A 57671-nucleotide genomic window follows, 5' to 3' on the forward strand; every position below is an offset into this window, starting at 1 on the left:
GAAAAGCTCTCAGGCGATATTTCAGGGGGTCTGTGTGGGCTTTTTGAATTTTTCATGTGTCTCTACATACATTGTGGGAAAAATGGTAGAAACCCAACATGCATGGGGCGTAGACTTATAACTGTTCCCGCCATTGCGAGGACGCAAATGCGAAACATTAGGGCTCACTACCGATGGTGAGCTAACGCGGGGGAGAAGAGATTCCCGCCCGCTCACGAAGGAGAACTGCCAATGCACAACACTGAGTTCGAGAAGTACCCCACCTCTGGTGAAGAGAACGTTGAGGTTGACGTCTTCTGGCCCATCCAGGACGCTTAATCTCTCACCCCGATAGGTCGGGATAAGGATTAGAAAAGCGCCCCGCTGCTTCCGTAGGGAAGTGACGGGGCGCTTTGCTGTCCTCGGTGAGAATTTAGTTATGCGGCACGTTATGCGGCGTGAATACCCAGCCCGAACATTTGCAGAGGGTATTCGGTAAAGCCCATCATGGCTGCCGCGTACCAGGCGACGTACCCGGTCAGTGCTAGGACGAGTGCCTTCTCGCGTACGCTGCCGGCATCACCCAGGATCGGCAGTGCCATGTAGCCGCTCTTTTTCCATAGGGGGGACGCCACCAGAGGTTTGATAACAATGGGGTAGAGGGGCAGCAGTCCGCGGGTTGTCAGCAGGTCGCCAATGAGGTGAATGGTGGCGCCGACCGAAATAGCCCAGGGGAGCAGTGCCAGCGAATCAGTCGTGTAGGCGGCGTACCCGAGGGCGACGGCACCGATCCATCCACCCGGTGCGCCGAGCACGCGCAATGCCAGGCCGCCCGAGAATGCGGCAAGAAGCAGTGAAGCCCAGGGGATTCCGTTGTAGCTCAGGTTGGCGCTGAAATAGGCAATTGCCCAGAAAGCTACCAGACCCAAAATGGAGTGCGTTCCCTTGCGATGTCCGCCGCTGACTGCCCCGACAATGCGTGCTACCCAGCGTGAAATGGGCGGGATGGAGTTGGCGATACTGCCGTTGTGGTGGTCAATATCCGGTAGCATGCCCGCACCGGCGCACGCCAGGGTGGTCACGATGAGGGTGGGGGTATCGGGAACCTGCACCACTCCCGTCTCGACGAGCACTAGCCAGCCAGCTGCGGCGCTGACGGTGTGCGAATAGCCCATCATGGGGAGGTGCCTCCTTGAATGCGATTGCCCTGCGAGTGTGGTTGCCTGGGTGCCGGGATGTTCACTCGAACCAATTAGAACAAATATAGCATATATCGAAATTACTTTCGATAGACTGGGTTATTACTCAAGCGGCGCCACCTCAAGTGGCACTACCCCTTAAAGGGCAGAGTCTGCTTCCAGAACTCACGCTCGCGCAGGTAATTCTCCAGCCAGCCCACGTGCTCGGAGCACGCCAACCAGATCTTGCGGCGCTCGGGGGCGTGCACCTTCGGGTTGTTCCAGAGCAACTGAAATTCTGCCGCCTGCTGGCAGCCCTTGCGGGAGCACTTGGCGTACTCGGGCTGTGCATCCTGAGAAAGTGAACCGAGCAGATCCATGTCTTCTTATCCTTACTATTGCGCCTCGACGTGCGGTGTTATTCCGTGCCCGCGCGACCGGGCAGAAAAGGGGTGCGGGCTGTTCCGCTTCAGATAGTGTACGCGTCCGATGAGGCATGTAAAAGAAGGGGAGCAGGTGTTCAGTGTTCAAGAGTGGAGTGTAGCCTGCGGCACCTTTGCGCTAAAACGCGGTAAAATAGGGTTTGTCTGTCCATCCGTCCACACCCCAACCGCGTAGCCGCTGCATCGGCTCTGATCGTGAGGGGTCGACTCATCAAGGAAGCTCATGAGCGAGAACACTCCCAAGACCGTGCTGGTCACCGGCGGCAACCGAGGCATCGGCTACGAAATTGCCAAGGAATTCCAGGCAGCAGGACACAACGTCTGCATCACCTACCGTAGCGGTGAAGCCCCCGAAGAATTTTTCGCCGTCAAGGCAGATGTACGCGATGCCGACAGCATTAACGAAGCATTCAAGGAAATTGAAGCAGAGTTCGGCCCCGTGGAGGTGCTGGTCGCCAACGCAGGTATCACCCGCGACATGCTGCTGATGCGCATGAAGGAATCCGACTTCACCGACGTGGTCGACACCAACCTCACCGGTTCTTTCCGTGTGGTTCAGCGCGCCATCAAGGGCATGCTGAAGCTCAAGCGCGGCCGCATCATCCTGGTTTCCTCCGTGGTGGGTCTGTACGGTTCCCCCGGCCAGGTCAACTACTCCGCATCTAAGGCTGCACTGGTCGGTATGGCACGCTCCATCACCCGTGAGCTGGGCGGCCGTAACATCACCGCTAACGTGGTGGCACCGGGCTTCATTAACACCGCAATGACCGAGGTTCTGCCCGAGGAAACCAAGAAGAACTACCTGGCGTCCATCCCCGCTGGTCGTTTCGCGGAGGCGGAAGAGGTCGCTCGCGTGATTCGCTGGCTCGCATCCGATGAGGCTAGCTACATTTCTGGCGCTGTCATCCCCGTTGATGGCGGCCTGGGCATGGGTCACTAACCCCACCCCGTACGGACTGCACGAAGCGCCCGAACGTGGGCGCACCCTTTCTAGACTTTAAGGACATAAAACTATGGCACAGCTGACCGGCAAGACCATCATCATTACCGGCTCCTCCCGCGGCGTTGGCGCAGACACCGCACAGATTCTCGCCGCTGAGGGCGCGAACATTGTGGTGAACTACCGCTCCAAGGCACCGCGCGCGAACAAGATCGTCAAGGCTATTGAAGAGGCTGGCGGCAAGGCAATTGCAGTGCAGGCTGACGTGACCAACAATGATGACCTGCAGAACCTCGTCAACACCGCCGTGGAGACCTTCGGTTCCCTGGACTACCTGATTCTGAACGCTTCGGGTGGCATGGAAACCGGCATGGGCGAAGACTACGCAATGCGCCTGAACCGTGACGCACAGCTGAACCTGGCACGCCTGGCTGCAGAAAAGATGCCCGAAGGCGCACGCATCGTGTTCGTGACCAGCCACCAGGCGCACTTCATCCGCGAGGTTGAGACCATGGACGAGTACAAGCCCGTCGCAGAGTCCAAGCGCGCAGGCGAAGACGCACTGATTGCCGAGATTCCCGCACTTTCCGAGAAGGGTATCTCCCTGGTCGTCGTGTCCGCTGACATGATTGAAGGCACCGTCACCGCAACCCTGCTGAACCGCCTGCACCCCGGCGCTATTGAGCAGCGCCGCGAGACCGCCGGCAAGCTCTACACCGTCAACGAGTTCGCGCAGGAAATCGCGAAGATGGTCACCGCAGACGTTGAGACCGGCCACGTTGAGCTGGTCGGTGGCGCACGCGGCTTCATCGACTAATAACTTCAGCTGCTATAGGTGCCGTTGCGGATGCGCCCGCCCCTCTGACAAGGTACATTTGATCAGGCGCGCCGCCCCTGACGCGGCGGCACCTATAGCCCATAAGGCTTCGCGCGAGGAACCCAATGTGGGGTACCCGCGCACTATGCGCCAACCGCTCCGATAACCCGGCACGGGTTGCGGGGTGGGGGCGCATCCCATCCATCTAACTCACTGGAAGAAGAACCATGAGCACCGTACTCAACCTTCAGAATGTCTCCGTGATTCGCGGCGGCCGCAAGATTCTCAACGACGTTTCCTGGACTGTGAACGAAGGTGAACGCTGGGTTGTTCTGGGCCCCAACGGCGCCGGTAAGTCCACTCTGCTGTCGGTTGCGGCAGCCCGCCTGCACCCGACCAGCGGCGAGGTTGAAATCCTTGACGAGACCCTCGGCGCTGTTGACGTGTTCGACCTGCGCCCGCGCATTGGTCTGTCCTCCGGTGCTTCGGCAAACCAGATTCCCGCCAACGAGAAGGTTTCCGACGTTGTCGTGACCGCAGCGTACGCTGTATCCGGCCGCTGGAAGGAAGAATACGACGTCATGGACGACGAGCGCGCCACCGAGCTGCTGGCTGAATGGGGTGTCGACACCCTCGCTGACCGCACCTTCGGCTCCCTCTCCGACGGCGAGCGTAAGCGTGCACTGATTGCCCGCGCCCTCATGACCGACCCCGAACTGCTGCTGCTGGACGAGCCCGGCGCAGGCATGGACATCTCCGGCCGTGAGGACCTGGTCGAGCGTCTGACCGCACTTGCCGCCGACCCCTACGCACCGGCTACCGTGCTCATCACCCACCACCTCGAGGAAATCCCGGCGGGCTTCACCCACGCCCTGCTGGTCCGTGACGGTGGCGTGGTCGCCGCCGGCCCGATCCTGTCCACCATTACCGAGGCGAACCTCGCAGCAACCTACGACATGGACCTGGCTCTGACCGTCACCTCCGCGGGTCGTTACTCCGCGTTCAAGCGCGCATGAGCCGTGCCCCGAAGCAGCTGAGCGCCGAACAGATCGCTGAGCGTGCCGAGCGTGTCTACGCCATCGAGTCGGTCACTGCTCTGGCGCAGGCACCCGAGCAGGCTTTGCGCTACTACACGCAGCTGACCGATGTGAAGCTCCGTAGCGCCATGGAATCGCAGTGGGGTATTTACATTGCGGAGTCTTCCAAAGTGATTCGTCGTGCGCTCGCTGCCGGTCATCAGCCCGTTTCTTTCCTGATGAGTGAGAAGTGGGCTGATGATTTGGCGGATGTTTTGCGCGCCCATCCTGACACTCCCGCGTATGTGGGTAGTGAGGAGCAGCTGGAGCAGGTGACCGGTTTTCATCTGCATCGTGGTGCGTTGGCGGCGATGGCTCGTCCTGCGCCGCAGCTTCTGGAGCAGTTGCTGCAGGGTGCCTCTCGCGTGGCAATCCTGGAAGATATTGTGGACCACACGAATGTGGGAGCTATTTTCCGTTCGGCTGCCGCGCTGAACGTGGATGCTGTACTGGTGACTCCGCGGTGCGCTGATCCGCTGTATCGCCGCTCGATTCGCGTGTCGATGGGTACCGTTTTTCAGGTGCCGTGGGCTCGCCTAGAGTCGTGGCCTGCAGACCTGCAGGCCCTGCACGAGCTGGGCTTTAAGAGCGCAGCGCTCGCACTGGAAGAGGACTCGCTGACCCTGGAGGAGCTGTCTGCCCGCCGGGATGAGAAGCTTGCGCTGATTCTGGGCACGGAGGGGCACGGACTGTCGCCCCGCACCCTGGCTGCGTGTGACGATACGGTGATGATTCCGATGTCGCACGGCGTGGATTCTTTGAATGTTGCGGCGGCGAGTGCCGTGGCGTTCTGGGAGACCCGCCCGCGTTCATAACCTGAGTTCTCACCTGATTCTTAACCCGCGTGAGTGCCTTCTGGGGGTGCCCTTGCGGTGTGCGGGTTGGCGCCTGCGAGGGAACGTACTGGGATTTAATCCGTGAAGGTGGTACCCTTAATGGGTTGTGCGCGCCCTATGCGGGCACAATGGTGATGCGCTCTGAGATTTTCTCGATAGCTGCACATCGAAAAACCTACTCCATCTATATAAGGGCTACTGGCAAAATCCAGTAGCAGAAGAAGGTAATCAATGAAGGCAGAAATCCACCCGGACTACAACCTGGTTCTGTTCCGCGACCTCGCATCCGGCAAGGTCTTCCTGACCCGTTCCACCATGACCTCGGACAAGACCGAGGAGTGGGAAGACGGCAACGAGTACCCGATCGTCGAGGTTGAAATCTCGTCCGAGTCGCACCCGTTCTACACCGGTAAGCAGCGCATCATGGACTCCGCAGGTCGCGTCGAGCGCTTCAACGCACGCTTCGCAAACTTCGGCAAGAAGTAAATCTTCTTTTCAGGTTTTGCTTTATAGCGAAATCAATGCCCCGTTCTCCTTGGTTTTCAGGGAGGCGGGGCATTGTGCGTTCTGGCGCCTGTAGTCGCAAGTTTGGCGCGAACGTGAGGAAAGTTGTGAGGAAAGTTGTAACGTAAAACCTTTCGTGCGCCGGTGCGTAGACCAGCTGACGGCGTTACAATGGGAAAGTATTTTGCGAGCTGTGCATTTTCTGTGCTTTTCAGTGCCGCCCCATATCGGCGGGTTATTTCCGGCTCTCTATTTTAGAGACTTCGCTGGATGCGCTGTGCACCTCGCGTATCACCACCTCAAACAAAGGACAACTTAATGAGCGACGCTCACTCTGAACCGTCGCAGAAGAAGAAATGGGTCAAGCGTATTCTGCTGATCCTGCTGATTCTTCTGCTGGTTATTACCCTCGGTATTGGTTTCTTTATCTGGCGTGCTGGCCACACCTGGGATAGCAAGACCGAGAAGTTTGACTCCATCACTAAGGTGGATGAAGACCTCAGCAAAATTAAGGAGCAGCTTGGCGAGGCTAAGAAGCTCAACGTGACGGAGCTGAAGGCTCCGACCGTCACCAACTCGAATACCGGCAAGAACGGCTCCGATGCTGCTGCGGCTCTTGCAGCTAACGCGAGCGATCACGATAAGGACGGCGACGGCATCTTGGATGACGGTTACAGCTACAATGTCGTGAAGGGTCCGGGTAAGAACATCCTGCTGCTCGGTAGCGATACCCGTTCCGGTTCTGAAGCAGCTCAGGTGAGCGGCTCCCGTGCAGATAGCATCATGCTTGCTCACATCCCTGCCGATGGTAAGGGCGTGTACCTGGTTTCGATTATGCGTGATACCTGGGTGAATATCCCCGGTTACGGTTCGGCAAAGATTAACGCGGCGCTGAACTATGGCGGTATTTCTCTGCAGGTGGCGACCGTTGAGAACCTGCTGGGTATCAAGATTGATCACGTGGCAGAGATCGAGTTCGAGGGCTTCAAGGCTCTGGTGAATTCTGTTAATGGCGTGGATGTCCAGGTACCTTTCGACTTCGATATCAATGCGTGGTCTTTCAAGCAGGGTATGCAGCATATGGATGGTGGTGCGGCTCTTGCGTTCGTTCGTGCTCGCTACCCGTTCGCTGACGGCGACTACCAGCGTGTTCGTAACCAGCGTGCGTTCCTGCGCGGTCTGTACAGCACGATGAAGTCTAAGGGTGCACTGGAGAATGTGGGCTCTTTCCAGTCTGCTGTTGAGTCTATTGCTGGTTATATGCGTGTTGACTCTGGCCTGGACGCGGCGCAGATTGCCCAGATTGCGGCTCCGGTGCTGACTAGCGGTGATACCACGATGCGTATGACCACCCTGCCGAACGCAGGCCCGGGTTGGTCCTACGACGGTCAGTCGATTGTTATCGTGAACCAGGCTGCGAATGCTAACCTGTCCTATGCTTTGCAGCATGACAGCATGGATCAGTTCATGGCGACTTACGGCCAGGACTAAGATCTGACTCCTTGCGGGGGTGAAAGCTGATGAGGCTTTCGCCCCCGCTGGTTTTTAACTGTTCCCGAAAAGCTGTCGGAATGTAGATACCTGGAAGTACCTCGTTGGCGCTTAGAGAGCTGCTGGGGCGCACAAAAGGGCGGCTACCTCACCGTGATGGTGGGGTAGCCGCCCCATTCGTACCGTGCTCTTAGAGGGAGTTAGGCTTTCGAATCGGCTTCTTCTGCTTCCTCGGCAGATTCTTCCTCTTCGTACTCATCGTATTCGTCGTAGTCTTCGTAGTAGGGCTGGCGGCCAAAATAGAATGCTACAGCCGCGATAGCGCCACCCAGGATTGCGATGAGGATGCCAAGCATCGGGGTCCACAGCATTGAAATTAGGCCGGCGACCAGAACGGCGAGGCCTGCACCCTTGATCAGGTTCAGCAGACGGTCACGTTCGTTCGGCTCGTAGTATTCCTCTTCCTCAATGCTGTATTCGATGACAGGCTTCTCCGCGGCGGGTTCGCTACGGGTCGGCTCGGCGGGTGCCGAAGAACCACCGGTCAGGGAGCTCATGAAACCGCGACGCTTCTTCGGAGCCTGCTGAGCGGAGGACTCCAGGTAGTGGCGCTCACCTTCGGTGGGCACGAATGCGGCGGGCACATCGTACTCTTCACCCACCGGCAGCAGAGCCGGAACGTTGTTGGGCAGGGTCTCATACCATTCCTGCGGAATATCGGCGGGGCGTGCAGCCTGAACGGTCAGGGACAGCTCAAGGGTGTTGCCGCGAATCGTACCCCACGCGCTGGTGAGGCGGTCGTTCTCGAATGCGTAACGAATCACGGGGGCGAGCTGCTCAGACATCTGGGTGCTCAGGCGGCCCACGAGCTTGCGGTCGTGGCGTACCTCAACACTGTCAACGAAACGGCCGTCGGAGGTCTTCAGCTGGTTAGCTTCCAGGGTCAGAATGACGCGACCCTCACCGCTGGGCGGCAGGATGCTGTGCAGGTATTCGGAGTGTTCCTTCTCATCAAGCACCTTCATCGACGGGCCCTGGGGTAGCAGGGTCGCGCGAGTCGGTGCGTCGTTGAGGGGGAAGAGCGAGCTAGGAGCGGACAGCGAGAGCACACCGGTGCTCTTCACTCGCATGTTACCGCTCTCGGTGCGAACCGCCACGGCGGAAAGCTGCAGATGCGCAATAGGCTCGTAACCGGAGGCGACCACGCGGGTAATGGAATCCCAGTACGCGGCGGAGTCCTCCACGCTCATGCGGCCCACCTTGAATTCGTCAATGTAGACGGCAATGCTATTGGGCTCGTAGGGGTTATCCGGTTCGGGAACGAGGCGCGCTTCACCGTACCAGATACGTTCACGGTCGATGTGCAGTTCCTCAAAGATTTGGAGGGTTTCTGCTTCGTAGTAATCATCGGTGACAATGTCAACGCTACCGCGGTCACCGAGTGCGTAATCGACCACTGAAAACTCCTTCTGATGTGTCTAAGCGAGCGGATACCTAGTCTATTCTCTCATGCTTTCAGTGTGGACAGCTCACAAAAACGGGTGACATTTATCTGTCTTTTAGCACCGGGTGCATATAGTTTTGTGCCCTGGTGAAACTGCCCCGGTAATAAGTGCCCTTGTCAGTATGTGAACCACTGTATGAGGGAAATATTTAGACGGCATACCGCCGCTATGAATTCTATAGATGAGCCAGAAAAAGACCACCGCCCGGCGCGTCCCGGTACGTTACCGGGGGCGTGCCGAACGGCAGTCTCTCAAAGAGGCTAGAGAACCTAGCGGGGGAGAGCGGAACCTAGTCTAGATACCGGCTCACACCCCGCCACAAGCCCTCAAACCATGCAGCTTAGTCCTGCAGGGAGGCGTTGAACTTCTGAGCCACAATCGAACGGTGGCCGTGATCCTGAGCCTCCAGAACCAGACGACGCAGAGCCGAAGGAGCCTCGGGGTTCGCCTCCAGCCACTTCTGAGCCAGCGCAACGGAGGGGTTACCCTCAACGCCCAGACCCTCGGTGGAGCCGGTGTTGTACGGAGCCTTCGGGTACAGGCCACGCACAATGCGGGTCGCCATACCAATCGAACGGGACGCCCAAATGGGCAGCAGAGCCTCAAAGTAGGAGTCGTAGTAGGACTCACGCAACTCAACCGGACCGCGAGCAAAACCGTTAATGGTCGAAGCCAGAGCGTCGTTCGACAGCGACTCGTCTTCCATGATGGTCTTGTACGCGGCAGCCTTACGCTCAGCAGAGGGCAGGGCAGCAATCGCGTACGCGTAACCATTCGAAGAGATCGAGGAGGGGCTGTACTTCGCCGCACGGTCCAGATCCTCAACGGTCACCAGGTCGCGGCTTGCGAGCGCACCCAGTGCACTCCAACCCAGGTTCTGGTCGTAAGGAATGCCGGTTGCGTCAGCAATATCGCCGGTGGTGTCTTCGAAAGCACCGCGGGCAATATCGCGGCAGAGCTCTTCACCCTTGGTCGCGTTGGTGGAGACCGAAATCAGGGCGCGCAGCAGAATCAGCTGCTCGTCGGAGCCGGGCTTAGCCTGCGCCAGTGCGGCTGCGAATGCGTCGTAGAGAGCGTCGTAGAGACGCTCGCGGCCGGTGGGTGCGGAGAAGGTTGCGATAGCGACCTGTGCGTTGTTGACCATGGTGCCCAGCAGGGATGCGCTCGGTTCCTTGGAGACGTTGCGTACGACTGCGTCGACGTAGGTGGTGACGGGCAGGCGTGCATCGCGCACGTTCTCCCAGAGGGAGCCCCAGATGAGGCCGCGGGAGAGCGCGGATTCGAGGGTGGAGACACCTTCGATAGCTGCCTGCAGGCCGTCTTCGTCGGTCAGGGCGACCTTGGCGTAGGTGTGGTCTTCTGCGTTGAGCATGAGCAGGTCAGCTTCGCCAACGAGCTTCTTCTGCTCGTCGGTGAGCTCCACGTGGTGCTCGGAGACGGGCTCTGCCGGGTACTCGAGGGAGAGCAGGCCGGTGGAGGTAAGCTTGCCGTCGGTCAGCGCGAAGGTTTCCAGCTTTGCCACGTGGGGGCGGCCCAGACCTGCGGGCTGCTGTGCGGGCAGTTCCTGAGTGAGAATCAGGTCGGTGAGCTGGCCGTCTTCGCCGTAGACACGCTTGGTGCCCAGTGCGGACACGCCGGAGGTCTGCAGCCATGCGTTAGCCCATGCCTGCATGTCGCGGCCGGACACCTCGTTGAGTACCTGCAGGAAGTCGTTCAGGGAGGTGTTGCCCCACTCGAAGCGCTTGAAGTACACGCGTGCTGCCTCGATGAAGGTGTCGAAGCCGACGTAGGCGACCAGCTGCTTGAGCACGGATGCGCCCTTTGCGTAGGTGATGCCGTCGAAGTTCTGCGATGCTGCTTCCAGGTGGGGGATGTCAGCGACGATGGGGTGGGTGGTGGGCAGCTGGTCCTGCATGTATGCCCATGCCTTGCGGTTGTTCGCGAAGGTGACCCATGCGTCGTTGAAGTTGTTGGCTTCCTTAGCGCCGAGGGTGCCCATGAAGTCTGCGAAGGATTCCTTGAGCCACAGGTCGTCCCACCACTTCATGGTGACGAGGTCGCCGAACCACATGTGTGCCATTTCGTGGCAGATAGTGTTGGTGCGGCCTTCGAGGTCGTCCTCGGTTGCGCCGGAGACGAAGATGTAGTCTTCGGTGAAGGTGACCAGGCCGGGGTTCTCCATTGCGCCGATGTTGTATTCGGGGACGAATGCCTGTTCGTACTTGGGGTACGGGTAGGGGTAGTCGAAGAGGTCCTGGAAGAAGTCCAGGCCGTTTTTGGTGACCTTGAAGATGTGGTCGTAGTCGAAGTGCGGCTTGAGGGACTGGCGGCAGTAGACGACCAGGGGAATGTTACCGCTGTTGACCTTGCTCTTGGGCTTGTAGGTGGTGGTTGCGGTGAAGTATTCGCCGGCAACGATTGCGGTGATGTAGGTGGAGATCTTTGCGGTGGGGGAGAAGACTCGCTTGGTGATGGAGTCGTCGGTGGGGTCTACGATCTGGGATTCGAGTACGCCGTTGGAGCTGACGACCCAGTCCTTGGGCGCGGTGATGCGGAAGTTGAAGACTGCCTTCAGGTCGGGCTGCTCGAAGTTCGGGAAGACTCGGCGGCAGTCGGAGGGCTCGTACTGGGTGTACAGGTAGACGCGACCGTCGGAGGGGTCGAAGTAGCGGTGCATACCTTCGCCGGAGCGGGAGTAGTAGGAGCGACCGTGGATGGTGAGTACGTTTTCTGCCTGCAGGTTGGGCAGGGTGATGCGTGCGCCGTTGACGGCATCTGCCAGGGTCAGTTCGGTGCCGTTGAGCTTAACGGAGTCGACACTGTGGTGGATGTAGTCGATGAAGGTTTCTGCACCGGGGGTGTTGCAGGAGAATCGGACGGTGGTGACGGTGGGGTAGGACTCGAATTCGGGGTCCTTGGCGTTAGTCAGGTCGACATGCACGTCGTAGGTGTCGACACTGATGAGAGCCGAACGTTCTGCGGCTTCTTCGCGGGAGAGGTTCTCATTATTCATGCTCTTTATTCTAGTCGTTATGACCGAAAATATGGCAGTCGAATGGGCGTGCCGGTCATATTACTCAAGGTGCGAGAAGATCACCGGGGGTGGGGAACCAACCAACCTCTAATATGTGATGCAGAACATATGCTTTCGATTTGCGGAGTGTTCAGAAAGTCCGTATAGTATTACGTGTTGCTTCGAACGGCACCGAAAGGAAAACGTTCGAAAGTCACCTGCGCGGGTGGCGGAATAGGCAGACGCGCTAGCTTGAGGTGCTAGTCCTCGTATTAGAGGGTGGGGGTTCAAGTCCCCCCTCGCGCACAGATAATCCCCGGTTCTTCGGAACCGGGGATTTTTGTATGCTCGGTTGTATGTCCGGTAAAAAGCACGCAAAAAATAGTGGGGTGAGGCTCCTTGAAAGAACCTCACCCCACCTAGCTACGCTAAGGAAGCTAGAAGAACAGCTGCATCAGCTGAAACTGAACGAATCAGTATCGTTCGAAGAGATTACTCAGCCAGACGCTCCGGGTCGGTGGTGACCAGAATCTTCACGGCGGTCTCATTGTGGTGGATCAGGGTGTCGAAGCCCTTGTCAATCAGGTCTTCCACAGCAATCTTGCCGGTGATGAAGGGCTTGAGGTCAATCTTGCCGGACTCAACGAGCTTGATGGTCTCCGGGTGGGAGTTCACGTATGCGATGGTACCGCGGATATCGAGCTCCTTGAGCACAATCTTCTGAACATCCAGGGAAGCGGGCTTACCCCAAATGGAGACGATGACGACCTTACCGGTGGGCTTGAGGGCATCCAGGATCAGGTCCAGTGCGGGCTGAACGGAGGTGCACTCGAACGCGATGTCGGCGCCACGGCCGTCGGTCAGCTTGTGAATCTCAGCCAGAACGTCGGTCTCTGCGGGGGAGAAAGCGTAATCAGCAACACCGGAGTCCAGAGCCTTCTGGCGACGCAGCGGGGACAGCTCGGAGATAATAACCTTAGCGCCCTTAGCCTTCAGAACTGCGGAGGTCAGCAGACCGATGGGGCCAGCACCGGTAACCAGTGCGAATGCGCCCTCTTCGAACTCGCCTGCACGCTCAACAGCGTGGTAGCCAACGCTCAGGGGCTCAATCAGTGCAGCCTCGTCCAGGGGAATGTTGTTAGGAATCTTGTGAACCCAGCGGCGCTTGACGGCAACCTTCTCGGACAGACCGCCACCGCGACCTGCCAGACCGATGAAGTTCATGTCCTTGGACAGGTGATAGTCCTTGGAGTCGGGGCCGGTGTAAACGTCATCACGAATGATGTAGGGCTCGACGACAACGTGGTCGCCAACCTGCAGGTCGTCTACGCCTTCGCCCAGTGCCTCAACAACACCGGAGAATTCGTGACCGAGGGTGACGGGGGAGTCCTCACCAGAAATGGGGTGGGGATGACCGTGCTGGGGGCAGAAGATGGGGCCGTCAAGGTATTCGTGCAGGTCGGTACCGCAAATACCGCACCATGCGACCTTGACCAGAACCTCGCCCGCAGCGGCTTCGGGTGCGGGGATGTCTTCAATGCGGATGTCGTTACGGTCGTAGAAGCGTGCTGCCTTCATGGGATGGAGCTCCTTAGCGTGGTTGTGGCGCTCACAGCGGTGTGTGCTTGCCGGTACGGTTCGCATCCATGGGTCTGTCACAGCGTTGACAGAGGCCCAAACGACATGGTTTGGACCGGTTGTGAACTGTCCTGCCGGCATTCGCATCGCTAGCGCCGGATGGTGATGGGTGCGGCTGGATTGTCGCTCCCATGTGCTTAACGCTACTCCACTGAATCAAAGATTCCTAGGATATATACAAATTTTCTTTTATGTGACACAAATTTCTTTTTGGGCGTTTTCGACTCCATCACGCCTGAGCATCTAGCGCCCGGCGAGCGCAGACGGTAGCGTAGAAGCATGACTGACGCGAACGCACAGGGCACCGCCGCCCACACCCAGCCCACTTCTGACAGCTCCGGTCGAACGGCACCGAACCGACCCGCCGCAATAACCCGCCACTACGACGCGCCCGACGCTGATTGCGTGCGCGGTAGCGAGTACTCCGAAATCCTCGCCCTCGAAACCGAGCAGCGTAAGCATGCCGCTGAGCACCGCCGCAAGCGCGGGCACGCGCATCCTGAGCGGGAACATGCCGACCACGGTCAGCCCGAGCAGGAACGTAGCCACGGCGAGCGCCACGGTCATGGAAAGGGCCACGGTCACCGCCTCGACGAAGACAGCGGGCTGGCGCATATTCGCCGCGACCTCGCCGAATCCGTAGCCACCCGCGCAGACTCCCTGACCTCAATTCTCAAGGCGATTCACGCGCACCCCGAGACTGCCTACGAGGAGTATTTCGCCTCCCGCACGCTCGTTGATGCGGTCCGCGAAGCCTACCCGAACCTCAGCATCGAGTACCCCGCCTTCGGCCTGGATACCGCCTTCAAGGTGGAGCTCACCAGCGCCGACTACGACCCCACCAAACACCGCACCATCGCGATTCTCTCCGAATATGACGCGCTACCGGGCATCGGTCACGGCTGCGGCCACAACGTCATCGCGGTATCCGGGCTGGGCGCTTTCCTTGCCCTAGCGGATGCGCTCGCTACCGGCCCCGAGGCGTTCAGCGGCAGGATCCTCTACTACGGCACGCCCGCCGAGGAATCCGACGCCGGTAAGGAGCTGATGGCACGCGCCGGCGCGTTCGAGCGGGTGGATGCCGCCATCATGGTGCACCCCTACTTTATGGATGTGGCTGATCAGGCGTGGTTGGGTCGCCGCGAATGCCGCGTGACTTATACGGGCGTGAGTGCGCATGCTTCCTCGCATCCGTTTATGGGTCGTAACGCACTGGATGCGGCGAATTTGGCGTATCAGGGCCTGGGGTTGTTGCGTCAGCAGATTCCCGGTTCTGACCGTATTCACGCGATTATTGACCACGGCGGGGACGCCCCGAATCTGATTCCTGCCTCCGCGAGCCTGCATATTAATATCCGTTCTAAGTACGCGCCGACTTTGCGTGCGCTGTCGCGACGGGTTGAGGAGGTGCTGCGCGGTGCGGCGCTCATGGCTGGCGTGAGTGCGGAGGTGACGTGGGATTCTTCGCCGATGACCATGCCGGTGCGTACGAACCGCCCGCTGTTGAAGCGTTGGGTTTCGGCTCAGCGTTCGGTGGGTCGCCACCCGTACCCGCCCGGAACGGTCAGTGACACCCTGGCGGCTTCTACTGATTTCGGTAATGTGAGCCTGCGCGTGCCCGGTATTCACCCGCTGATTCAGATTGCGCCCGAGGGTACCGGTATGCACACGGTGGAGTTCGCGCACTGTGCTGACACTCCGGCGGCTGTGGATGCTGCCCTGGATGCGGCGTTCGGTTTGGCGTCTGTGGCTTTGGACTTCCTGGTCGACGACGATCTGGCGGATGCTGTTCGTGCTGATTTTGAGGCTTCCGGCGGTGCCGTGGATGTGGAGGGCTACTTTAGCAGCATGTGAGCTTGCTCAAAAGGTCAGAACGTCATTATTTGGTTTTGTGAGTGAAAAACACCCCTCATAGCCCATAAAGTCACCAGCACCCATCGAAAAAAGCAAAATATCCCAACACAAAACGCAAAATCTGCGGCATAATAGAAAGTAACGAAGCAAGCTCACCGGGGAAGAACGCCCATCTAAGGAAATTCAACCCCGCGGCACACACCCGCTTCCCCATAAACCACGCGAGAATCCTCTCGCACCACACGGATAACTCTCACGAAAGAGGGCATACAGCAATGAACGGTGTCAACAACCCCACCAAGCTCGGCGTCATCGGTGCAGGCGGCGTCGGTAGCGCAACCGCATACGCAGCTATGGTCCGCGGCTCCGCAGACGAAATCGTCCTGTACGACATCGACGGCAAGCGCGCACACGCTGAAGCACTGGACATCGCACACGGCGCAATGTTCGCACACGAAGCAACCGTAACCGGTGGCGACGACATCGAGCTGTTGCGCGACTGCGACATGGTCATCATCACCGCAGGTGCTCGCCAGAAGCCGGGTCAGCCCCGCCTCGAACTGGCAGGCGCAAACGTCGCAATCCTCGAGAAGCTGCTGCCGAACATTCTGTCCGTAGCACCCAACGCAATCATCATGCTCGTCACCAACCCCTGTGACGTTCTCACCGTTGTGGCTCAGAAGATTACCGGCCTGCCCGCAAACCGCGTGCTGTCCTCCGGTACCGTTCTGGACTCCTCCCGCCTGCGTTGGCTGATTGCTAACAAGGCTGGCGTCTCCATCAAGAGCGTTCACGCAAACGTTGTTGGCGAGCACGGCGACTCCGAGTTCCCCGTCTGGTCCGCAGCAAACATCGGTATGGTTCCCCTGACCGAGTGGGAGCAGGACGGCAAGCCCGTCTTCACCGAAGAGGTCCGTGCAGAATTGGCAACCGAAGCTATGCGCGCAGCATACAAGGTCATCGAGGGCAAGGGTTCCACCAACTACGCAATCGGTATCTCCGGCGCACGTATCGCTGAGGCATTCCTCGGCGGCCAGAACGCAGTGCTGCCCGTCTCCACCACCATTGCAGGCGAGCTGTACGGCTTCAAGGACGTTGCACTGTCCCTGCCCACCATCGTCAACCGTGAGGGCATCCAGCGCGTGCTCGAGGTTCCCATGAACGAGGCTGAGCTGGCACAGCTGAAGGCATCCGCTGAGGCAATCCGCGCATCCGCAGCATCCCTGGGCTTCTAAAACCCCGGCTTCTCATTCTCTCGGGCTCAACCCGTAAGAAGCAAACATTCAGTAGGTGCAGCGTCAAGCTGAGCTAACCGACAGAAGAACCCGCCGCACCCGGCACCCGCCTCTTGAGGGGTAGGGGACCTGGGGACGGCGGGTTCGCTGTGTCTGTAAGGTTTTTATGCGGGGTTTGATGCGCCGCGTGCTGCTTGGCTTGACCAATCTGGCTTGCCGAGCCTGACTCGACCAACCTGGGCTTACCGCTCTGGCTTTGGTGTTCTCTTCACGGCACCGAATTTACCCGCTGATTTACCTGCCGCACCCGTTCATAGTTCCGCGTTTAAACCGCCGCATGACCGCCCGGCGCACACCATCGGCCTGTAGGTAGTAGAATAAATGGCATGAGCATTGATCCTCGCACCGAACTCACCCGCCTCCTTGACGCGCTGGAGGCGCACCTGACCGCCGTCGTCAACCGAACCGGCGAGCACGACTCTGCCGTCGATGAGGCATACGTAGAAATCGCCAACGCCTTCGAAGCCTACGAAGATGCCCTCTTCGAGGCGTACAACGAGGTCACCCCCTTGAGCGTCTACGGTGATGAAGACGAGGATGACCTTGAAGAAATCCTCGACGATGAAGACGACATCGACGACGATATTGAGTACGAGGACTAAATAGCGCCTCGCCCATACGTTACGGACCGACCCCTGACCGGTACCCCTACGCGGGGTAATACGGCAGGGGTCGAACCGTACCCACAACACCCGCGTAGATCTTGCCCTCAGCGCTTACTGCCTTCAGCGCCCGCCGAAAACCCACCCGCCTAATACCCACCGAGCATGCACCGAGAACGGAGACACCCGTGAGCGAACCCCGCACCTGGCGCGACGCCGCCCTCATCCTCCGCACCCAAAAACTCGGCGAAACCGACCGCATCATCATCATGCTCACCCGCGACGGAGGAATCACCCACGCCGTCGCCAAAGCCGTACGCAAACCCACCTCCAAATTCGGTGGACGACTCGAACCGTTCATGCACACCGACCTGTCCTTCAGCCGCGGCAGAACCAACCTGCACACCATCACCCAGGCGGCAACCCTGCACGCCTACACCGCACCCATCATGGCGAACTACGATGCGTACACGTGCGCCTCCACCATCGCCGAACTGGCAGAAGCACTCACCAAAGACACCGACAGCACCGCCGACATTTACACCCTCACCCACGGGGCGCTTGCCGCGCTCGCGCACGGGCAGCACGTGCCGCAGAGGATTCTGACCCGCTACCTAGCACGCAGTATGAACGCCGCTGGCTGGCCGCTCATCGGGGAGAACTGCACCCGATGCGGCAACCCGCTCGTGAACTCCGATAACCGGGGCGATAACGGGGCAGACAGTAGCACCCCCGGCGCTACAAGCGGAAGCGGCAGGTACATTGCCTTCCACACCGCCCACACCTACGGGCACCACACGGTCCTCTGCCCTCAGTGTGCACCCACCACCGACACGCCCCTAACCGGCCTGCGTGCCGAAGAGCTCGGCTATGCGCTCGCTACCGCATCGGCGGATCCGCGCGCCTGGGCGACTATTGACGCAGCACCGGTGCCGGTCGCCTCCAAAATTCTGGGACTCTACCTGAAAACCACCCAAAACCTGCTCGAACACCCCCTGAAAACGGCGAGCGCCCTCGAAGCAGAAATTCCTGCATCGTAAAAGATGCACGCCGATGCGTCAAACATGGGCCAACCAGGACGCAAAATAACCCCCGAAGCACCCGCCCATGCGCGCTGTGTCACGGTAAAATAGCTAACAGCACGCCAGGTTTATATCTGGCGCATATCTAGGCAAACGACCCCGGGGGAGAACCCGCCAGGGAAGAAAGGCACACATGGCACGCACCCAGCCCGTACCCCCGCCCGCACACCCCACCGGGGCAACCCCGCCGCCGATCCCGAAGAAGTTCATTCCGCAGCACGTCGCCGTCGTCATGGACGGTAACGGACGCTGGGCAAACGAACGCGGCCTGCCCCGCACCGAGGGCCACCGCGCCGGCGAGGCGGCACTGCTGGACGTTGTCGCGGGCGCTATCGAAATGGGCATCCCGTACGTGACCGCCTACGCGTTCTCCACCGAAAACTGGAAGCGCTCACCCAGCGAAGTCGCGTTCATCATGCGTTTCTCCACCGAGGTGCTGCAGCGTCAGCTGGCAACCCTCAAAACCTGGGGTGTGCGCATCCGCTGGGCTGGCCGCCGACCCAAGCTGTGGAAGAACGTCATCGAAGAGCTCGAACACTGCGAGCGCGAAACCATCGACAACACCGTCTGCACCCTCACCATGTGCGTGAACTACGGCGGCCGCGCAGAAATCGCTGACGCGGCGGCAGCTATCGCAGCGGACGCTGTGGCGGGCAAGATCAAGCCCGGCAACATTACCGAAAAGACCATCCAGAAGTACCTGGACGAGCCCGACCTGCCCGACGTTGACCTGTTCCTGCGTTCCTCCGGTGAGCAGCGCATCTCGAACTTCCTGCTGTGGCAGAGCGCCTACGCCGAGATGATTTTCATGAACGTGCTCTGGCCCGACGTTGACCGCCGCACCCTCTGGGAAGCTGTCGAAGAGTATGCGCGCCGCGACCGCCGCTACGGTGGCGCAGTCGACGCCGTCGCCAACGACAAGTAGCGGCCCGGCATACAGTCCCGGATCATAGCCCCATAAACCACCCACACCCTCCAACACTAGGGAGAACAAATGCGCATCTACCCGACCTTCTTCAACATCTTCTTCAAGGGCATGGACCCCGAGAAGGCACACCACGTCGGCTTCTGGGGCGTTCAGACCCTGCGCAACGTCGGCATCACCCGCGCGCTGCGCAAGTACTTCCAGCCCGCCCCCGAACTGGCAACTACCGTCATGGGTATTACTTTCCCCTCGCCGTTCGGCCTGGCTGCAGGCTTCGACAAGGGCGGTAAGGGTATTGCCGCGCTGGCTGGTATCGGCTTCGGCCACGTCGAGATCGGCACCATCACCGGTCAGGCGCAGCCCGGCAACCCGCAGCCGCGTCTCTTCCGCCTCGTGGAAGATAAGGCGGTCATCAACCGCATGGGCTTCAACAATGACGGTGCCGCAGCGGCAGGCCCGCGCGTAGCCGCAGCCCGCGCAGACCTCGAAACCGAATACCGCGGCGCTGTACGCCCGGTTATCGGCGTGAACATCGGCAAGACCAAGGTCGTTGAGCTCGAGAACGCTATCGAGGATTACCTGATTTCTACCCGCACCCTGGCACCGCAGGCAGACTACCTGGTCGTCAACGTTTCCTCCCCGAACACTCCGGGTCTGCGCACCCTGCAGGCTATCGAGTCGCTGCGCCCGCTACTGGCTGCCGTGCGTGAAGAGGCAGACCGCGTATGCCCCAACCGCCACGTACCGCTGACCGTGAAGATCGCGCCGGATCTGGTCGATGAGGACGTGATCGAGGTGGCAGCCCTGGCTAAGGAGCTGAAGCTGGACGGCATCATCGCAACCAACACCACCATCGCCCGCGACGGCCTGGGCCTGACCAGCGACATGACCAAGGTCAAGGAAATCGGTGCCGGCGGCCTTTCCGGTGCGCCGCTGAAGCCGCGCTCCCTGGAGGTGCTGCGCCTGCTCAAGCGCGAAATTGGAGACGACCTCGCCATCATCTCCGTTGGCGGCGTGACCACCGCTGAGGATGTGCAGGAGCGCCTGGACGCTGGCGCTGACCTGGTGCAGGGCTACACCGCGTTCCTGTATGAGGGTCCGCTCTGGGCGGCACACATTAACCGTGGCCTGGTGAAGCTGCGCCGCGCTCGCCGCTAGAAGGTTTACGCCCCGCCGGGTGACTGGCGGGGGAGGGAGCCTCACGCTCCCGGCGTGCTGAAAGGGGGCACCGTTCTCTACCCGTAGGGGGTGGAGGCGGTGCCCCTTTTGTGTGCCCTCTATTCAGCCGAAAAGCCACATGTGTTTCGAAAAGCCACCAAAGAAGTAGCTTTTCGAAACACATGTGGCTTCTGAGCGTATAAGTGCGCGCTCGCGCATAATGGAGATAAGCGGGAGACCATGCACTACAACGATGTGGAGGACCAACCATGAACCCCAACATGCTAAACCGCCGCTCAATGCTGACCGGAGGCACACTCATCAGCCTCAGCACCCTACTCGCCGCCTGCGTGCCACACGACATCACAACTGCAGGAGACGGATCCACCGCCTCCGGCAAGCCTGCCACCAACAGCAGCCCAAGCAGTAGCGCCGGCAACAACGCCGGTAACGACGAATACCGCAAAGCAGATGCCAAAGGCCCCGCCCAAAACGTCCCCAAACCCAACGCCCCCGAAAACGGATACCGCGCAAAGACCCCCGACGGCATCCTCAAAACCATGGACGCCTGGAACCAATGGATCAACTACGGCGTCCAAACCGGCGACTACAGCAAAGCCCGCGAATTCCTCTCCGCCTCAAACGACGGAGAACTCAAAATCTACCGGGAAATAGAAGCGCTCTACCAGCGCGGCGGATGGGTCATCGACGGCATCGAACACTTCGAACCCGCCGGTATACCCAGGACCGACGACCATCAAACCTACTACCTGGAAACCAGCCACGAATGGGACAAACACACCGAAGTGGAACCCGACGGCCGCCAAGAAACCTGGAGCAGCGACAAGGAAGAAGAAATCTACACGTTCGCCCTCGAATACCGCGACGGTAGATGGCAGATCCTCTACTCCCGAATCGACGCCTAACCGTACCGGCGTCTAGCCGCGACATATATGTCCACGCGCAAGAGGGAAAAGACCAGCGGGCACAAAATAGGGGAGAGGCCTGAACCTTCAGGACCTCTCCCCAAGCACCTATACGGCACTAACGACTTAGTGCGGGTACTCGCCGTACTTCACCATCGGAACCGGGCGGCGCATACGACGAATCATCATCACACGGTTAAACGCATACATGCCAGAACCACGCTGAACCTCGCCGAACTTCGCAATCAGCTTCTTCTTCAGGCTGCGCCACAGAATGAAGTAGTCAACAACCCACAGAATCATCAGCGCATACATTGCGTACACGGAACCGTAATAAACCGTTGCACCAACGCTAGACGTACCCGACACACCCTGAGCAATCCAGCCACCAATAAGCAGAACCAGCAGCACAGCCAACATAAAATCGCCAAGGTTACGGCGCGCATCCACATAATCACGGATATAACGGCGCTGCGAACCACGGTCCACGGCGGGCAGGTAACGCTGATCGCCACCCATCAACGCATCATTCTGACGCTCACGAGCCTTCGCCATCGCCTCACGTTCACGAGCCTTCGCCTCCTTACGGTCACTAACAACCAGAGGCTGACGACGAGCCGCCTGCTGCTCCTTACGCGAAGGAGTAGGACGGCCCTTCTTCGGGGTGAACTTCGGATTAACCGGAGCCTGAGGCTCCTCTATAACCTGCGGCTGAACAGCTTCCGCTTCAGCCTTCTCTTTCTTACGACCAAACACCCTCCCATCATACCCGAACGGCACACACTAAACCCGCCCCCACAAGCCCACACCAGCAACTGAAACAACCCCAACCACCCGGCGGCGGCGGGTAAGGTAGGGGTAAGGTAGAAACATGACTAATGAATTCACCCACCACAGCGCCCTCAGCGACGCCGTCACCAAAAACTTCGAAGCAACCCTGCAGACCCTCACCGAGCTCGTCGCCATCCCCTCCATCGCCTGGGAATCGCACGACCTCACCCAGGTAGACCGCAGCGCCGAGGCAGTCGCCGCGCTCGCAACCAAGGCAGGCTTCAACAACGTACGCATCGAACGCGCCACCTACACCACCGCCGACGGCACCGAAAATCAGGGCATGCCCGCCGTCATCGCCTCCCGCCCCGCCGCAGAAGGCTACCCGACCATCCTGCTCTACGCCCACCACGACGTACAGCCCGCCGGCGACCTCGACCTGTGGGACACCGAACCCTTCGTCGCAACCCGCAAGGGTGACCGCCTCTACGGCCGCGGCGCAGCAGACGACAAGGCAGGCATCCTCGTGCACCTCGCCGCGCTCGCAGCCCTCAACGAAACTCTCGGCGAGGACTTCAAACTCGGTGTGAAGCTCTTCATCGAAGGCGAAGAAGAGGCAGGCTCGCCCTCCTTCGTCTCCTTCCTCAACACCTACCGTGAGGAGCTGTCCGCCGACTACATCGTGGTCGCAGACTCCGCCAACTGGCGCGCCGGCGTACCCGCACTGACCACCAGCCTGCGCGGCGTCGCATCCGGCGACATCGAAGTGCGCGTCGGTAGCCACGCCATCCACTCCGGCATGTTCGGCGGCCCCATGCTCGACGCACACACCCTCATGGCGCAGCTACTCGCCACCCTGCACGACGCCACCGGCGCCGTAGCCGTCGAAGGCCTGCACCGCGCCCCCGAACCCGAACTCGAATACGCCGAAGCAGACTTCCGCAACGACTCCGGCATCCTCGACACCGTACCCCTGGCAGGCACCGGTAGTGTTGCCTCCCGCCTGTGGACCCAGCCGGCAATCTCCGTCATCGGCATGGACATCCCCTCCATCGCAACCTCCTCCAACACCCTCGCCGTCGTATCCCGCGCACGCATCAGCACCCGCCTAGCACCCGGTGACAACCCCGAAAACGCACACCGCGCACTCGCCGAACACATCAAGGCACACGCACCCCACGGCGCCCAGGCGAACTACACCGCCGTCGACTCCGGCATGCCCTTCGCCACTGAAGTCGACGCAGACGGCGCACAAACCGCCCTCGACGCAATGCGCGCCGCATGGGACGTAGAACCCGTACAGACCGGCATGGGCGGCTCCATCCCGTTCATCTCCGACCTCAAGGACCTCTTCCCGCAGGCACAGATCCTCGTCACCGGCGTAGAAGACCCTGACACCCGCGCACACAGCGCCAACGAGTCCCTCTACATCCCGGACTTCAAGAACGCAATCCTCGCGGAGGCGCTACTGCTCAGCGCACTCGTCGCTCGCTAAACGCGCTCGCTAGGAACATCCACAAAAAGTGGGGGAGAAGGGTCACAAACCCCAACCCCCACTTTTTCGGTATCCTAGAAGCAGAATTACATGTCAAGCCCCCACACCAACACTCACGCCCCCGGCGAACTATGCACACCCTAGGTTGTACATCAAACACCCAGGCGCGTATCGTGAAGGCTAAAACGCCCACACGCACCCACACGCGGCGCACACGGGCAAACAACAAAACAAAAGGACAACACCAATGAGTGAAACCACCACCGAACTGCCGACCCACGGCGTCAACCTCACCGAAGTAGCACAGACCAAGGTCCGCACCCTCCTCGAACAGGAAGGCCGCACCGACCTGCGCCTGCGCATCGCCGTCCAGCCCGGCGGCTGCTCCGGCCTCATCTACCAGCTCTACTTCGACGAGCGCGTCCTCGACGGCGACGCAGTCCGCGACTTCGACGGCGTAGAAGTCATCGTCGACAAGATGAGCGCACCCTACCTCGACGGCTCCACCATCGACTTCGAAGACACCATCGAAAAGCAGGGCTTCTCTATCGACAACCCCAACGCAGCAGGCTCCTGCGCATGCGGTGACTCCTTCCACTAAACCGAAGACACCCCAGCGCTAAGCACCCCAAGGTGCAACACGCCTAAACAAACCCCCGTCTCGCATACTGCACCCAACCATGCAGATACGCGGCGGGGGTTTTACACTTAACACATGACTACGCACGAAATCACCTGGAAATACATCCTCAACCAGCTCGTCAAACACCAAAACCTCACCGACACCGAAGTCGCCTGGGCCATGGACCACATCATGACCGGCCAAACCGAACAGCCGATCCTCGCATCCTTCCTCACCGCCCTCCACTCCAAAGGCGAAACCCCCGAAGAACTCGGCGCACTCGCAGCCGGCATGATCGCCAAAGCCGAAACCGTCGACATCGACCCCCACGCCGTAGACATCGTCGGCACCGGCGGCGACCAGCAAAACACCGTCAACATCTCCACCATGGCGGCCCTCGTCATCGCAGGCACCGGCGCCACCGTCGTCAAACACGGCAACCGCGCCTCCACCTCCAAATCCGGCTCCGCAGACGTCCTTGAAGCCCTCGGAATCCGCCTCGACATGCCCATTCCCGCAGTCGCCGAATGCGCTCGCGAGACTGGCATCACGTTCCTGTTTGCGATGACTTTCCACCCGGCAATGCGCCACGTGGGCCCGACCCGCCGCCTGCTCGGTATTCCGACCGCGTTCAACTACCTGGGCCCCATGACGAACCCGGCTCGCGTGAAGTCCTCGGCTATCGGCGTTGCTAACCCGGTCATGGCTGAGAAGATGGCTCACGTCTTTGCGGAGCGCGGCGATCACGCCCTGATTTTCCGCGGTGATGACGGCCTGGATGAGCTGACCATCGCCACCACGAGCCGCCTGTGGGAGGCTGTCGACGGCGAACTGACCGAGTACCGTTTTGATCCGACCGAGTACGGTCTGCAGAATGCACCGCTGGAGCAGTTGCGTGGCGGCGACGCCGAGTACAATGCGGGCGTTTTCCGTGCAATTTTGGCGGGGGAGGGCGAGGCTCCGAAGAACCCGCTGCGCGCCATTCACGACGCTGTGGTGATGAACGCTGCGGCTGGCTTGGTCGCGTACCGCCCGGTCAACGGCGAAAGCTTTGAGACCCGCTTCACTCAGGCATTGGCTGATGCGCGCGAATCTATTGCATCCGGCGCAGCGGAGCGCGTGCTCAACGCGTGGGTAGAGTTCAGCTCTAAGCACGCAGAAGCGTAAAGCTCTAGAAATCGATGGCAGGCACCCGAGACGAACAGAGCGCACCGAAAGGTGTGGAGTCTCGGGTGCCTGTCGTTTAACTGGATGCACTGAGGAGCCTGAAGGCTCGGAGCATGTGAGCGAGTAGCTGAGCGCCGAGGAAGACGCAAGGCGCGTGGAGCTCAGAATAGCGGAGCGCAGAACCGCGGATGGAACAGTGTAGTCGCACTGCGGGGAGCGCACAGGTTTGATCCGTGCCAGCCTGAGCGTAGAAAGCGCCGGTGAACAGTCGGTGGGGTAGTGAAAATAGGCCTACTTTACATAATGTATATTATCGGCTTTTTAGGGAGGTCTAGAATGAACTCAAGATTCCCCATATCTAAATAAAGTCTTAACAGTTCATGTATTAACCTCACTCGGTTACCAGAACTGTCGCCAGCACTCAATCCACCTGAAATAATGGATATACCCCGCATCACGAAGGTGCTGTCGCCTCGTGTGCAGATCCAACGTCAACCACGCCGGTTGATGTACACCAAAGGAGAAAACTCGTGGATTGGCTCTTTGAGACACCCTGGACACTCTGGGTTGCACTCGCCCTCGTTTTCGCCGTCATAGAAATGCTCAGCCTCGACCTGTTCTTTCTCATGCTGGCGATTAGCGCAGGCATCACCGCAGCAATATCGCCCTTCGTGGATAACATGCTGATTCGAACCGTTATTTTCGTGGTGATCTGCCTGATTCTGGTTCTTGGTCTGCGCCCGCCGCTGCTGAAAAAGCTCAATAAATCAGCCACCGGAGCTGTCACTAATGCTGAAGCACTCGTTGGCGCTGAGGTGCGCGTCACTCAAGATGTGACTAGTGAAACTGGTTTGGTTGTACTAGCTGGCGACACCTGGACGGCGCGCACCGCCTCCGGAACGCTCGTAGCAGGATCACACGCGAGGGTACGAGCCATTGAGGGTGCTACCGCAATCGTAGAGCCTCTCCCCCATGACTAAGACCAACAAACTAAGACCCATCTGAATACCGGCTCCAAATGCCAATTCAGATGCCCTAGAACACACCATATAACTCACCGATAAGGAGAAACAATGCCTATCAGCCTTATTCTGACGGTCCTACTCATCCTCTTCGTGCTGACGATGCTCGCAAAGACCGTGCGCGTCATCCCGCAGGGACGAGCCGGCATCGTCGAACGACTGGGTAAGTTCCACGCCGTTCTCAAGCCCGGCCTGCACATCGTCATCCCCGTAGTTGACCGCGTGCTGCCCCTCATCGATCTGCGTGAACAGGTCGTTTCCTTCCCCTCGCAGTCCGTGATTACCGAAGATAACCTCGTGGTCGGCATCGACACCGTCGTGTACTTCCAGGTCACCGACCCCCAGGCTGCAACCTACGAAATCACCAACTACATTCGCGCCGTGGACGAGCTGACCAGCGCAACCCTGCGTAACGTCGTCGGTGGCCTGAACCTGGAGCAGACCCTCACCTCCCGCGACCAGATCAACGCGGAGCTGCGAGGCGTACTCGACTCCACCACCGGCCGCTGGGGCCTGCGCGTCTCCCGCGTGGACATCAAGGAAATCCAGCCCCCGGTATCCATTCAGGACTCCATGGAGAAGCAGATGCGTGCAGAGCGTGACCGCCGCGCCGCAATCCTCACCGCAGAAGGCCAGAAGCAGTCCGACATTCTGACCGCAGAAGGTGAATCCCGCGCAGCCATCCTGCGTGCAGAGGGTGAAAAGCAGGCACAGATCCTTCGTGCAGAAGGTGACGCACAGTCCGCAATCTTGCGCGCAAACGGTGAAGCAGAAGCCGTGCAGAAGGTCTTCGCAGCAATCCACGAATCCAACCCCAGCCAGCAGCTGCTCACCTACCAGTACCTGCAGACCCTGCCCAAGCTCGCCGAAGGCGACGCCAACAAGCTCTGGTTCATCCCGACCGAACTCGGCGATGCACTGCGCGGCCTGGGCAACGCATTCGGCACCCTGCCCGCATCCGACCTTGCGGACGCACCGAAGAAGCCCGCAGCAGAGGCACCCAAGAGCGCCCCGCAGGCACCCGGAAGCTACGGCATCAACGGCTAAACGCGAAATCTAACGCATAAAAAAGCGTGAATCACCAAAAATCACGCCGAATAAACACCACCACGTTGGGCGGGTGGAGACTATTACCGATATAATGGATGTTTTGTAAACGTTCGAGGGAATAGCTCTCCCCCGCCCAACGTTATGCCTAAAGCGCCAAAGAGCGCACCCGACGACACTGGAGGAAAAATGAGCGATCGTAGCCTGCGCGGTATGCGCCTGGGTTCCCAGTCGATGGAAACCGAATCGAACGTACAGCCCGCGCCCCGCCAGCGCGTCGAATACCGTACCGCTGACGGTGACCGCGTTTTCGTGACCTTCGCGGCAGAAGCAGAAATCCCCTCGGTATGGACCGCAAAGTCCGGCAAGGAAGCATACCTCGTCAACGGCGACTCCACCGCAGAGGCCGAAGAAGAGAAGCCCGCACGTACCCACTGGGATATGCTCATGGAACGCCGCAGCATCGAAGAGCTGGAAAAGACCCTGGAAGACCGCTTGGAATACTACCGCAAGCACTACGCGCTCTAAAAGCACCGTAGACATGCCGTAGAAACGCTTCAGGAGCCCGCTAAGAGCCACTTGCGCTCTGAGCGGGCTTCTCCGCTTTTTCGGCACTGGCTTCCCGTTGGTACGTGAGCCAGGAAAGAGCGCCAGAGAAAACAGAAAAGGACCGGGGCAGATACTTTTATGTATCTGCCCCGGTCCTTCGTATAAGTCTCAGAGCGAGGGACGATTACTTGCCCAGAGCCTTCTTCAGCTTCTGAATGCGGTTAGTCATGCCCCATCGAGTCACCTTAGACATGGAGTCAAAGATAATGTTGCCGTCCATCTTCGAAGCACCAATCTCACGCTCAACGAAGGTAATCGGAACCTCAACAATATTCAGGCCAGCCTGCTCAGAACGCCACGCCAGATCAACCTGGAACACGTAGCCCTTAGAGTCAATACCGTCCAGGTTCAGACGCTGCAGGGCCTCACGACGGTACGCGCGGAAACCAGCGGTAATGTCCTTGATGGAGGTGCCCAGAATCAGGCGGGTGTACAGGTTAGCGCCGCGAGAGAGAACCTGGCGGTGAGCCGGCCAGTTCTTGGTCTTGCCGCCGGGAACGTAACGCGAGCCAATAGCCAGGTCAGCGCCCGCCTCCACAGCACGAACCAGAGAAGGAAGCTGCTCAGGCTGGTGCGAGCAGTCAGCATCCATCTCAATCAGAACGTCGTAGCCTGCCTCAAGGCCCCAATCGAAGCCAGCAAGGTACGCGCCACCCAGGCCGTCCTTAACGGTGCGGTGCAGAACGTGAATCTGGGAATCCTTAGCCGACAGCTCATCAGCAATCTGGCCGGTGCCGTCGGGGCTGTTATCATCCACCACGAGAATGTCCACCTCGGGAGCTGCCTTACGAAGACGCTCTACCACGATGGGTAGGTTCTCCTTCTCGTTATACGTCGGGATGACAGTTAGAACGCGCATATTACTCCCTCACAGGTGTATATAAAACAGACCGGTAGATGTCCAGTATACCGGGTAAACATTCAAATCAATGAATTATTGAGGGGTTGAAACCCCTTAAAAAGCCTCTGACAAGCTAAAAATTAGTTACTTTCAGTGTAAATAGATTCCAGGATGGGCAGAGGCGAATCTTCATCCAACACCGGAAGCAGCGGAATGCGAGCACGAGGGTCGGTACTCCACGATGCTACGCGGGAGTCGGGTGCCTGGACCATGAGGGCTTCTACGCGCCACTGTGCTACGAATGCGGGGGTGTCAGGTGCGAACTGGCCGGTGAAGGGGTTTTCTTCGTGGGCTAGGCGGTATACGCCGCGGGTGAGGGCGGCGAAGGCGCTGCGTGCGGAGATGCCGTGTTCGTCGTTGATGAGTTCGCGGATGAGGGGCCAGGCGCCGGGTGCGTAGAGTTGGGTGTCGGATCCGAGGGCGATGGAGGTGCCGGCTGCGTTTGCGCGGCGGGCTACGGATGCCACAGATTCGCGTGCTTCTCCCCCGGCGTGTGCGAGGAGTGCTTGGACGGTGTCGTTGGCGGCTTCGTCTTCTTCGGGTTCGCAGACGCTCAGGCCCAGGTTGATGCGTGCTTCTGCTAGCTGGGTGAGGTGTTCGTCGGTGATAGGGTCCTGCGGGGTGCTGATTGCTGCGTCGAGGCGGATGGACAGCCAGGGGCGGGTTTCGCGTACGGCGAGCGCGGCGTCGGCGGCGTCGGCAAAGCTGGTGGATGCGTCGATGGAGAGTAGGAGTGCGGCGTCTTCGGCTACCTGTGCTGCTGCGGGGGCTTCGGCGGGTGCGACAAAGATGCCGACTAGCTGCAGGCCCTTGATGGCGCGTTCGCCTTCGGTGAGGGGGCGTAGTGCCTTGATGGCGCTGATGAGTTCGTCGGTTTCTACGCCGGTGGCGTTGAGGATGAGGCGGATGTCGGGTACGCCGTGTTCGGCGCTGTAGTAGCTGAGCGCGGAGACGAGGTCGGGTACGTCTTCCATGCCGGCGAGTAGGGTGTGGGTGTGGTAGCCGGCTGCGCGGTATGCCTGCAGGTAGTCGAGGATTTCGGGTGCTTCTTTGCCTGCGACCGGTGCTAGGGCGCGTGCAAAGGCGGGGGTTAGTAGGGCGCCGTCGAGTTCGGTGATGGTGGCTGATTCGTCGGCAATGGAGCGTGCCCCGGAGTCGGAACCAACCCAGCGGACGAAGCCGTCTTCGACGAGCATTGCGGTTGCGTACGGGTCGACCGGGCTGTACACGCTACCATCTACAAAAATACGGGTAGACATTAGATTCCTTTCACCTTTGAGGCGCGCCGAGGCGCACACGGGGCGGGCACTTCAATTGTGCTCGCGTAGCTTAGCTGAGCGTCTCATTTGAGTATAGAAGCACCCCCGCTGCCTGTGGTAGTTCGTTCGTCCTTAGATGAGGCGGAACTTAGATGATGCAGAACAATGCACAGTAGCGGGGGTGGTGGCCCGAGCTGGTCGGGTGCGGTGTAGCACTACGGTGCGGGTTAGACGTCGAGTGCGACTACGCCGCGGCGTACCGCCTCAATTGCTTCTTCACAGCGGGCGCGGATGACCGGGTCCAGGGAACGGATGTGCGCAATTTGGTCTAGGGCGTCCAGTACCTGCTTTGCCCAGCGTACGAAGTCGCCGGCGGCAAGGCCGGTGTCCTCGATTGCCTTTGCGAGGTGCGCGCCGTTTGCCCAGGCGTACATGGGTTCGACCAGGCCGAAGTCGCATGCGGGGGTCGGGTTGACCTTGAACTGTTCCTCGGCTGCGTTCAGGTCGGCGAGGCGCTGCGTAATCGTCGCGATGGGTGCGCGCAGGGAGGGGTGCGGGTAGTGCGCCAGGTATTCCACGGCGTCGCGCTTGCCCTGGTAGGTTAGTGCGGCGACGGTTGCCGCGATGGCGGCGGGTTCCAGGCCGTCGAGGAAGTGCGCGTCTAGGCACAGGGCGGTCAGTAGGTCGCGCTCGCCGTAGATGCGGCGCAGCGCCTGGCCGCCGGTGGTTAGCGACAGTTCGTTATCCTCGGTGCGTTCGACGTAGCCGTAGCTCTCCAGCAGACGCGCAATGCGGTTGAAGACCTGCGCAATCGTGTTGGTGCGGCGGGCAATCTGACGGCGCAACCCTTCAGTCTCAGCGTTGAGCTTCTGCCAACGCTCAGCCCAACGCATGTGGTTTGCGCGGTCGGAGCAGCCGTGGCACGGGTGGTTACGCAGCTGAGCCTGCAGAGCCTCCAGCTGCGCGTCAATACTGTTCTGACGAGCAGGGATGTTCTGCTGTGCGAGCGCACGCGGGGCGCGGCCGTCGTAGAGTGCCTGGCGCATGCGGCTTGCGGTGTCGCGGCGTTCCTTGGCGGTTTTGAGGCTTAGGCGCTTGGGGATTTTGATGCGTGAGACCGGTTCGACGGCGCCTTCGAAATCGCGGGTTGAGGCGGTGCGCTGGTGCGCGTCCTCGGTGACGATGCCGATGCGCGGGTCGGCGTGCGAATCGGAGCGGGTGATGACGACTGCGTAGCCGCGGGAGCGGCCGTGCGGAATGTAGATGATGTCGCCGGGCAGTAGCTGCTGGATGCTGTGATGTGCCTGCGCGCGGGCGTGGCGTTCGTTGCTCTTGGATGCCTTCTTTTCCAGTTCGGCGATCTGTCGGCTGAGCTGGACGTATTCGGTGAAGTCGCCCAGGTGGCATGCCATGGCTTCGCGGTAGCCTTCTAGGGCGCTTTCGTTTTTGCGTACGCGGGAGGCGACGCCCACGACCGACTTATCTGCCTGGAACTGTGCGAAGGAGGATTCCAGGATTTTGCGGGTGCGTTCGGCGCCGTAGGAGGCGATGAGGTTTGCCGCCATGTTGTAGGTGGGGCGGAATGAGGAGTTCAGCGGGTAGGTGCGGGTTGAGGCGAGGGTTGCCACGTGTTCTGGGGACATGCCGGGGCGCCACATGACGACCGCGTGGCCTTCGATGTCGATACCGCGGCGGCCGGCGCGTCCGGTCAGCTGGGTGTATTCGCCGGGGGTGATGTCTACGTGGGATTCGCCGTTGTACTTGGTGAGCTTTTCCAGGATGACGGTGCGGGCGGGCATGTTGATGCCCAGTGCGAGGGTTTCGGTGGCGAAGACCAGCTTAATCAGGCCCTGCGCGAAGAGGGTTTCTACGACCTCCTTGAATAGGGGCAGCAGGCCCGCGTGGTGCGCGGCGATACCGCGGATGAGGCCGTCACGCCATTCGTAGTAGCCGAGGGTGTTCAGGTCGCGGGTGTCCAGGTGAGCGGTTGCTTCCGCAATGTAGGCGCGGATGGTCTGCTGCTGTTCGGGGGTGGTCAGCGTGATATCGGCGGATACGCAGTGACTGACCGCGCCGTCGCAACCGGCTCGGGAGAAGATAAAGCAGATTGCGGGCAGCAGGCCCTGCTTGTCGAGGGCGCGCACCATCTCCGGACGGGTGATACGCTGCGGACGTAGAGGCTTCTGCTCACCGCGCGCATCAAAGTCCCGGTCGTTGCTGAAACGGTCACGACGGTCCGAGCGGCCGCGCTCGCCGCTGCTGAACGTCTCATTCAGCCAGCCTTCACGGCGGTGACGGAAACGTTCACGCTTGCCGCCGTAGCGTCCACGGCCCGGTGCGGAACGGAAGCCGGGGCGTAGCGCCTTCAGCTGCGGGTTCAGGCGCAGACCGGCAAGCAGCGGGTTGGCGCCCGCCTCCACGGTTGCGCCGCGCTGCTTAGCTTTCTGTGCCTTCTTCGCCTGCTTGCGGGAGAGCTTCTCCTCCGGCTCCTGGTTCTTACCCTGCGCGGAGTTGTCTTCGGGTACGAACAGGTCCACCACGCGGTGACCGACCATCATGTGCTGCCACAGGGGTACCGGGCGGTGCTCGGAAACGATAATGTCCGTGCCGCCGCGCACCGTATCCAGCCACGCGCCGAACTCCTCAACGTTCGACACCGTAGCCGACAGAGAAATGACGTTCACATGCTCGGGAAGGTGAATAATCGCCTCCTCCCACACCGCGCCACGGAAACGGTCCGCCAGGTAGTGCACCTCATCCATCACCACATAGCCCAGGCCGGTCAGCGTGGTCGAGTTGGCGTAGAGCATGTTGCGCAGCACCTCGGTGGTCATCACGACCACGGGTGCTTCCGTGTTAATGCTCGTATCGCCGGTGAGCAGACCCACGTAATCCTCACCGTACGCGCGCACAAAGTCGTGGTACTTCTGGTTGCTCAGCGCCTTAATGGGGGTCGTGTAGAACGCCTTCATGCCGCGGCGCAACGCCAGGTAGATACCGAACTCACCCACAATGGTCTTACCGGCACCGGTGGGTGCGGCAACGAGGACGGAGCGGTCCGCCTCCACGGCGGCACACGCCTGACGCTGAAAATCATCCAGCGGAAAATCAAGGGACGCCTCAAAAGCCCCGAGGGCGGTCTTCGCGTATGCGGCGCGCTCTCGGGATGCGGCGTAGGCGGCAGCGTAGTCGGTGCCGGTCTGCTCGTTAGAAGCGGTAGAAGTGTGCTGTGCGTGGTGCTTGCTCATAGTATGTCCAGTGTAACCGCTCGCCCACCGCCCACCTTCCGAAAGCATCCTGCACGGGCACTAATCCGGTATTGGCGAACAGCGAGCGCATCGGCTGCGCGGTTTCGGCGCAATATACGCTGCGTTTCTGCGGGGACGTACCGGCGGGCGTTGCAAAAATTTCGTCGGGGCGCCTCGAGACCCTTTTGTGGAATATGCGAAAGGGGCGGGGCACAGAGATTCTGTGCCCCGCCCCTTTCGGCGATGTTGCTCAAAGCGAGCTATTGAATTAGGAAGTCTTCTCGTCCTCGAAGTAACCCATCTTCGCCAGGTCTTCACTGCTGGTTGCGGTGTTCAGGCTTGCTTCATCCGAACCCTGCGCCAGCTTGGCAAGCTTGCGGTCGCGGCGCTTGTCGTTAATCATGCAGATGAGGATTGCTGCGAAGAAGAAAATCAGCAGCGGCGCCATGAGCACGAACATCATCATGATGTCGCTACCGGGTGCAGTCAGCGCTGCGATAACCGCAACGAGCACAACAACCCAACGCCAAGACTTCAGGATGGTCTTACCGCGAATCAGGCCCAGCATGTTAATGCCGACCAGAATCACAGGGATGATGAAGGCGCAGGAGAACGTCACAACGAACTTCAGGATGAAGGAGATGTACACGCCCGCGTCAATGTAGTTACTTTCGTTGACGGGGGTGAACTTCAGCAGCGCGTAGACCACGCCGGGGAGGGTGAAGTACGAAATGGCGACACCGCAGGCAAACGCGAAAATAGATGCGGTGAGGAAGCCGAAGAGATACCTCTTCTCCTTGGTGTGCAGTGCCGGCAGCAGGAATCGCAGCGCCTGGTAGAGCCAGACGGGAGAGGCGATTACCAAGCCGATGTACATACCGACCTTAAGCAGCTGGTCGAAAGGAGATGCGACGCTACCGTAGTTCAGGTTTGCGTTGCGGCCGGTTTCTGCGTTGATCTGCTGCAGGGGCGCAGAGATCATTTCGATGAAAGGCTGGTAGAGGAAGACCGTACCGATGATGGCTGCGATGACGGTTGCGATAGCCGCTTTGATGAAGCGGTCGCGGAATTCGCGCAGGTGTTCCTTGAGTTCCATGCGTGCTTCAGGATTGACTTTGCGGTTGCGCACGTCCTGGTCGGGTGTTGCCACGTGGTGTCCTCTGGGTGTCGGTGCCGTGTGTGATTCGGCTGAGGGGGTCTGGTGGGGTGTTTATGGGGTGGTGCCGCAAAACCCGTGCCGGCCGGTGGGCTGGCACGGGTTTGGTGCGTTGGGGCGGGACCGTTACTTGGTTTCGGTCTTGCCGTCCTTGCCGTTGTCTACGACCTCAGCGGTGACGACCTCTTCGCCGTCCTTCTCGCGGGGGTCCTTCTTGGAATCGTTCTTCAGGCCCTCAACTTCGGTCTTGAAGATGCGCATGGACTGGCCGAGGCTGCGTGCCATGCCGGGCAGCTTGGGTGCGCCGAAGAGGAGGACGATGAGGAGGATAACGACGATGATGGTCGCGGGGTGGCTGAAAATCTGGCCCATGGTGGTGTGCCTTTCTGTTAGAGCAGGTCTCCGATGTTTTGAGGTTGGCCGAGTCGATCTCGTCGGGAGACCCGTCGCTTGATCCGCTCAGACCTGCGTGTCTGCTTACCTTGTTCGTAGTTATTGTATGCCTCGGTGATGGGTGTGAATACCCCGAGGGTGGTGTCTCGCGGGAGTTTTCGGCTTGCGTTCGCTTGCGCTGCGTCGAATTGTCCCTCGATTGACTCGACCCAGGTTACGGTTTCGTCAAGGAGTGTGAAACCGCGAGTGAGTGCTTTGTAGGTGAACCATGCCAAATAGAGGAGCGAGCAGATGATGAGCGCGCCCCATAGCAAAATCCAGAACCACCAAGACATGAGCACCATTATACAAGTTTTAGGTTAATGTTTTGGCGCCTTAGATGGGTTTTTAGGGTGTTTTTGCTTGTGGGTGAAGTTCTATTTTTCTGCGGGCACACCTGCGGGCACACCCCTGCGGCTACTCGCTTTGAGGGTTTGCAACTGGTCAAGCAACGCCGCGCGCAGGTGCGCGGGACCGACCAGTTCGAGGGCACCTCGGTGCGCGATGACGGTGTCGAGGATGTTCTTATCGCCAGCGCCGTGGGCGTTGTTGTAGTAGTGGATACGCACGTACTGGGTGCGTGAAGCCTTCTTCACGTGGTGGGTGCTTCGACGCATGTACGTTGCGGTGAGAGTATCGAGCGGTTCACCGCTGGGAATGTGCTCGGTCGGGTGAATCCGCAACTCAGCGAACGGGTTGGTCTGAGTACTGTGCTGCTGCGCGTGCCAATGCGGAACGGTGTCACCGGTGACCGGGTGGGTACGACCCGCGCCCGCCTCGTGAATGTGGTTGATGCGGGTGAGGCGGAAGTTACGCCAGAAAGTGGGGGTCTTCTCCCCTACCTCACTATCCGTCGCCGCGCTGTCGGCAGTCTCACTGTTTCCTGCCTCGCCGGTGGCTGCGTGAGCAAAAGCCTCGGGCACATACTCGGGCACTTCTTCACCGCGCGCGGCATAGTAGCGTTCCTCAGCGGTACGGCACCACGCATGCAGATACATGTGGTCGCGGTGCAATACCAACGCATACGGGTCCACCAGACGATCTGCGGCACGCTCAGAGGTACCGTACCCAATGGTCACGGCGTTGCCGCTACTCAAGGCGGCAGTCGCCTCCTGCAACAGAGGCTCCTCCGGGGCGAAGCACAGGTGCTGCGCATAGACGGGCGCGTTCGGGTACGCGGCGGCGAGAGCCGCACGGATACTGCCCAGACGCGCATCCGCTGGGTGCAGAATATCTGCAGCAGAGAGGGTAAAGACGAGAATGGCGAGTTCAGTGTCAGTAAGGCGCGCGTAGTTCAGCAGCGTGTTCGGGGTGGCACCGCCAAAGTCCGGCAGCAGGTTAATGTAGCTGGGCTTGAGGGCGTCCGGGTCCTTGGGGTCAGAATCGAAGGGAACGGTATCTACCTGCGCGAAAATCTCGGGGATGATAGTTTTGCCGAGGGCACGGTTCTTCTCTGTGTCCACGCTGTAGAGGGCGTTGAGCTGGTTCAACGGCATGGGCTCCTCACCGTGGGCGCTCGCCCAGCGGTCGGCACGGTGCAGACCCAGGAGCAGGTCCACAAGGTCGTCGAGGGAGTTGTTGCGGTTGCGCTGGTTGATATCTGCCCAGGTGCCGGGGTCTTCAACCGTGCCACTGTGCAGGTCGGTGAGGGTGCGCAGTAGCTGCTGCTGGGCGGCGTAACTGTCACGCTGGCGGGTAGATGCAGCCTCCGATTCCTCGGGCGGCTCGATCACGCAGCTGTAGCTGGTCGCCGCCACAGCGCTATCAATCGTGCCGTACGAGGGCACGGTGAAGGGCTCCGACAGCGTGGAATCGGCGCTGACCTCGGCAACGATCAGGCTCTCTTCATAGCCCTCAATGCCCTCAAGCCAGTTCTTGGCGTTAAACGTCGCGTTGATGGGGGTCGAATCGATACGCGAGAGCATCGTGAGCTTCTGAATACGGCTGGCACGGAACGTGTACTCCTTACGCGCCGCGCTCTCAGTGTAGTAGCCGACAAAATACCAGGTACCGTAACGGTACCCAATACCGGCAACACTGACCTTCTCCTGCACGCGGGTCGCACCGGCAGCCGTCTGATAGGTGAACGTGACCGTCTTACGCTCCGCATAGGCGGTGAACAGCTCATTCAGGTGCGGGTTATCGCTAAAGTAAATGCGCTGAAGAGGCTCGCGGTAGGTGTGCAGGTTCTTCGCGCGCTGACGCTTGCCGGTCTTCGGGTCCAGGATCTTCGCGGCGGCAAGCGCCTCATCGGTGAGGTTCTCGCTGGTCAGCGCAATCTTACGCAGGATGCGGTAGGCGTCATCCTGCAATTCGGTGCCTTCCCAGCCGCGCAGGATGGTGTTGATGAGGCGGAACTCCTCAGCGGTGGGGTTCCATGCGGGCAGCTTAGCGGCGTTGCTGGTTTCGAGGCGGTAGCGCTCCCCCAGGTCCGTGGTCACGTGGGTGATGCGCGCGCCGGCATCACGCAGGGTCTGCTTGGCTCGTTCAAAGGCGCGTTCCTGGGCCTCGCTGAGGGAGCCGTTAGCGCGCGTGCTAATGCCGAGCAGGGTCAGTAGCTCGTTGCGGCTGATGCCCTGGGTTCGGGTTGCGGTATCGGGTGCCTCGGCGGCGGTGGCGAGGCGGTGAAGAGTCATGTAAAGCTGAGCTGCGGTGGACATAATTCCATCATACCGTGTGTGTTCCGCGGCACTTACTCAGCGTACGGGTACGCAAAAGCCCGGCGCCCCTCCCACAATCGGGAGAAAGCACCGGGCTACGCGTCTCTGCGCGTCTTACGTGAGAAGCGCGAAAAACGCGAGAACCTGGCTAGTCCTTAGCGGACGTCCAGCAGGTCCACCACGAAAATCAGGGACTCGCCGGGCTTAATGACCGAACCAGCGCCGCGGTCACCATACGCCATGTCGGCGGGAATCTCCAGGCGACGACGGCCGCCGACCTTCATGCCGAGCAGACCCTCATCCCAGCCGCGGATAACCTGGCCAACGCCCACCTGGAACGGCAGCGGCTCGCCGCGGTTCCAAGAAGCGTCAAACTCTTCACCGGTGGAGAATGCAACACCAACGTAGTGGGTGAGCACGCGGGAGCCGGGAACAACCTCAGCGCCTGCGCCCTCGATCAGGTCGGTAATGACCAGCTCGGTGGGGGCGTCGCCTTCGGGGAAATCGATTTCGGGCTTTTCGCGGTCGAGGTTACGCTGACCGAAAGACATGGGTGTCTCCTTTGATTGGTTCGACATACATCGAAATAGTGGGTGCGCCCGCCGCCTAAGCCGTATAGGCGGCGAGCGCTGTATAAAACACTATATAAAAATGTGGGCGCCGGGCTACTGTGCGGTAGCCGAAGCAGACGCTGCCGGGGTCGCAGAAGCGTCTGCGGTTGCCGAAGCGGACGCCTCCGCAGCAGCTGCGCTAGAAGCCGCCTGGGCACGCTGCAGGGTCTGCGGGTTCTCCTCCGCACCCAGAATATCAACCACGAACACGAGGGAGCCGGAAGGCTTGGAACCGCCGGTGTCGTTACCGTACGCCAGGTCCGCCGGGATGACCAGCTCAACACGAGAGCCGACCTTCTTGCCCTTCAGACCCTGAGTCCAGCCATTGATAACGCCCTGCAGGGAGATACCCATCGGGGTGGCGGCGTCATAGTTGCCGTCGACGACCTTACCGTCGGAGTACTGCACGCCAATGTAACGCACGTACACGGTATCGGTTTCCTTGACCTCGGCGCCCTCGCCCTCAATGAGGGTCTTAGCGGTCAGCTCGGTGACCTCCGGCTTGTTATCGGGCAGCTTGATTTCAGCCTTGCCGGTGGACTCATCCAGAGTGAAGGACGGCAGCGACGGGTCAGCCTCAACAGCCTTACCGGTTGCGTACTTGGGCAGCTTCGTCTTCACGGTGTACACCTCAACGTTGGTTGCGGCGCCGGGCGAAGCGGTCGTGGTGGTCACACCCGCAGTGCTGCGCTGCTGCAGAACGTTGGTGGTGTACGAGAAAGAACCGCCAACCTTAATCTTCTTCAGGGTTTCGTACACCTGCGGTGCAGCCTGCTTCAGCTGATCGTTAATCGGCAGCAGAATCGGCTCGCTGGAGTAAGTGGAACCGTTAAGCTTGCCGTCGGTGCCGTTGAACACGGCAGCCTCAACGAGCACGTAGTCACCATCATTGATGGAGTCGCCGTTGCCTTCCTCAATCACGTACGCGGAGGGGCTAGAAGCGGCGAAGGGAGTCGCGAAGGACGCCTCAGGCTCAGCAGTCGCGTTCTTCAGGGTGTACTGCACCTTGGACAAATCGCCATTGCTGGACTGCGCGCCACATGCGGACAGTGCAAGCGCGAGAGCAGCCGCGCTGGCACCGAAAATAGTGAGCTTAGAGCGTTTGGTCATAGTGTTATCCTCTGGGGTTTTCTGTGCGAGTGGGGCGTGTGAGTGCCCGTGTGCCACAGAACAGTTTACAGGTATAGGTTTAGCTGTTTTATGCTACGGCACGTAGCTGTGTTCAGGCTGTGTCGCGGCCGGGGTGTTCCCGAAGGCCCACAACCCCGACCGCCGGCGGGTTTCCCCTCATCAGAGAGTTTTAGCGGGTGCTATTTAGCAGGGCGGCGGGAATGCCGCCTCCTGATGCTGACGTGCCTTGCCTTCCAGCAGGGTCAGCACTTCCTTCAAGCCTTCACTGTCAGTTGCGAACGGGTCTTTACATACCAGCGTGTGCTGCGGGTAGGCGTTGAGCTTCAAGTGCACCCAATCCACGGTGAACTGCTCCCCTGCCGCAACCGCCGCATTAATGAAACGCGAACGCTGCAGAGCGCGAGTGTTCGGCGGCTGAGTCTTCGCCGCCTCCGCAGCACCCTCAGGCAGGATGCGCTTGACCGCACCGCGACGAACCAGCGCATGGAAGACACTACGCTCCGGGTCGATGTCGTGGTACGCCAAATCCAGCTGACGGATGCGGGCGCTCGCATAATCGGCAGGCTGACCAGCCGCGCGGGCGCGGGCAATATACGCATCCAGAAGCTTCTTCTTAATAGCCCAGTCAATCTCCGTGTCAATGCCACTGTAGTCGCCGGATTCGATAGCGTCCAGGGTGCGCTGCCACAGGTCCAGGGCGTATTCCACGTGGTGGTGGTGCGCGCCGTACTGCTGCACGTACTGGCGTGCCGCATCTAGGTAGTGACGCTGAACGCTCAACGCCGTGTAGTGCTTACCGTCCGTGGTTTCGAAGGTCGCGGTGCCGGTCAGATCGTGGCTGATAGCGCGCAGAGCCGCCGGAACAGACACAATATCCAGGCTCGTCACCGGGAAACGGTCCTCCAGCATGCGCAGCACCAGGTCGGTGCTGGCAATCTTCAGCAGGGTCGTCGGCTCCGCCATGTTCGAATCGCCATTAATGACGTGCATGCGGCGGAACTTCGACGCGTCCGCGTGCGGCTCGTCGCGGGTGTTAATGAGCGGGCGAGCGCGCGAGGTCGAGGTGGATGCCGCCTCCCAAATATGGTCGGCACGCTGCGAGAACGAATACGACGGAACACCCGTGCTGGACGCCGGGTCGGTCGAACCGGGCACCGGACCGCCATTCGGGTGGGTCTTACCGGCACCAACCAGAATCTGGCGAGTCACCAGGAACGGCACGAGCTGGGCAATCAGGTCGTTGAACTGCAGTTTGCGGCTGATCAGGTAGTTCTCGTGGCTGCCGTAGGAGTTGCCCGCCGAATCCACGTTGTTCTTGAACAGGTACAGTTCACCGTCGAGGGGGCGGCCCTCCGAACCTGCGAGCAGGCGCTTGCGGGCGGTACGCGCCAGATCAGCGAACAGCAGCTCACCGGCGCGTTCCTGCGCGAGTAGTTCGTCAATGCTGCAGCATTCGGCGGAGGCGTACTCGGGGTGCGAACCCACATCAAGGTAGAGCCTACCGCCGTTAGGCAGGAAGACGTTCGTTGAACGCCACTGATCCAGGACGGGCTTGAAAAGGGCGGCGGCGGACTCTTCGATGCTCAGCCGACCGAGCCCGTGCGGGACGTAGCTGAGTCCGAATTCGCTTTCAATGCCGAAAATACGGTGTTCCATGATGCTGACCCGGCGCGCAGGTGCGCCGGTTACTCGCCGCCCTTCTGGACGAAGCCGGTGACGAAGTCTTCAGCGTTCTCAGCGAGCAGGCCGTCAATTTCGTCGAGCAGGTCGTCGACCTCGCTCACGTCAGAGACAACGTGGGAGGCGGCGAGGGTCAGTTCCTGCTCCTGCTCGGCTGCGGTGGTTTCGGTCTGCTGTGCGCTGATGCGTTCGCGGCTCATGGTTCTCTCCTCAAGGGGTTTTCGGTTGTGGACAAATAAGTTTTTAGTGGGGTCGGGTGCGGGGTGTAAGGGTTTTGGTACCCGGATTCTCCTGCACCCTAACTGTGGGTTATGTGGTTTTTACTCTTCCGAATGGGGGTATTCACCCCGGGGAAGAATATGAGTTTATGTGGGTTTAGGGGTGGTGAGGTGCCACTAGCGCAGGCGGTTCAGCAGCTCATCCGAATGGTTCACCTCATCCAGCAGCGGCTCCACCTGGGCGGCACCGTACCGGGTCGGCTCCATCATCGTAAAACGAGTCAGATCCTTCGAATACCTGCCACGGCAGGACACCGTATCCCAGTTGATACCCAGAATCTCCTCCGGCCAACGCGCCATCAACGTGCCACGCAAAAACGCGCGCGTCTCACGCGGCGGCTCAGTCGTCGCACGCTCAATCTGCTCCGCAGAGAACAGCGTGCGCATGCGGCCACGCGACACCAGACGGTGATACAGGCTCTTCGACGGGTCAATATCAGCGTACTGCAAATCCAAAGCCTTCAACTTCGGATTCGCATAATCTACGCCCTGAGCGACATAACCGCGCACCAGCGCATACTTCGCCACCCAGTCCAGACAATCCGCCAGCGAGAGCGGGTTGGTTTCCAGGGCGTCCAGAACCTCGCCCCACAGGTCAAGAATCTGCGCGGTCGCAGCATCCACACCCGCCGGGTTCGACTCCTCGTGCGCACGGGATGCCTCATAGTAGGCGCGCTGAATCTGCAGGGCACTCGCCGAACCACTCGTGGACACCGGGTTCGGCAGGGTCGCCGAAGACGGCGCCAACGGCAACTGAACCGACAGCGACAAATCGTGGCTGACCGCATGCATCGCCGCCACCGGATCGGACAGGCGCACACCCGGCAGCACCGGAGCCTGCTCGCTATGCGACTCAATCAGGTTCATCACCAGCGCCGCCGTACCGAACTTCAACAGGTTTGAATAGTGCGACATGTTCGCATCCGCCGGAATCACGTGCAGACGGCGGTACTTCGACTCATCCGCATGCGGCTCATCGCGCGTGTTCACAATCGGGCGGCGAATCGTGGTCTCCAGACCAATCGTGCGCTCAAAGAAATCGGCACGCGAACTAATCTGGAAGCCAGGAACCTCACCGTGCGTACCAATACCCACACGGCCCGCACCCGTGAAAATCGCGCGGGTCGCAAAGAACGGCAGGAGCGCATCCGCAACCTGCTCGAACGGAACCTCGCGGCTAATCAGGTAGTTCTCGTGGGCGCCGTAGGACTGACCCTTCGAGTCGGTGTTGTTCTTGTACAGCTTCACCTGCGGCAAATCCTGCCCGTGGTTACCCAGCTCCACCAGCGACTCATACGCCAGCGCGTCACCGGCAGCGTCATAGAGCACCGCATCGGCGGGGGTCAGAACCTCCGGCGAGGAATACTCCGGATGCGCATGATCCACATACAGGCGCGCACCATTGGGCAGAATCGCGTTCATGGTCACGCGGTCCCAGTCCAGGCGCTCCGGGAAACCCCCGCGGCCGTGTACGCCGGCGAGCGCATCCAGGGCGCTACGCGGCTCGGCGGGCTCACCCGGTGCCTGCACGCCCGCCTCACGCATAATCTCCAGGGCGATATCTTCGCTGGTCAGCTCGGTGCGGGTGTGCGTCATCTGGCTCGAGTGGGCGGTGGAGGCGTCCTGAACCTGACCGAACGCATCACGCAGCGGCGATTCGGACTCACCCAGCCACTGACCCTCGGGGGTGGCGGTCGAGTAGTTCTCTGCCTGGCGTGCCTGCTCGGCGGTCAGCTCATCCGCCAGGGCGCGGCGCTGCAACTCCTCACGGAAGGCGGCGCCGCGGCGGAAGGCGAGCTTGGCGTAGGTGTTGACCACCAGTGCGGACAGCACGGTCGGGTTGGTGCCCGGCGCGGAGGGGGCGATGACGCCGTACTCGGTTTCTGCACCCATAATGCGGTGCACGCCGTAGCTGGGTGTGGAGTTCATGGGGTTCTCCTGAAAAAATCTATACCATCTAAAGGCTTTGGACCTGCGGTAATGCTGGGGTTGATGCGGGATAAGCGCGGGGTGTGGGCTGAGCGCACAGCTGAGTGGGCGCGCGGTTTAGCGCGGCGGCTCCACCGACACCAGACGGCCACGCACACCGGCAACGGTGAGCGCATCCTCAATATCGGGCAGCGGCGGCAAGTCCACCTGATCCTCAAACTCGGCGCGTACCGCCTCCAGCAGGTGGCGGGTACCAATACCAACGCTCGAGGCGTCCGCACCGGCGGTCAGCGCCTGCAGCTGCTCCTTAATCGCGGCCTTCTTCGCGCGGTCCACAATATTGCGAATCACCGCGCCCGACGCGAAATCGCCGCGGTACAGCGTGTGAGTGGACAGGTTCGCGCTCGCACCAGAACCAACGACCATGGAAGAATCCACGGTCGCCACAGCGTACGCCGTGGAGGGGGTGCGCGCGTACAGCTGACCTGCCGCCGCCGCAATCATCGCGGTCAGGGCGGCGCGGGTCGAACCGGCGGCAGCCACCTCCGCCGCGTCCAGGGGCAGGTCCTCGGTCAGGTACAGGCCGAAAATCTCAGCCGCACCGGCGGCGTCCGGGCGGTTAATGCGGATTTTCAGGTCGAGTCGGCCCGGGCGCATCACGGCGGCATCAATCAGGTCTTCACGGTTGGTCGCGCCAATAACGATGACGTTCTGCAGCGACTCCACACCGTCAATTTCAGCAAGCAGCTGCGGCACGATGGTCGTCTCAATATCGGAGGAACGACCCGAACCGCGCATACGGAACAGCGACTCCATCTCGTCAAAGAACACGACGACCGGGTGGCCTGCCTCCGCCTTCTCGCGTGCGGCAACGAAAATATCGCGGATCTGACGCTCCGTCTCACCGACGAACTTATCCAGCAGCTCGGGGCCCTTAATGTTCAAGAAGTAGCCGCGAGTAGCCGAACCCGGGTTCAGCGCAGCCGCACGAGCCGCCAGGGAGTTCGCCACAGCCTTAGCAATCATGGTCTTACCGTTACCGGGAGGACCGTACAGCAGAATGCCCTTGGGCGGTGCCAGGTGGTAGCGCTCAAAAATCTCGGGGTGCAGGTACGGCAGCTCCACCGCGTCGCGAATCTGCTCAATCTGCGCGCCCAGGCCACCAATCTGCTCGTAGGTGACGTCCGGAATCTCTTCCAGAACCAGCTCCTGCGAACGGGAAGCGGGAACCTGCGAGGTCAGCATGCGGGTGCGCGTGTCAAGGGTGACCGCGTCACCGGTGCGCAGCTGCTCAATGTCGAGGGAACCAGCCACACGCGCCACCTGCTGAGCACCCGAGGACGTATCAACCAGCACGCGCTGCTCATCCAGCACCTCACGCACGGTCACCACGTCACCGAAGGGTTCGGTGTCCAGGGCGAGCACCGCCTCGGTCTTGTCGTTGAGCAGCACGGTCATGCCGGGGGTCAGCGTGGACAGGTCAATGAGCGGGGACACGGGAATACGCATCATGCGGCCGCTCACCTGCACGTCCAGGTAGGTGTCAATCTCGGCGGGAGTCTTATCGTCGGCAACCTGCTCGTAGGTCATGGTCTGACCTTCATGCACCGCCAGCACAATCGCCGAATTCAGCGGCGGCATAACGTTCTGCGAGAGGGACGCGCGCAGACGCTCCACCTGGTAGCGCATGCTGGTGATCGCCTCAACGAGCTTGCGGTTCTTCTCCCCCGCACCACGAATCTGTCGGCTCATATTGTCGCGGGTTGCCTCCGCCGCGGAGAGTCGACGCAGCACGGCGTCATACTCCTGCGCGCTGACGGGCTGACTGCCGGGCAGGGAGGTCGACCCGAAAGCAGCCGAGTAGTGCGGTGCCGCGCTGGCTGCACTGTGAGCGGTGCCGTACTGGGGGGTTCCTGCCTGATCTGCAGATTCGTGGGTGGACACGGTAGCTCCTTTAGCTGTTCGTCCTAATCGGCGGCTACTCGGTGCGGGTACTGGGTGGGTATCGGGCAAGGCGAGTAGCCTGGTGAGTGCACTGCGGGGGCTCCAGGCAACGCCCGTGCCCCCGCAGGTCAAAGGTGGTTCAAATTATTCGGCGGATTCAGTCGCCTCAGCTGCTGCGCCGTTGTTCTGCTCAGACTCCATGGCGTTCTGCACGGTACCGTTTTGTTCCAGCGCAATCTCGTTCGCGCGTGCGGCGTGAGCGGCAAGGTTCTTCGCATCGCGGGCTGCGCGGCGAATCTTCTTATCGGTCACCTCACGCTCACCCACGTTCATGGGGATCCACGCGTTCATATCCTCTTCAGAGAAGTCAGTCTTGGACGCGCGACGCTTCGGTGCCAGGCGTACCGCACCGTCAGCGAGGCGACGAGCCACGACCAGGAACGCGGTGTGTGCAACCATGCGGTGGTCGGGGCGGACCGCCAGGCCCTCCACGTGCCAGCCACGCACAATGGTTTCGTCACATTCGGGTTCGGTGAAGCGGCCGTCCAGGCGCATGCCCTCAACCAGGCGGGACATCTGGGTCACGGTCGCAACATAGCAGATGAGCACGCCGCCGGGTGCGAGCGCCTCCGCCACAGCGTCCAGGCATTCCCAGGGTGCGAGCATGTCGAGTACGACGCGGTCGACGCTGCCGGGCTCTTCAACCTGCGGCAGGGTGTCCTGCAGGTCGCCGATGCTCAGCTTCCACGCCGGGTGGGGGCCGCCGAACATGGTTTCAATGTTGCCGCGGGCGACGTCTGCGAACTCTTCACGACGTTCGAAGGAGTGCACGCAACCGTAGTCGCCGACTGCACGCAGCAGCGCGATGGACAGTGCGCCGGAGCCTACGCCGGCTTCGACGACGCGTGCGCCGGGGAAGATGTCTGCCTTGACGATGATCTGGGCGGCGTCCTTGGGGTAGACAACGGCCGCGCCGCGCGGCATGGAGAGCACGAAGTCTTTGTAGAGGGGGCGCAGCGCCTGGTAGAGGATGCCGTGAGTGTTGGGGATGACGGTGCCTTCGGGTGCGCCGATGAGGTCGTCGTGCTTGAGGAAGCCCTTGTGGGAGTGGTATTCGCCGCCTTCGGCGAGGGTGATGGTGGTGATGCGGCCGCGTTCGTCAGTGATTTGGACGCGCTCGCCGGGGCGGAAGGGGCCGCGGCGGTTGATTGCGCCGGTGGGGGTGTGGGTGCCGCTGCTCACGGGGTGATTCTCCTCGGGTTTGGGTCAGTCTGTGCTGTTCGCGCTTTGCGGCGAACTGTGGACGGAAAAAGTCCTTTTCTATTTTAGCGGAGTCTGCAAATCGGCTGTGGCGCATTACCCCGCGGGCGTGATAACCGGTCATCCGGTTCTATAACCGGTTAAACACATAAGGGGTGGGTGACCCTGGAGTTATTCCAGGATCACCCACCCCCTTGTTGGGCTTATATTGCTCTCAGAAGCCCTACGCTTCCTTCTGCGCCTCGTACGTGCGAACCTCAGCTAACATCTCTGCGGCGAGCGCATCGACCGCCTCACGGTCGTACGGGCGAAGAGCATACAGCTCCTCAATGACAGACGCAGCCATCTTAGAGGACCACGCCCAGGCGTGCCGCCAGGATGTCACGCACCAGCGCGCCACCGCCGACGGTAGTGTCCGCCAGAGCCTTCACAGCCCACGCATCCACAGCCGCCAACGCCGCCGGAGCGTTCAGGTCCTCACCGAGCGCCTCACGCACAGCGGCCAGCAGCTCAACAGCCGCCTCATCGGTGACACCTTCGGAACCCTCACGGCCCTCAGCCACCGACACCGCATGACGGTACGTATCCAGGCGAGCCTTCGCGTGCTCCAGCAGCTCATCAGTCCAGAACCAATCCGAACGGTAATGCTGACCCATAATCGCCAGACGCACCGCGTTCGCATCCTCACCAGCCGCACGCAGACGCGAAACCAGCACCAGGTTGCCGCGGGACTTGCTCATCTTGTGGCCGTCCAAACCGACCATGCCGGTGTGCGCGTAATGCTTAGCGTGCGGGCGTGCAGACACAGCCCACGAATGGCCCGCACCCAAATCGTGGTGCGGGAACGTCAAGTCGTTACCGCCAGCCTGAACGGTCAGCGAACCATCCACAAAACGGCGGGCAATCATCGTGCACTCGATGTGCCAGCCGGGGCGGCCCGCGCCCAGCTCGCCGGCATCCCAGCTCGGCTCGCCCTCACGCTCAACACGCCACAGCAGCGGATCCAGTGCGTCACGCTTACCGGCACGGTTCGGGTCGCCGCCGCGCTCAGCGAAAATCTCCAGCATCTCATCACGGCTCAAGTGGCAGACCTCGCCCGGTGCCCACGAGTAGCCCTCGGCATTCGCGGGCAGCTCACGCACAGCCTTCAGATCCAGGTACACGTCACCGTCAGGATGCACCACACCCTGCTCGTCCGTGAAACCGGGCACGCGGTACGCCAGACCGCGGCGCAGCAAATCCTCAATCAGCGGGAACAGCCACTCAATGGACTCCACCACACCCACATAGTGCGCCGGCGGAATCACGTTCAGCGCCTTCATATCGGTGCGGAACAGCTCCGTCTGATCCTCAGCCAGCTCACGCCAATCAACGTTCGTCGCGGTCGCACGCTCCAGCAGCGGGTCATCCACATCGGTCACGTTCTGAACGTACGTTACCGGCACGCCCGCATCCAGCCAGGCGCGGTGCAGCAAGTCAAAAGCAACATAGGTGGAGGCGTGACCCATATGCGTCGCGTCGTACGGGGTGATACCGCAAACGTACAGGCTCGCCGCCTTATCCTCCTGAACCTGAACAATCTCACCGGCAGAAGTATCAAAAATACGCGGCAACGCAGCCTGACCGGGCAGAGTCACAGAGGCGGGGGCATCCCAAGCTCGCATGGGTTTCCTTTCCGTAAAAACGCCCACAACCGGTGGACGCGCCACACCCGCCGCCCAACCTCAAGGCATGCGGGTGCCAAAAAATCTACTCCAATAAGAATACCCGCCCGTGAGAAACTCACGGACGGGTATGTCATATCACGCTGAGGGCTAAAGCCTTAGAACGCCGAAGAAGTAGCGTTCAGAACGCCAGTGCCCAGACCAACGAAAATCAGGATACCGAGCGCAATGCGGTACCAGATGAAAATGCCGTACGACTTCGACGACACGTACTTCAGGAACCAGCCAATCATCAGGTAACCCACCACAAACGCAACCAGAGTAGCCACGATAGTCGAGGGGATACCGTAGTAGCCGGTGGCCTCCTCGCCGGTGACCACCTTGAAGGTCTTGTACAGACCGGACATGAACACGGCGGGCATCGCCAAAAGGAACGAGTAACGCGCCGCAGCCTCACGGGTGTAACCCATGAACAGACCCGCAGTAATCGTACCGCCCGAACGGGAAACACCCGGGATCAGTGCCAGCGCCTGTGCGCAACCGTACAGCAGGCCGTGACGGAAAGTCAGGTCCTTCAGCTCACGCTGCTCGCGGCCGAAACGGTCTGCAAGGCCCAGGAACACAGCAAACACAATCAGCATAGTCGCCACAATCCACAGGCTACGGAACTGCGTGTCGATGTAGTCTTCCAACAGCAGACCCAGAACACCGATAGGCAGAGAGCCAATAATAATCAGCCAACCCATGCGGGCATCCGGGTCATTGCGCGGTACACGACCGGTAAGAGCGCCAAACCATGCCTTCACAATGCGCACAATATCGCGCCAGAAAAAAATCAAGACCGCGGTCTCAGTACCCAGCTGGGTGATTGCGGTAAACGCGGCGCCCGGGTCAGCCTTCTCCGGCAGAATCTGGCCAACAATGTTCAGATGCGCCGATGACGAAATCGGCAGAAATTCGGTCAGGCCCTGAACAAAGCCCAAAATAATTGCTTGAATCCATTCCACGCATTCAAGGATACAGGAGGCTCACCCGCCCGGGGCGGTTCGCCGAAGGTGATGTGGAACCTCCGCAAACCGCCCCGTCCACACTGTGAAACGCTCAGGGTGCCGGTTCGGGCGGTACACTGCGGTGCATCCGGGGCTTATCCACGGTTCATCTATGGTTCGAGGAGGCCGCGCAAACACCTCAAATGCGCGCTCTCCGGCGCGTCGAAGGTGCGTCAGCGGCGCGTTCTCCGGCGCAAGCGTACTAGCCGCACGACCAGTCGAAAACACCAGTCTCAAAATCAAAAACAGCGCTACCGAACCCAAAATTCAGCACATCAAACTCATCGAACTCAATATAACGAGCCGTTAGACCCTCCGGCAGAGCCTGCGCATAAAAATGAGTGCCACCCAGGTGAGTACCCACCGCAATTAGCGGCTTCGCCCACTCAAACCACGCCGAATCCTCAGCGTCCCAATCGAAAGGACTCAGATAACCAGTCTGCGGGTCCACATTCTCAAACACATCACTGGGGACCTTGCCGGCATTCGGGTCATCCGTCGGAACCCACCCCACAAGAGCAGGCTTACGCTCCAGCGGCTGCTGACGATCCGCCAAAGCCCAGGCGCTGAAGCTCTCCTCCTCACCACGATGCTCACCGGGCCGGCGCACATCCTGCGGCGGCTCCGTACGGGACGAGAACTCCTCCTCACTCAGGTACAGCACCGCAAACTCAGCATCCAAAATATCGCGCAACAACAACTGATACGGATGCACCCGCGCCTGCGCATACTGCACCTCAAACGGGTCATCACTAGCAGCATTAGCAACACCCTCAGTCGCCTCATCCTCAGCGAACTGGCCATCACCGGCGAAGAAAGAGAACGCCACCACGCCCGGATACTTCTGCGCATCCGGCAGGTACTCCCCCGGCAACCTCACCGTAAAAATATGCTGCATCGGCAAACCAGTAAACGTACTGCGCGGCCACTGATCCTGCTCAATACCGGGACCAGTCGAACCCACCCAGCCCGCCTCCCACACCTCGGTGGAACCTGCAGACAGAGCAGTATCATCACCACCGCGCAACTCATAATTCCAGGCACGGACAGAAGAATCAGTGCCCGCCGCATCAACGGGGCTAAACACCATCGCGTAGCTTTTCATGAGAGTTCCTCCCTGCAGACTATTCGCCCCACAGCACGCCGATGCACACAACACCTGCGCACATTAAACGCGTAAAGGCGGGATACATACTCCCAGTATGCATCCCGCCCCCACATCATGCACGGCTAACGGTCACCCGCCAGCAGTCACCCGCAAACCTTGCACAAAGCATGTACGGCTATCGCCTACGCCTGACGCTCATCACGCAGCGCACGGTTCACGGCTGAAATCATCGCCTTCAACGCCGCACGAGTCGTCGAGTTGTCCACACCGATACCCCACAGCACGCGAGAACCAACAGCAGCCTCAACGTAGCAGGCAGCGTTAGCAGTCGACGAAGACGACATGGTGTGCTCCGAGTAATCCATCACGCGAATATCCACGCCCTCGCCCGACAGGATGTTCTGCAGAGCATCCACCGGACCGGTACCCGAAGCAGAACGAGTGTACGTGTGACCATCAATGTTCAGACCAACACGCAGAGTAGTCGCACCGGTATCAGCCGAATCAATGTTAATCGACTCAATACGGTACTTACCCCAACGCTTCTCCGTGTCGGTTGCGGGCAGGTACTCATCCGCGAAGATGTTCCACAGCTTCTGGCTGGTCATCTCGCCGCCCTCAGCGTCAGTACGAGCCTGAACAATCTTCGAGAACTCAACCTGAGCACGACGCGGCAGATCCAGACCGTGATCCTGCTTCAGCAAGTACGCCATGCCGCCCTTACCGGACTGCGAGTTCACACGAATAATCGCCTCGTAGGTACGACCCAGGTCGCGAGGATCAATCGGCAGGTACGGAACCTCCCAGTAAACCTCATCCACGGTCTTACCCGCCTCAGCAGCAGTACGCTCCAGAGCCTCAAAGCCCTTCTTAATAGCGTCCTGGTGAGAACCAGAGAACGCGGTGAACACCAGATCGCCACCATACGGCGAACGCTCGTGCACCTTCAGCTGGTTGCAGTACTCAACAGTCTTACGGATACCGTCAATATCAGAGAAATCAATCTGCGGATCCACACCCTGGGTGTACATGTTCAGGCCCAACGTCACCAGGTCAACGTTACCGGTGCGCTCGCCATTACCGAAGAGGCAACCCTCAATACGGTCAGCACCCGCCAGGTAACCCAGCTCAGCAGCAGCCACACCGGTACCGCGGTCATTGTGCGGGTGCAGCGACAGCACAATGTGCTCGCGGTGGTTCAGGTTGCGGTGCATCCACTCGACAGAGTCGGCGTACACGTTCGGGGTAGCCATCTCAACGGTAGCGGGCAGGTTCACAATCAGCTCGCGGCCGTTCTGACCAATCTCCAGCTCCTCAGCCACAGCGTTCACCACGCGAGCCGCGTACTCAAGCTCGGTGCCGGTGAAAGACTCGGGCGAGTACTCGTAGATAACCTTAGTGTCAGAAATCATCTGCTCTTCGTACTTGCGGCACAGGCGCGCACCCTGCAGGGCGATATCCAGCACGCCCTCCTGATCCTGGTTAAACACCACGCGACGCTGCAGAACGGAGGTCGAGTTGTAGAAGTGCACAATCGCCTGCGGTGCGCCCTCAATCGCCTCAAAAGTGCGGGCAATCAGATGCTCACGCGCCTGCACCAGAACCTGAATGGTCACATCCGAAGGAATGTGGCCGTCCTCAACGAGAGTGCGCACAAAATCAAAGTCAGTCTGCGACGCCGAGGGGAAACCAACCTCAATTTCCTTGTAACCCATCTTCACCAGCAGCTTGAACATTGCAAGCTTACGGTCGGTGTCCATGGGGTCAATCAGCGCCTGGTTGCCGTCACGCAGATCCACTGCGCACCAGCGCGGAGCCTTCTCAATGACCTTATCCGGCCAGGTGCGGTCCGGCAGGTCAACAACAATCTGCTCGTGGAAAGGGCGGTACTTGTGTACCGGCATGGGGCTGGGCTTCTGGTGGTTTTTCATGATGAATTCCTGTGGGTTGGTCCGTCTCGCTCTACCCCAATTGTGGGGCTCGTACCGTGCCGGGTATCGGTCCCCGGCAGCCGTGTTCAAGGCGGTGCATCAGAAAGGATGCAAAGGTGAGATGCCGCGTCAAAAAGCCGGAACGGTTGCGGCAGATTCTAGCGTGCCCCGTTCCGGCGAATAAGCAGCAGGTTCACTGCCTGGCGGGTAACCCCGCGCATGCTCTCACCGTGAATAGTCATACCTCCACGCTATCACAGCGCTCGGAGGCGGCGGCAGGGCATCCGGGAAGCCGTCCATCATCTGGAAAGAATTAACGGTAAAGGGGCGCAGCCACCATTTCTGGCGCTACGCCCCTTCACTCAAAATTCATGTATCTGCGCTATGCCCTAGCTAGAACCTAGTAGGCGAAAGCAGTCTGGCACTTGTTCTGATCAGCAGTCTGACCGGTCGCGTTACCCGCAATCGCAGCCTCCTGCTTCTCCATCGCCTCACCGGACGGGAAGTCAGTACCGATAGTCACCGACACGCCCTGAACCTCTTCGGTCGCCACCACGCGGGTCACGTTCAGCTTCGCGGCGATTTCCTTCGCCTCCGCCTCGTAACCGGTCGAGTAGAACACCGTGGTGAAGTTCGTCGGGTTAGCCGAAGTACCCGGAGTAACATTCGTGTAGCCCAGGCCCTCAATCACCGAGGCGATCGTAGCCGAACGGCCATCCAGACCGGTCGCGTTGTACACGCTCACCGGAACCGTACGATCCAGCTGAACCGGAGCGGCAGAAGTAGCCGGCGCCTCCGGAGCCTTCTCCTCCTTCAGCGACTTATCGTCACGCAGACGCTGGAACACGTTCGCAGCATCCGCAGAAACCTGCAGACGGTTCTCATCCTGGCTCCACGGCTCAGTCGGCACCGTCGCAAACACAACGTTCGACAGGTCCACGCCACCAAGAGCCGCACCAACACCCACCAGAGTGCTGATATTACCCAGGTTCTTATCCACCGTCACGTTCTGAGTAATCGCCTCAGCAATGTTAATCAGACGGCCCGGATTCGACAGAGTACCCTCGCTCTTCACCTTACGCAGCAGCGAAGACAAGAAGCCCTGCTGAGCCTGAATACGACCAATATCGGAACCATCCGAGAAGCCGTGGCGGCTACGCAAGAACGCAAGAGCCTGCTCACCCTCAACAGTAGAAGTACCCGCAGGAAGCTTCAGGCCACTGTACTCGTCATCAATCGGAGCGTCCACACACACCTGAACGCCGCCAACAACCTTCGACAGCTCCTTCACAGCGTTAAAGTCCACCAACATGAAGTGGTCAATATTCACACCGGTCAGCTTGCTAATGGTTGCCACAGTACAACCGGGGCCACCGCGAGACAGAGACTCGTTAATCTGAACGTTCTCCTCAGCCGGGTACACGGTGCCGCTCTCAGGATCAGTACACTGCGGCACATCAACCATCAGGTCACGCGGGAACGACAGCACGCTCACGTTCTTACGGTCCTTGCTGATCTGCAGCAGCATCATCACGTCCGCGCGAGCCTCAGAATTGCGGTCATCCTCATCGCCGTACGCGCCGTTATTGCCCTTACGGGTGTCGGAGCCAATCACGAGAATGTCCAAGGCGCCGTTCTCCAGGCCGTTCTTGTAATTGCTGATGTTCAGCTCCTGAGTATGCAGATTATTGCGCATACGCAGAGCCAACACGCCACCAAAGCCAACAACAATGACGAGCATGCAAGCAGTAAGCAGAGCAATCCACTTATTGCGGTTTGAAGTCATCACCGTCGTGCGCATATGACGACCGGTGCTTCGTAAACGAGGTGCCTGGGGCATACCTTTTCTCTTTCTGCCGGTGAGCAAGTGCTTTCTCAGAGTAACACTCTTCCCTATGAGCGCCGAATGAGAGTGAAAAGTTTCACCCGGAGGCATGCACATATTTCTGCAAGCCACCGGGTGAAAACTAAGGATGCGCGACCGCCCCAAGGGCAACCTCTCGGGGCTGCCTCGCAGGGCAAAATCTCAGGGCGATGCGCTCAGGAAAGCTACTAGAATCCCAGGCGGTTCAACGCACGCGCGTCAGACTGCCACTCCTTCGCAACCTTCACATGAATATTCAAATAAACGCGGGTACCGAGCAGCGCCTCAATCTGCTCACGAGCCTTCGTACCAATCCTGCGCAGGTTCGAGCCGCCCTTACCGATAATGATGTACTTCTGCGACTCGCGCTCCACATACAGGTTCACGTGCACATCCAGCAGCGGGTTATCCTCCGGGCGGCCCTCACGGAACTCCATCTCCTCAACCGTCACAGCAATCGAGTGGGGCAGCTCCTCACGCGCACCCTCCAGGGCCGCCTCACGCACCAGCTCCGCGATGAGGGTTGCCTCCGGCTCATCGGTCAGCTCACCATCCGGGTACAGCGGCGGCGACAGCGGAGTGTACTGCGCCAGCAGGTCAGCAACCGCATCCACCTGGAAATGCTTCACAGCAGACACCGGGATAATCGCAGCCCAGCCGCCCTTACCGTCAACCGGCATCGGCTCAGCGACCTCACCGGCACGGCGCTTAGCCGCAGGGCCCGAACCCTTCGCGAAAGGCACAGCATCATTCTTGCCGCCCTTACCCTTGGGGCCCTTACCTTTCTGCTTCGCACGATGCGCGGCGCGCTTAGCACGAGCCGCACGCTCAGCGCTCATGACTTCCTCGCCGAGCGCCTCAACAGCCAGCAGCTGCTCACGCAGCTCGTCGGAGTTCACGGTATCGGCCTTGGTCACAATAGCAACCACCGGCTTATTGCTCGACGCCACCAGCTGCGACGCAATGTAACGGTCACCCGGACCGATCTTCTCATTCGCCGGAATGCAGAAGCCCAGCACATCCACCTGCGAAAGAGTGCTCGCCACCAGGTCGTTCAGACGCTCACCCAGCAGAGTGCGGGGGCGGTGAATACCCGGGGTGTCCACCAGAATCAGCTGGTACTCGTCCTTGTGCACAATACCGCGGATCGTGTGGCGGGTCGTCTGCGGACGGTTCGAGGTGATAGCCACCTTCTGACCGACCATAGCGTTCGTCAGAGTAGACTTACCCGCATTCGGGCGGCCCACCAGCGACGCGAAGCCCGAACGGAAATTCTCCGGGTAGGTCGGTAGCGGGGTGCTCAAGTCCAGAGTGCTCAAATCGAGCGGGGTGTACTCCTGGTCCATTGTGTTTCTCCTTATCAAACCCCGTGCGGGGTGTATGGGGTGCCAGCCTCATCTGCCTGCGCCTTCCGGGGTGGGGCGGCCGACTCAAAGTGTGTTAGGGAAAATGCGGCGTCTATGTTCGATATCTAGCGGTTGCCGTGCTTGTCGGTGGCAGGTTCAGCCTCTGCAGCATCTCCCGGAAGATCCGGATGCGCGTGCGGCTCAGCCACAGCGGGCGGATTGGTATCCACGCTGAGGATGTCAGCAACCTCAGACTTCGGGGAATTAGACGCCGGGGAACCTTCAGCACCCTGCTGCTCATCACGAGGCGGCTCATACCACGCCTGCAACATATCCACCTGGTGGCGGCGACCCGACGAACCAATCGCACGAATATGAATGCCGTCAATCTCAATCTCAGAACCGATAATCGGCACCATGCCCAGATGCTTAGCGAGCAGACCGCCCACCGTATCAACATCTTCATCGTCGAGCTCACGACCGAAAATCTCGCCCAGCTCATCAATACCCAGACGAGCCGACAGGCGGAACGTACCGTCATCATTCAGTGTGTAATCGGGGCTCTCACGGTCGTACTCATCAGAAATGTCACCGACCAGCTCCTCGATCAAATCCTCAAGAGTAATCAGACCGGCGGTGCCGCCGTACTCGTCAACAATAATCGCCACGTGCGTGGACTCGCGCTGCATCTCACGCAGCAAATCCATGGCGCGCTTCGACTCGGGCTCAAAACGAGCCGGGCGCATCAGCTCAACCACGGTCGGCAGGGCGGTACCCTCGGGAGCCTCACCGTGCAGGATGAAGGCGCGCATCGCGTCCTTCAGGTAAAGCACGCCCAGAATCTCATCGCTCGAATCACCAATCACCGGCATACGCGAATAACCCGAACGCAGGAACAGGCTCAGCGCCTCACGCAGAGGGGTGTCACGGCTGGCGGTGAGCATGTCGGTACGCGGAACCATGAGCGAACGGATGCGGGTATCGTCCATCTCAAAGACGGACTGCACCATCTGCGCCTCGTCGTCCTCGATGGTTTCAGCGTCGGAGGCGCGGTCCAGGAACTCGCGTAGCTCCTCCTCATCGAACACACCCACCGGGGCCTCAGCCGAACGTTCCGGCGCCAGGCGCACACTGAGCTTATCGAGCAGACCGGTCGCCGGGCTCAGCAGAACCGACAGGTAGTGCACCGGGCGAGCCAGCACACGAATCGACGCGACCGGGCGGTTGCGCCCCGCGGAGCGCGCCAGCACGTGTAGCACCGGGTAGCCGACGAAGGCAACCAGCACGAGGGTCAACACGACGGCGAGCGCGTGCACCTCGACCAGGTTCAGTAGGCAGGTCATGGTGGCGAGCACCGCGGCGGCTGCGGCAATGAGGCGGGTCAGGCGAAGCGGGTGCGTGTACGCCTCGGAATCACCGTCGAGGGTGCGCTGTAGGACGCGCGCGCCGAGGGTGTCCGGGTGTGCCTCTACCGCTTCCTCAGCCTCGTTGTGCGGCAGGTAGGTGAATGCGGTTTCGGCGATTGCCGCAACCACGGTCAGGCAGAGCGCGAGAACGGCGAGGAGGGCTGTGAATAGAATGTCCACGCCGCTCCCCTAGTGTCGGGTTTCGACCGGTGCCGGGCGGCCCAGGAACTCTTCGAGGATGGAGCGCTGAATGCCGAACATTTCAGCTTCCTCTTCGGCGGTGCCGTGGTCGTAGCCGAGGCAGTGCAGAATGCCGTGGGTGGTGAGCAGGCACAGCTCGTCGAGGGTGCTGTGACCTGCATCTGCGCCCTGACGTGCGGCAACGGGCGGGCAGAGGATGATGTCGCCGAGCATGCCGCTGGAGGGGTTTTCGGGGGTTCCCGGTTCCAGCTCATCCATGGGGAAGCTCATCACGTCGGTTGCACCGGGCAGGTCCATCCATTCGATGTGCACGCGTTCCATTTCGTCTTCGTTCACAATGGCGATGGACAGGTAGGTGTCATCGGCAAGGTGCATGCGCTTGAAGGCGTGCTCGACGAGGCGGGTGAGCACCTCGGTGTCTACCGCTTCGAAAGATTCGCGGATGAAGGCGTCGGTTGCCGGGTCGGCACCGGTTGCGGGTTCTTCACAGTCGAATTCGATCTCTGCCACCGTTTAGCGTCCTTCCGGGGTGGTCTGTGCGTTGTTTGCTTCGGTGTTCTTCTCAGCGTTCTTCTCGGAGCCGCCGTTAATGCCGGCGCGGTCCAGCAGCTTCTCGGC

Annotated in this window: 48 protein-coding genes and 1 tRNA gene (1 of these 49 only partly in view); 20 read left to right on the forward strand and 29 right to left on the reverse strand. The window is 60.3% G+C overall.

Annotated elements, in window-relative coordinates; translation table 11 throughout:
- Positions 1-428: 428 nt before the first annotated feature.
- Positions 429-1157 (reverse strand): metal-dependent hydrolase, encoded by a 729-nt coding sequence (locus HMPREF2836_RS05150; RefSeq protein WP_049354628.1) that lies wholly within the window; start codon positions 1155-1157, stop codon positions 429-431.
- A gap of 152 nt (positions 1158-1309) precedes the next feature.
- A complete protein-coding gene (locus HMPREF2836_RS05155; RefSeq protein ID WP_049341258.1) occupies positions 1310-1537 on the reverse strand; it encodes a hypothetical protein in 228 nt (75 codons plus the stop codon).
- A 286-nt stretch (positions 1538-1823) separates the two neighbouring features.
- On the opposite strand from HMPREF2836_RS05155, the gene HMPREF2836_RS05160 reads away from it, so the two are divergent.
- The 6 genes from HMPREF2836_RS05160 (at position 1824) to HMPREF2836_RS05185 (ending at position 7264) form a co-directional block, all read left to right on the forward strand.
- Positions 1824-2540 (forward strand): beta-ketoacyl-ACP reductase, encoded by a 717-nt coding sequence (locus HMPREF2836_RS05160; RefSeq protein WP_005509097.1) that lies wholly within the window; start codon positions 1824-1826, stop codon positions 2538-2540.
- Between the two features lie 73 nt (positions 2541-2613).
- On the forward strand, positions 2614-3357 hold the full coding sequence (locus HMPREF2836_RS05165; RefSeq protein ID WP_049356976.1) for an SDR family oxidoreductase: 744 nt from the start codon (positions 2614-2616) through the stop codon (positions 3355-3357).
- 227 nt (positions 3358-3584) lie between these two features.
- A complete protein-coding gene (locus HMPREF2836_RS05170) occupies positions 3585-4373 on the forward strand; it encodes an ABC transporter ATP-binding protein (RefSeq protein ID WP_049327170.1) in 789 nt (262 codons plus the stop codon).
- Complete coding sequence (locus HMPREF2836_RS05175) at positions 4370-5248, forward strand: TrmH family RNA methyltransferase (protein WP_070629680.1); 879 nt, start codon at positions 4370-4372, stop codon at positions 5246-5248. The genes HMPREF2836_RS05170 and HMPREF2836_RS05175 overlap by 4 nt, the downstream gene beginning before the upstream one ends.
- A 252-nt stretch (positions 5249-5500) precedes the next feature.
- Complete coding sequence (locus HMPREF2836_RS05180; protein ID WP_070629682.1) at positions 5501-5755, forward strand: type B 50S ribosomal protein L31; 255 nt, start codon at positions 5501-5503, stop codon at positions 5753-5755.
- Between the two features lie 336 nt (positions 5756-6091).
- Complete coding sequence (locus HMPREF2836_RS05185; protein WP_049356971.1) at positions 6092-7264, forward strand: LCP family protein; 1173 nt, start codon at positions 6092-6094, stop codon at positions 7262-7264.
- Between the two features lie 200 nt (positions 7265-7464).
- On the opposite strand, the gene HMPREF2836_RS05190 is transcribed toward HMPREF2836_RS05185, so the two are convergent.
- Entirely contained in the window at positions 7465-8721 is a 1257-nt protein-coding gene (locus tag HMPREF2836_RS05190) for an HIRAN domain-containing protein (protein WP_070629684.1), read from the reverse strand.
- A gap of 388 nt (positions 8722-9109) precedes the next feature.
- Entirely contained in the window at positions 9110-11782 is a 2673-nt protein-coding gene (gene pepN / locus HMPREF2836_RS05195; protein ID WP_070629686.1) for an aminopeptidase N, read from the reverse strand.
- Positions 11783-12002: 220 nt separating this feature from the next.
- On the opposite strand from pepN, the gene HMPREF2836_RS05200 reads away from it, so the two are divergent.
- Positions 12003-12088 (forward strand) — tRNA-Leu (locus tag HMPREF2836_RS05200).
- A 186-nt stretch (positions 12089-12274) separates the two neighbouring features.
- Here the strand turns inward: HMPREF2836_RS05200 and HMPREF2836_RS05205 are convergent.
- The gene (locus HMPREF2836_RS05205) at positions 12275-13360 is read right to left on the reverse strand and encodes a 2,3-butanediol dehydrogenase (protein ID WP_070629687.1); all 1086 of its coding nucleotides are present in this window, start codon (positions 13358-13360) and stop codon (positions 12275-12277) included.
- Between the two features lie 339 nt (positions 13361-13699).
- Here HMPREF2836_RS05205 and HMPREF2836_RS05210 point away from each other — a divergent pair, with 339 nt between their 5' ends.
- The 7 genes from HMPREF2836_RS05210 to HMPREF2836_RS05240 all read left to right on the forward strand — a co-directional run bounded on the left by HMPREF2836_RS05210 (position 13700) and on the right by HMPREF2836_RS05240 (position 21262).
- Positions 13700-15274, forward strand: a complete 1575-nt coding sequence (locus HMPREF2836_RS05210; RefSeq protein ID WP_070629689.1) for an amidohydrolase — start codon at positions 13700-13702, stop codon at positions 15272-15274.
- 275 nt (positions 15275-15549) lie between these two features.
- Positions 15550-16509 carry an L-lactate dehydrogenase gene (locus HMPREF2836_RS05215; RefSeq protein WP_012903553.1) on the forward strand — a complete coding sequence of 320 codons (960 nt, stop codon included), beginning with the start codon at positions 15550-15552 and terminating at the stop codon, positions 16507-16509.
- Between the two features lie 386 nt (positions 16510-16895).
- Positions 16896-17171, forward strand: coding sequence for a hypothetical protein (locus HMPREF2836_RS05220; RefSeq protein ID WP_005509088.1), 276 nt, complete (start codon positions 16896-16898; stop codon positions 17169-17171).
- A gap of 188 nt (positions 17172-17359) precedes the next feature.
- Positions 17360-18211, forward strand: coding sequence for a DNA repair protein RecO (gene recO / locus HMPREF2836_RS05225; RefSeq protein ID WP_070629692.1), 852 nt, complete (start codon positions 17360-17362; stop codon positions 18209-18211).
- A gap of 175 nt (positions 18212-18386) precedes the next feature.
- On the forward strand, positions 18387-19178 hold the full coding sequence (locus tag HMPREF2836_RS05230) for an isoprenyl transferase (RefSeq protein WP_049341241.1): 792 nt from the start codon (positions 18387-18389) through the stop codon (positions 19176-19178).
- Positions 19179-19247: 69 nt separating this feature from the next.
- A complete protein-coding gene (locus tag HMPREF2836_RS05235) occupies positions 19248-20336 on the forward strand; it encodes a quinone-dependent dihydroorotate dehydrogenase (RefSeq protein ID WP_049341239.1) in 1089 nt (362 codons plus the stop codon).
- A gap of 269 nt (positions 20337-20605) precedes the next feature.
- Positions 20606-21262 carry a DUF6318 family protein gene (locus tag HMPREF2836_RS05240; protein WP_070629694.1) on the forward strand — a complete coding sequence of 219 codons (657 nt, stop codon included), beginning with the start codon at positions 20606-20608 and terminating at the stop codon, positions 21260-21262.
- A gap of 126 nt (positions 21263-21388) precedes the next feature.
- Here HMPREF2836_RS05240 and HMPREF2836_RS05245 read toward each other — a convergent pair whose 3' ends face one another.
- Positions 21389-22018, reverse strand: coding sequence for a DUF3043 domain-containing protein (locus HMPREF2836_RS05245; protein WP_070629696.1), 630 nt, complete (start codon positions 22016-22018; stop codon positions 21389-21391).
- Positions 22019-22133: 115 nt separating this feature from the next.
- Here HMPREF2836_RS05245 and HMPREF2836_RS05250 point away from each other — a divergent pair, with 115 nt between their 5' ends.
- The 6 genes from HMPREF2836_RS05250 to HMPREF2836_RS05275 all read left to right on the forward strand — a co-directional run bounded on the left by HMPREF2836_RS05250 (position 22134) and on the right by HMPREF2836_RS05275 (position 27914).
- Complete coding sequence (locus HMPREF2836_RS05250; protein ID WP_070629699.1) at positions 22134-23528, forward strand: M20/M25/M40 family metallo-hydrolase; 1395 nt, start codon at positions 22134-22136, stop codon at positions 23526-23528.
- Positions 23529-23775: 247 nt separating this feature from the next.
- Positions 23776-24129, forward strand: coding sequence for a HesB/IscA family protein (locus HMPREF2836_RS05255; protein ID WP_049347628.1), 354 nt, complete (start codon positions 23776-23778; stop codon positions 24127-24129).
- Between the two features lie 114 nt (positions 24130-24243).
- A complete protein-coding gene (trpD, locus tag HMPREF2836_RS05260) occupies positions 24244-25317 on the forward strand; it encodes an anthranilate phosphoribosyltransferase (protein ID WP_070616349.1) in 1074 nt (357 codons plus the stop codon).
- Between the two features lie 530 nt (positions 25318-25847).
- The gene (locus tag HMPREF2836_RS05265; RefSeq protein WP_070616350.1) at positions 25848-26297 is read left to right on the forward strand and encodes an NfeD family protein; all 450 of its coding nucleotides are present in this window, start codon (positions 25848-25850) and stop codon (positions 26295-26297) included.
- 93 nt (positions 26298-26390) lie between these two features.
- Positions 26391-27386, forward strand: coding sequence for an SPFH domain-containing protein (locus HMPREF2836_RS05270; RefSeq protein ID WP_049327186.1), 996 nt, complete (start codon positions 26391-26393; stop codon positions 27384-27386).
- Between the two features lie 189 nt (positions 27387-27575).
- Positions 27576-27914, forward strand: a complete 339-nt coding sequence (locus HMPREF2836_RS05275; protein WP_070616351.1) for an RNA polymerase-binding protein RbpA — start codon at positions 27576-27578, stop codon at positions 27912-27914.
- A gap of 205 nt (positions 27915-28119) precedes the next feature.
- Here the strand turns inward: HMPREF2836_RS05275 and HMPREF2836_RS05280 are convergent, their stop codons facing one another.
- From HMPREF2836_RS05280 to HMPREF2836_RS05390, 23 genes are all read right to left on the reverse strand, one after another.
- Positions 28120-28854 carry a polyprenol monophosphomannose synthase gene (locus HMPREF2836_RS05280; RefSeq protein WP_070629701.1) on the reverse strand — a complete coding sequence of 245 codons (735 nt, stop codon included), beginning with the start codon at positions 28852-28854 and terminating at the stop codon, positions 28120-28122.
- 122 nt (positions 28855-28976) lie between these two features.
- Complete coding sequence (locus tag HMPREF2836_RS05285) at positions 28977-30155, reverse strand: amidohydrolase (protein WP_070629703.1); 1179 nt, start codon at positions 30153-30155, stop codon at positions 28977-28979.
- Positions 30156-30382: 227 nt separating this feature from the next.
- On the reverse strand, positions 30383-33403 hold the full coding sequence (locus tag HMPREF2836_RS05290) for a DEAD/DEAH box helicase (protein WP_070629705.1): 3021 nt from the start codon (positions 33401-33403) through the stop codon (positions 30383-30385).
- A 268-nt stretch (positions 33404-33671) separates the two neighbouring features.
- Positions 33672-34553, reverse strand: a complete 882-nt coding sequence (gene tatC, locus HMPREF2836_RS05295) for a twin-arginine translocase subunit TatC (RefSeq protein WP_070629707.1) — start codon at positions 34551-34553, stop codon at positions 33672-33674.
- 132 nt (positions 34554-34685) lie between these two features.
- Positions 34686-34931, reverse strand: coding sequence for a Sec-independent protein translocase subunit TatA (gene tatA / locus HMPREF2836_RS05300; protein WP_005506024.1), 246 nt, complete (start codon positions 34929-34931; stop codon positions 34686-34688).
- Between the two features lie 437 nt (positions 34932-35368).
- Positions 35369-37651: a WYL domain-containing transcriptional regulator gene (locus HMPREF2836_RS05310; protein ID WP_070629709.1), complete on the reverse strand. Its 2283-nt coding sequence runs from the start codon at positions 37649-37651 to the stop codon at positions 35369-35371.
- A gap of 155 nt (positions 37652-37806) precedes the next feature.
- On the reverse strand, positions 37807-38202 hold the full coding sequence (locus HMPREF2836_RS05315) for an FKBP-type peptidyl-prolyl cis-trans isomerase (RefSeq protein WP_005508667.1): 396 nt from the start codon (positions 38200-38202) through the stop codon (positions 37807-37809).
- Positions 38203-38316: 114 nt separating this feature from the next.
- Positions 38317-39372, reverse strand: a complete 1056-nt coding sequence (locus tag HMPREF2836_RS05320) for an FKBP-type peptidyl-prolyl cis-trans isomerase (protein ID WP_070629710.1) — start codon at positions 39370-39372, stop codon at positions 38317-38319.
- A 204-nt stretch (positions 39373-39576) separates the two neighbouring features.
- Entirely contained in the window at positions 39577-41049 is a 1473-nt protein-coding gene (gene pafA, locus HMPREF2836_RS05325; protein ID WP_070629713.1) for a Pup--protein ligase, read from the reverse strand.
- A 29-nt stretch (positions 41050-41078) separates the two neighbouring features.
- Positions 41079-41273 (reverse strand): ubiquitin-like protein Pup, encoded by a 195-nt coding sequence (locus tag HMPREF2836_RS05330; protein ID WP_005506016.1) that lies wholly within the window; start codon positions 41271-41273, stop codon positions 41079-41081.
- A 195-nt stretch (positions 41274-41468) separates the two neighbouring features.
- Positions 41469-43280, reverse strand: a complete 1812-nt coding sequence (gene dop / locus HMPREF2836_RS05335; protein WP_070629715.1) for a depupylase/deamidase Dop — start codon at positions 43278-43280, stop codon at positions 41469-41471.
- 117 nt (positions 43281-43397) lie between these two features.
- On the reverse strand, positions 43398-45224 hold the full coding sequence (gene arc / locus HMPREF2836_RS05340) for a proteasome ATPase (RefSeq protein ID WP_005508671.1): 1827 nt from the start codon (positions 45222-45224) through the stop codon (positions 43398-43400).
- 144 nt (positions 45225-45368) lie between these two features.
- The gene (locus HMPREF2836_RS05345) at positions 45369-46466 is read right to left on the reverse strand and encodes a tRNA (adenine-N1)-methyltransferase (protein WP_070629716.1); all 1098 of its coding nucleotides are present in this window, start codon (positions 46464-46466) and stop codon (positions 45369-45371) included.
- Positions 46467-46707: 241 nt separating this feature from the next.
- Entirely contained in the window at positions 46708-46830 is a 123-nt protein-coding gene (locus HMPREF2836_RS09485; protein ID WP_012903526.1) for a hypothetical protein, read from the reverse strand.
- Position 46831: 1 nt separating this feature from the next.
- Positions 46832-48148, reverse strand: a complete 1317-nt coding sequence (gene mshC, locus HMPREF2836_RS05350; protein WP_070629718.1) for a cysteine--1-D-myo-inosityl 2-amino-2-deoxy-alpha-D-glucopyranoside ligase — start codon at positions 48146-48148, stop codon at positions 46832-46834.
- Positions 48149-48306: 158 nt separating this feature from the next.
- Positions 48307-49155: an undecaprenyl-diphosphate phosphatase gene (locus tag HMPREF2836_RS05355; protein ID WP_044145830.1), complete on the reverse strand. Its 849-nt coding sequence runs from the start codon at positions 49153-49155 to the stop codon at positions 48307-48309.
- Positions 49156-49399: 244 nt separating this feature from the next.
- Positions 49400-50302, reverse strand: a complete 903-nt coding sequence (locus tag HMPREF2836_RS05360) for a hypothetical protein (protein ID WP_070629720.1) — start codon at positions 50300-50302, stop codon at positions 49400-49402.
- 185 nt (positions 50303-50487) lie between these two features.
- The gene (gene leuA, locus HMPREF2836_RS05365) at positions 50488-52236 is read right to left on the reverse strand and encodes a 2-isopropylmalate synthase (protein ID WP_070629723.1); all 1749 of its coding nucleotides are present in this window, start codon (positions 52234-52236) and stop codon (positions 50488-50490) included.
- Positions 52237-52636: 400 nt separating this feature from the next.
- The gene (locus tag HMPREF2836_RS05370; RefSeq protein WP_371440854.1) at positions 52637-54022 is read right to left on the reverse strand and encodes an LCP family protein; all 1386 of its coding nucleotides are present in this window, start codon (positions 54020-54022) and stop codon (positions 52637-52639) included.
- 266 nt (positions 54023-54288) lie between these two features.
- Positions 54289-55446, reverse strand: coding sequence for a GTPase Era (locus HMPREF2836_RS05375; protein WP_210394334.1), 1158 nt, complete (start codon positions 55444-55446; stop codon positions 54289-54291).
- Positions 55447-55571: 125 nt separating this feature from the next.
- Positions 55572-57032 (reverse strand): hemolysin family protein, encoded by a 1461-nt coding sequence (locus HMPREF2836_RS05380; RefSeq protein ID WP_070629727.1) that lies wholly within the window; start codon positions 57030-57032, stop codon positions 55572-55574.
- Between the two features lie 9 nt (positions 57033-57041).
- A complete protein-coding gene (gene ybeY / locus HMPREF2836_RS05385) occupies positions 57042-57563 on the reverse strand; it encodes an rRNA maturation RNase YbeY (RefSeq protein ID WP_005505992.1) in 522 nt (173 codons plus the stop codon).
- A 3-nt stretch (positions 57564-57566) separates the two neighbouring features.
- Positions 57567-57671, reverse strand: partial view of a PhoH family protein gene (locus HMPREF2836_RS05390; protein ID WP_070629729.1) — the final stretch only. The gene runs 1029 nt beyond the window's last position; only the last 105 of its 1134 coding nucleotides appear in the window; its start codon lies off the right edge, out of view; its stop codon occupies positions 57567-57569.

It is taken from the genome of Rothia sp. HMSC065C12 (genome assembly GCF_001812085.1).
Taxonomy (GTDB): domain Bacteria; phylum Actinomycetota; class Actinomycetes; order Actinomycetales; family Micrococcaceae; genus Rothia; species Rothia mucilaginosa.

Coding starts and splice junctions, on each gene's coding strand:
- HMPREF2836_RS05150 (WP_049354628.1), bottom strand. CDS start 1,157: ATGATGGGCTATTCGCACACCGTCAGCGCCGCAGCTGGCTGGCTAGTG.
- pafA (WP_070629713.1), bottom strand. CDS start 41,049: ATGGAACACCGTATTTTCGGCATTGAAAGCGAATTCGGACTCAGCTAC.
- HMPREF2836_RS05360 (WP_070629720.1), bottom strand. CDS start 50,302: ATGAAAAGCTACGCGATGGTGTTTAGCCCCGTTGATGCGGCGGGCACT.
- HMPREF2836_RS05280 (WP_070629701.1), bottom strand. CDS start 28,854: ATGCGCGTTCTAACTGTCATCCCGACGTATAACGAGAAGGAGAACCTA.
- HMPREF2836_RS05315 (WP_005508667.1), bottom strand. CDS start 38,202: ATGTCTTTCGGTCAGCGTAACCTCGACCGCGAAAAGCCCGAAATCGAT.
- HMPREF2836_RS05375 (WP_210394334.1), bottom strand. CDS start 55,446: ATGGACCAGGAGTACACCCCGCTCGATTTGAGCACTCTGGACTTGAGC.
- HMPREF2836_RS05320 (WP_070629710.1), bottom strand. CDS start 39,372: ATGACCAAACGCTCTAAGCTCACTATTTTCGGTGCCAGCGCGGCTGCT.
- dop (WP_070629715.1), bottom strand. CDS start 43,280: ATGAACTCCACACCCAGCTACGGCGTGCACCGCATTATGGGTGCAGAA.
- HMPREF2836_RS05210 (WP_070629689.1), top strand. CDS start 13,700: ATGACTGACGCGAACGCACAGGGCACCGCCGCCCACACCCAGCCCACT.
- HMPREF2836_RS05370 (WP_371440854.1), bottom strand. CDS start 54,022: ATGACTTCAAACCGCAATAAGTGGATTGCTCTGCTTACTGCTTGCATG.
- trpD (WP_070616349.1), top strand. CDS start 24,244: ATGACTACGCACGAAATCACCTGGAAATACATCCTCAACCAGCTCGTC.
- HMPREF2836_RS05310 (WP_070629709.1), bottom strand. CDS start 37,651: ATGTCCACCGCAGCTCAGCTTTACATGACTCTTCACCGCCTCGCCACC.
- HMPREF2836_RS05330 (WP_005506016.1), bottom strand. CDS start 41,273: ATGAGCCGCGAACGCATCAGCGCACAGCAGACCGAAACCACCGCAGCC.
- pepN (WP_070629686.1), bottom strand. CDS start 11,782: ATGAATAATGAGAACCTCTCCCGCGAAGAAGCCGCAGAACGTTCGGCT.
- tatA (WP_005506024.1), bottom strand. CDS start 34,931: ATGGGCCAGATTTTCAGCCACCCCGCGACCATCATCGTCGTTATCCTC.
- HMPREF2836_RS05270 (WP_049327186.1), top strand. CDS start 26,391: ATGCCTATCAGCCTTATTCTGACGGTCCTACTCATCCTCTTCGTGCTG.
- HMPREF2836_RS05170 (WP_049327170.1), top strand. CDS start 3,585: ATGAGCACCGTACTCAACCTTCAGAATGTCTCCGTGATTCGCGGCGGC.
- leuA (WP_070629723.1), bottom strand. CDS start 52,236: ATGAAAAACCACCAGAAGCCCAGCCCCATGCCGGTACACAAGTACCGC.
- mshC (WP_070629718.1), bottom strand. CDS start 48,148: ATGCGAGCTTGGGATGCCCCCGCCTCTGTGACTCTGCCCGGTCAGGCT.
- HMPREF2836_RS05175 (WP_070629680.1), top strand. CDS start 4,370: ATGAGCCGTGCCCCGAAGCAGCTGAGCGCCGAACAGATCGCTGAGCGT.
- HMPREF2836_RS05180 (WP_070629682.1), top strand. CDS start 5,501: ATGAAGGCAGAAATCCACCCGGACTACAACCTGGTTCTGTTCCGCGAC.
- HMPREF2836_RS05185 (WP_049356971.1), top strand. CDS start 6,092: ATGAGCGACGCTCACTCTGAACCGTCGCAGAAGAAGAAATGGGTCAAG.
- HMPREF2836_RS05155 (WP_049341258.1), bottom strand. CDS start 1,537: ATGGATCTGCTCGGTTCACTTTCTCAGGATGCACAGCCCGAGTACGCC.
- HMPREF2836_RS05235 (WP_049341239.1), top strand. CDS start 19,248: ATGCGCATCTACCCGACCTTCTTCAACATCTTCTTCAAGGGCATGGAC.
- HMPREF2836_RS05220 (WP_005509088.1), top strand. CDS start 16,896: ATGAGCATTGATCCTCGCACCGAACTCACCCGCCTCCTTGACGCGCTG.
- HMPREF2836_RS05285 (WP_070629703.1), bottom strand. CDS start 30,155: ATGTCTACCCGTATTTTTGTAGATGGTAGCGTGTACAGCCCGGTCGAC.
- HMPREF2836_RS05290 (WP_070629705.1), bottom strand. CDS start 33,403: ATGAGCAAGCACCACGCACAGCACACTTCTACCGCTTCTAACGAGCAG.
- HMPREF2836_RS05250 (WP_070629699.1), top strand. CDS start 22,134: ATGACTAATGAATTCACCCACCACAGCGCCCTCAGCGACGCCGTCACC.
- HMPREF2836_RS05255 (WP_049347628.1), top strand. CDS start 23,776: ATGAGTGAAACCACCACCGAACTGCCGACCCACGGCGTCAACCTCACC.
- HMPREF2836_RS05160 (WP_005509097.1), top strand. CDS start 1,824: ATGAGCGAGAACACTCCCAAGACCGTGCTGGTCACCGGCGGCAACCGA.
- HMPREF2836_RS05205 (WP_070629687.1), bottom strand. CDS start 13,360: ATGAAGGCAGCACGCTTCTACGACCGTAACGACATCCGCATTGAAGAC.
- HMPREF2836_RS05215 (WP_012903553.1), top strand. CDS start 15,550: ATGAACGGTGTCAACAACCCCACCAAGCTCGGCGTCATCGGTGCAGGC.
- HMPREF2836_RS09485 (WP_012903526.1), bottom strand. CDS start 46,830: ATGGCTGCGTCTGTCATTGAGGAGCTGTATGCTCTTCGCCCGTACGAC.
- HMPREF2836_RS05165 (WP_049356976.1), top strand. CDS start 2,614: ATGGCACAGCTGACCGGCAAGACCATCATCATTACCGGCTCCTCCCGC.
- HMPREF2836_RS05240 (WP_070629694.1), top strand. CDS start 20,606: ATGAACCCCAACATGCTAAACCGCCGCTCAATGCTGACCGGAGGCACA.
- HMPREF2836_RS05275 (WP_070616351.1), top strand. CDS start 27,576: ATGAGCGATCGTAGCCTGCGCGGTATGCGCCTGGGTTCCCAGTCGATG.
- HMPREF2836_RS05230 (WP_049341241.1), top strand. CDS start 18,387: ATGGCACGCACCCAGCCCGTACCCCCGCCCGCACACCCCACCGGGGCA.